Here is a 55,053-nt window from a genome sequence, read left to right on the forward strand (position 1 = left end):
GAGATGTGTATAAGAGACAGGGCACGTACACGGCTCGCCTCGGTGATCTCGAGTCCCGGATGGACGTTCTCGGAATGGACCGTGCGGCGTTCGTCGATCTCGTTCAGTCGGATATGCCGCCACGACCGAGCAACTACGAGGCAATCGTCGCGACCAACCTCGGTGAACGTGAGCCGAGCGACGAGGAGGCGTTCGGGCTCGAACTGGGTCCGAACAACTGTGCGGCGAGCCAGGACGCGCTGACGAGCGACTGATCGATGCTCGGACAGTTCGACGCTCTGACGATCATCGGGCAGGCGTCGTTCACGGGGCTGTTCCCGCGTGGAATCAGCCAGTACGCCATCGGCGGCGTACTCATCGGGCTCGGGGTTTCGATCATCTACCTCGGGACGGCGATCACGCCGGGCGCGAGCACGTTCTTCGAGTCGACGCTGTCGTACGTCTCGGAGATCCCCCGATTCAACCGGGCGAAATATCTCGCCACGCGCGACTGGCGACTCGTCTTCACGCTGAGCATGGTCGCCGGCGCGGCCGTCTACGCCCTCCTCCTCGGACAGGGTGGCTGGACGACCGACGTCCGGCCGTGGCGACTGCTCGGTGGTGGCGTCCTCGTCGGTATCGGGACACGGATCGGGAAGGGCTGTACCTCCGGCCACGGGATCCACGGGCTGGCGTCGCTGTCACGGACCTCGTTCGCAAACGTCGCGACGTTCATGGCAGTCGCGATCGGGACCGCGCTCTCGATGCAGGCGCTCGGAGTGACGCCATGAGCGCGAGCGATGCCCGAAACCCGCTGTTCGTGCCGCTGATCGCCGTTGGCGGATCGCTGTTCGGGTTCGGCCTCGCCTACAGCGGAATGGCGAGACCCGAGGTCGTCCTCGATTTCCTCCAGTTGCAGGACCTCGGCCTCCTCTTCGTGATGGGCGGGGCGGCAGCCGTCACTGGAACCGTCATCACGCTTGCGACGCGCCACCTCGACCATGCACCGCTCACCGGCGATCGCTACGGCAAACGCGAGCGATCCTTCGATCGCAGCGTGCTCCTCGGTGGAGCGGTCTTCGGCGTCGGCTGGGGGATTTCGGGCCTCTGTCCGGGCTCGGCGTACGCCAGCCTCGGCATCGGGAACTACCCGATCCTACTCGGGATTGCCGGGATGTTCCTCGGTGCGTACGCTCAGGGCTACTGGCGCGCGTATCGACAGGAAACCGATAGAACGGCCACACCGAGCGACTGAGCGCACCCGATTCGACTCCCAGATGATGCGAAACACCGAACACGAGCACGATACCGACCGTGAACAGCTATCGTGGATAGAGGGGGACTCGTGAGCGACGACACACCCTTCGACCCGACCGGTGAGGCCGAGCGCCACATCGGTCGCGGGATGTTCGAGGAAGGGATGGGGCCCGGCTCGTCGATGGCTCACCTCTATCGCGGTGAGGTCCACCGGATGAAGTTCTGGCGCGAGCGCTTGGACCGCACGACCAACTGGGCCATCACGATCATGGCAGCGATCCTGACGTGGGCGTTCACGGGCAACAATCCTCACTATATCGTGTTGATCGGACTGGCGATGCTCACGGTCTTCCTGGTGATCGAGGCCCGTCGATACCGTGGCTACGATCTCTGGCGGTCACGCGTCCGACTGATGCAGGAGAACGTCTTCGCGAACGCGCTCGATGCCTCCAAGGACGTCAGCGACCCCTACTGGCGACGCGAGCTGAGCGAGGACTACCGCCAGCCGAAGATCAAAATCAGCTTCGAGGAGGCGCTTGCCCACCGCCTGCGTCGGGTGTATCTTCCACTCATGACTGTCCTGCTCGCCGCGTGGGTAGTCCGGATCACCGCGTTCATTCAGGTGACTGAGTGGCCCACGAGTGCCGCGATTGGTGCTATCCCTGGAATCGTCATGTCCGCTGTTGTCGTCGCGTTCTTTGCCGTGGCGACGGTGATCGCCTGCCGCCCACGCACGTGGAAGGCGAACGGCGAACTCCGCATCACGGATGTCGACGTCTGGGGCGACGCCGATCAGTGAACCAGTTCCTCGCCGACGCGGTTCGTTCGTGGTAGCCGTGTGCAGTCGTGCGGAGCATGCACAACGTCTTTGTTCGCGCCAGCCCTACGGAGCGTAACCAATGCCTGACTCGATGGCGGAGTACCTCCGTGCGGACATGGACTGTGAGGGGCTCCTCGAATGTTTCCACGGTCTGACTGATCTCGACCGCGACTGCTTCACGGTCGTCGTCGATCACGACGACGCCCTGACCGTCGACGAGATCGCCGAGGAAGTCGACCGGGAACGCTCGACGGTGTATCGCTCGCTCCAGCGACTGCTCCAGGCGGGGTTCGTCCAGAAGGAGCAGGTCAACTACGAACAGGGCGGCTACTACCACGTCTTCCGGCCGACCGATCCCGACGTCGTCGCCGACGAGATGCAACGCATGTTGAACGACTGGTACGCGAAGATGGGGCAGCTCATCGGGGAGTTCCGGACGAAGTACGAGCCGTCCGATCAGCCCACGGCGGCCGTCGAGGGGTGAATCGATCGGTTCGTGTCCGGTGACGGACACGGACACTCCGTTGAAAATCGACTGCCGAACGGCTATCGGGTTCGTTCCGAAGAGTGGTCGTGACGTTCCAGATGCACACGCGACGTTCCGGGCGCACCCGGTACCTGCGGACTTTTATCACCTGCCACCCAACGCCGGCCATGCGCGTTGGCCTGGTTTCGGTCGGCGACGAACTCCTCGCGGGCGACACCGTGAACACCAACGCCGCGTGGCTCGGCAATCGACTCACAGAGCGCGGCGCGACCGTCGAGCGGTGCGTCGTGGTGCCCGATCGGATCGAGACGATCGCCGAAGTCATCTCGGAACTCCACGACCGCTACGACGCGGTGCTCGTCACGGGTGGGCTCGGGCCGACCCACGACGACCTGACGATGGATGCCGTCGCGCGGGCGTTCGATCGCGAGCTCGAGGAGAGCGACGAGGCGATCGAGTGGCTCGCCGAACACGGCGGCTACGAACGAGCGGACCTCGCCGCGGGCACCGCCGACCTGCCCACGGGCGCACGAGTGCTCCACAACGAGGCCGGGGTCGCGCCGGGCTGTGTGGTCGAGTCGGTGTACGTCTTTCCAGGGGTGCCCGCAGAGATGCACGCGATGTTCGAGACAGTCGCGGAGGAGTTCACTGGCACGATTGCACACGTCGAGTGGATCCGCGCTGCCGAGCCCGAAAGCGCGCTGCTCGATCGGATCGCAGCGGTCCGCGAGCGCTTCGACGTCACGGTCGGGAGCTATCCCGGCGAACACGTCCGGCTCAAGGTCCAGAGCGTCGACCCCGAAGAGGCGACGACGGCGGCCGCGTGGCTCCGCGACCGTGTCGATGTGGTGGAGTCGGCCGACGAACCGAGCGAATCCGGCCCAAACTAACCGCCGGGCTCAGCGATAGAGATACGCCCACCAGACCGCGACGATGGCGATTCCCGCAATCGTGACCGCGTAGCCGGCCCCGTTGATGACACCCGTCTGCACACCTTCCTGAAGGAGGACGCCGATCTCGTTCATGTCGGACGCTTGCGCGCCCGGGATTTAAGCGTTCCATCCGAGCCGGCGTTTCCGGAGCCCATCGCCGTTCGAGCCGGACCGTTTTTCTCGCCGCCGGCGGTAGCGGGGGTATGCGACGGGTCGGCTTCGTGGTGAACCCCATCGCCGGGATGGGTGGTCGCGTCGGGCTGAAGGGAACCGACGGCAAGGTCGAGGAGGCGCGGGAACGCGGTGCGGAGCCGCGTGCACCCGGTCGGGCCCGCGACGCGCTCGAATCACTCGCGACTCACGCTGCGGACACGGACGAGACGATCGAACTCCTCGTTGCCGGCGGCGAGATGGGTGCGTCGATCGCCCGCGACGTCGATTTCGAGTCCGAAGTCGTGACCGACCCTCCCGGAGAGACGAGCGCTGCCGACACCCGCGAGGCTGTCCGACAGTTCGTCGAGCGCGTTCCGCTGGCGGCGGAACGGAACAGTCGAGCGGCGGAGCCGCGAGACGAGGGGGTCGACCTCGTCCTGTTCGTCGGCGGCGACGGTACCGCGGTCGATGTCGCCGAGACGCTCGAAGAGTACGACAGCGAAATTCCGATTCTCGGGGTGCCGGCCGGCGTCAAGATTTATTCATCCGTGTTCGCAGTCTCGCCACGCGCGGCGGGGCGGATCGCGGCGACGTTCGACGACACCGAATCCCGCGAAGTGAACGACATTGACGAGGACGCCTACCGCGAGGGCGAGGTCCACACCGAACTCCGGGCGCTCGCCAGAGTGCCGGTCGCCGAGGAGGTACAGTCGAGCAAACAGCTCGGCGGCGGCACCGTCGCAACGCTCGCGGCGGGGGTCGCGAGCGAAGTCGAGCCCGGCACCACGTACGTGCTCGGGCCTGGCAGTACTGTGGGGGCGATCGAGCGCGAACTCGGGTTCGAGGGAACGCCGCTCGGCGTCGATGTCTGGCGTGCGGCCCCCGATCCCGAAGACGGCGAGTGGCCGACTGGCGAGGTGCTCGCCCGCGACGCGAGCGCCGACGAGATCCTCGACGTACTCGGCGATCGCGTAGTCGTAGTCGTCTCGCCGATCGGTGGCCAGGGGTTCGTCTTCGGCCGGGGCAACCAGCAGCTCTCGCCCGCCGTGCTCCGACAGTCAGAAATCGAGATCGTCGCCTCGCGCCGCAAGCTCGACGACATCGGCGTGTTACGGGTCGACACCGGGGATACGGAGCTCGACGACGAACTCCGGGGATGGCGGAAAGTCAGGATCGGACGAGTCGAGCGGCGGTTGATGAAGGTCGTTTAGCGCTCAGCCAAGGAACTAGTAGGTTGCTCTCCTCGTTTAGTGGCATAGGGAGAAGATTAAGGTGTGTGGGCGCGTCGACTCCCGACATGGTTGAGACGCGGAAAGTCCAGCGGTTGGGCCCCTCGACGCTGGCGATGACGCTACCGGCCGAGTGGGCGTCGGCACACGACGTGGAGAAGGGCGACGAGGTGTCGCTTCGGACGAGCGGCAAGGGGACGCTGACGGTGCTGTCGGAGTCGGCTCAGACCGAGGAATCGAAGGCGACGATTCACGCCGAGAACCTCGACGCGGCTGCGGTCGAGCGCGCGATCGTCGCCCAGTACGTCCTCGGTCGGCGGGTGATCCACGTCGAAATCGCGGAGGGGACCCTCGACTCCGAACACATCAACGCGGTCTACAACGCCGAAACCCAGCTGATGGGACTCGGCGTGATCGAGGAAACGCCCGAGCGTATCGCGATCCGGTGTTCTGTCGACCCCGAAGACTTCACGCTCGACAACCTGCTCGAACGGCTCGAATCCACGGGCTCGACGATGCGCGAGGAGGCGGTGAAGGCGCTTGCGCTCGGCAACCCCGACTTCGCCCAGCGCGCCCTGAATCGTGAGCGGCAGGCCAACAAGATCTTCGTCCTCCTCCTCCGGCTGATCTTCACTGCCTATCAGAACCCCAACCTCGCACGCGCCGTGGGGCTCGACGACGGCTTTCCCCTAGTTGGGTATCGCGCCATCGCGAAGAACCTCGAACTCACTGCGGACAACGCCGAGGACATCGCCGACATCGCGATGGAAACGCCGGGCCACACCCTCGATGTCGATGACGCGACGATGCGCCGCATTCGTGAGTTCACCGACCAGGTCGACGAGATCTCCGCGCTCGCGGTCCAGGCGGCCGTCGAACGCGATTTCGAGCGCACGATCGAGGTCCGGCGGCTGTTCGCCGAGATCAACGACCGCGAGAGCGAGATCTTGGACGACCTCCCCGAGATGAACAACGAGAGCCTGCTGCGGGTGCGCGAGGTACTCGTCAGCCTCGCCAAGACGGCTGAGTACGCCGTCCGGAACGCCGAGATCGCGACGAACCTCGCGCTCAACGAAGAGTCCGAACACACCACGATCCTGTAGCAACGGGGTTCGGTCGCACGCACAGTTCAGAACTCCAGCGTGATCCTCACCGACTCGATGTCGTCGTTTCTGCCGACACTTGCCGGGCGTCGACGATCCGTCCTCCGGGCGTCTCGACGAGCACCGTGTCGCTGGCGTCGTTGATGACGGGATAGAAGAAGCCCGCGTAGCGCTCGGAACCGGCGTTATTGCCCCGTCCAGTGTGGAGGGTCACTGTTTCACCACCGTCGAGAACGAGGCGTGAGAACGTGTGCTGCTGGCCGTCGTCGAAGTCTACCACGTACCCATCGAGATCGAGCGATTGGTTGCCGGCGTTGCGGAGCACGACCGTCTCGTTCTCGGCGTTGAGGCGTGCGATGGTCGGCTGTGCTGACTGCGGTGTCGGCGATCGCGAGACTGTCGTCGATAGCGAGGCTGAGGCGGTCGACGTGGCCGTCGTGGATGGTGTCGGAGTCGCCGTCGGCGGGCGTTCCGGCGTCGGTGTGGGTGTCGGCGTCGGCGTTGCTGTTGCAGTCGGTGTCGCGGTTGTAGTCGGCGTTGCTGTCGTAGTTGCGGTTGCTGTCGCCGTCGTGGTCGGAGTGGGTGTCGTCGTGGTGGTTCGCGTCGGCGTTGCGGCCGTCGTGGCCGACGCGGTTGCGGTCGCTTCGGTCGACTGCGGTGTGTCGGTAGCGGTTGCGCTGATGGGGGCCGTCGCCTCCGTCGTCGTGGTTGGTGTCGCCTTGTCGACGGGTGCGGCCAACTGCGAACAGCCCGCGAACACCGCACAGATCGCGAGGGCCACGACGATCGCGGACCGCCGTTGCATAGCTACGTCTCGTAACTGAGGACACAATTACCTTGCTAGTACCGGACACCGAAGCGAAGTCACTTCCCAGGGGACGGCCGCTCCGGTCGATCAGCCGTCGGCGAGCACGTCGGTCTCGATCTGGGTAGTGTACCCGAGTTCGTCCAGCGGGATTCGGATCGTCTCGCCGTTGGGGAGTTCGACCACGGCAGTGAAATCGATCTGGAGCTCGGTACGCTGCTCTCGTTCGATATGTGACACCCACCACTCGTCGAGGTTGCTGTTGTCGATCGTCACGTCCCCTCGGATCGTCTCTTGGCCGTCAGGGGGGACGGTGTACCCACGAGCAGTCGTACCGTTGCCGACGGTCACGTCGTTCATCGTGAATTCGTAGTCGATCCGACTGATCGCGTACGGGATCGACGTCGGGTTCGAGACGACCATCTCGGTGGACAACGGCGTCGTCTCAGTGGTTACCTCGCCCCACGTTGCGCTCGTCCGATTGACGACTAGCACCGGATCGTCGACGAGCGGGAGGTCCGCGTTCACCGGCCGCGATTCGCTCGAATTGAACGTGTCCGTGATGTCCGTTTCGACGGTTTCGGTCTCGCTGACGCTGGCCGTACGGCCGAGTAGCGACGAGCGCACGCGCGCAGTTGCGACGACCTGTGACCGTTCGCCGTTCGCGACGTGACTCGCCCACCACGCGGGAATCTGCTGGTTGTCGATGGCGGTCGTGAGACCGATCGTCGTGTTGCCGTCGCTCAGCTCGAACCCGTTTTTCTTCCCGGCCCCCATTTCGATGTCGTTCATCGTGATGGTGTGGCCGACCGTGGCGTTGCTGAGGCGGACGCCGACCGGGTTCGGATTGGCGACGACGACGTCGGTATCGACGACCGTCGTACTCGCGTTCACCCCGGAGAACCGGCTCTCGGAGTCGACGATCGACGGTCGATCGATCACGCCGAACACCACCGCCCCACCGACGATCAGTCCGAGAACGACGACGGCGATCACGAGCGTTCGAAACAGGCCACGGAGGCTCATCCGAGTAGCGATCGCCTCATTAAATGGAATCGGGTCGGCGGCGGCATAACCCTCGCGACATGGAACGATACTGTCGGAAAGACGTCTTCACCCCGTTGCAGACGAACGAATCACGGGACAGCGATCGAGCGTTCACGGACGAGCCCGCGGTTAGTTCTTTCCGACAATATAAGTCCCCACCGCCGATAGCGATGGCATGGCTACCGAAACCGTCGGAAGCGACCGTGGCGTGGGATTTGCGGTGTTGTTCGGGCTGCTCGGACTCGCTGGTGCGCTCGTAGCGTTTGCTGCCGCGCTCGCACACAGTCAGGTCGTCGCCGCGTGGGGCTTTGCGGCTGCGGTGCTCGCCGGTGCGATCCTGGTGGTTGGGATTCATCTCACCGGGTGAGGACGACGGGGACAGGACCGGCTCGATTCGCCACAAAGGGTTAAGGACGTCACGGCCGTAGTATATGCAATGAGCGATTTCACCGAGGAAGACCGCCGTATTCTCGCGTACCTCCACGACAGCGTCGCTCGTGGCGAGCGGTACTTCCGATCGAAAAACATCGCCGAGCAGCTCGGTCTGAGTTCGAAGCAGGTCGGCGTTCGCCTTCCGCGGCTGGCCGAGCGCACCGACGACATCGAGATCGAGAAGTGGGGTCGCGCCAAGTCGACGACGTGGCGTGTTTCGCCGGGCTGACTGTTCGGATTCGTCGACCGATCGCCAGCCGATCGATCGCGGCCGTGCTTTCTCGGGTCGGCGGACTTTTACCCGACCGAGCCGTTCATCGGATATGACTGTCCGGGTCGAACGTACTTTCGAACTCGAAGCTTCGCCCGAGCGCGTCTGGGAGTTCATCGCCGACCCGGCGAAGCGCGCGCGCCCGATCAGCGTCGTCGAATCGTTCGACGTCCACGACGATACCCACGCGACGTGGCACATCTCGCTCCCGATCCCGTTCGTCAGCCAGACGATCGCGGTCGAGACCGAGGACACCGTTCGCGAACCCCCCGAGCACGTCGAGTTCGTGGGCCGCTCGCGCGTGATGCGCGTCGTCGGTGAGCACGATCTCGAACCGCTCGACGGCGGCGGCACGCGACTCAGGAATCGTTTTACCGTCGAGGGGAAAGTACCGGGCGTCGAGCGCTTCTTCAAGCGCAACCTCGATGGCGAGCTCGACAACCTCGAAACGGCGATCCGGAACGAGGCCGAACTCGAAGCCTGATGGAACTCGCGCTCGCCCAGCTCCGAATCGAGGCCGGCGACGTTACGGGCAACACGGAGCGAGCGCTGGCCGCGATCGAGGACGCGGCCGCGGCGGGTGCGGACCTCGTCTGTCTCCCCGAGATCTTCACCATCGGATACTTCGCGTTCGACGAGTACGAGCAGTGTGCAGAATCGCTCGCCGGGCCGACGCTCACCACGATCGCCAACGCCGCGAGCGAGCACGACGTGGCTGTGCTTGCAGGGAGCATCGTCGAAGACCTCGCCGAGAGTTCTGACGACGGGATCACGACGCCTGCCGAAAGCGGTCTCGCGAACGCCTCAGTTCTGGTCGATCGATCGGGCGAGCGTCAGGCGATCTACCGGAAACACCACCTGTTCGGGTACGAGTCGGCCGAGGCAGACCTGCTCGTGCCTGGCGAGTCGCTTGGGGTGGCCGAGATCGGTGGATTCACCGTCGGGATGACGACGTGTTACGACCTCCGCTTCCCCGAACTCTACCGCGATCTCGCCGGGGCGGGCGCGACCCTGGTTCTAATCCCGAGCGCGTGGCCGTACCCCAGAGTCGAGCACTGGCAGCTTCTCCCGCGAGCGCGGGCGATCGAGAATCAGATATTCGTGGGGACCTGCAACGGCTCCGGCGTCTTTGGCGATACGGCGCTTTGCGGACGTTCGTCGGTGTACGATCCGTGGGGCGACGTGCTGGCCGAGACCGACGACGCGCCAGCCATCGTCACCGCCGACATCGACTCCGACCGAGTCGAGACGGTCCGCGAGGAGTTCCCGGCGTGGCGCGATCGACGGCGATAGGCGGGAAACGAGAGGTTTATGCGGCGCACGCACCTTCCTCTAAGTGCCGGTACGTGACGCTTTTCTCGTCGCAGCCGGCAACAACGCGCCCGCCACCACCGCACCCCCCCACCCCGTTTCGTTCGATCGTCTCACCGTCTGTAAGCACTGGCGACACCGTTTTGTCGGTGTGCCTGGCGCTCTTGAACCTGCAGAGGGCGACGGCGTTTACTGTTTGACAGCCCGTCCGACGTTGTAGACGACGACGGTCAACGAACTATCGTGGCCGGTGCTTTTATCCACCTCAGTCTGGATGGACAATTCGGTACCACATGGCAAGCGAGAACGAAGCGAGGACGGCCCGCGAAGAGTGGGGGACTCGGTTCGGATTCCTGATGGCGATGCTCGGGGGGATGGTGGGGTCAGGCAACATCTGGCGAATGCCGTACACGACCGGTCAGAACGGCGGTGGGGCATTTCTCCTGGCCTATATCATCCTTCTCTTCGTGATCGCAATACCGGGACTGATGGCCGAGACAGCGCTTGGCTCGTACACCAAACAGGGCGTCATCGGAGCGTTCAAGAAAACGTACGGACGCGGCTGGTCGGAAGGGTTCGGCCTCGTCGTCGTCGTTGTCACGATTGCTCTCACCTCGTACTATCTTCCTGTCGTTGGACAGGTCCTCTACTACGTGGCACATTCGTTCCTGCTCACGTTCTCCCAGCCCGGTTTCGAGTCCGTGGCCTTCTGGAACGAGTTCACTGCCTCACCGTTGCTCACGATCGGCACCCATACGATCGCGACCGTACTGGTGGGCGGTGTCCTCCTCTTCGGGATCAAGCGTGGGATCGAACGCGTCGTGAAGTGGATGATCCCGCTGTTGGTCGTGACGCTGATCGTGGTCGCCGTACGTGGGCTGACGCTGCCGGGAGCGACTGCCGGACTCGCCTTCGCGCTCACCCCGGATTGGAACTATCTCGTTCGCGGCCAGACGTGGATCGCTGCACTCGGGCAGGCGCTGTTCTCGACCGGGCTGGGGTGGGGGATCGCGCTCACCTTCGGGAGCTACCTCCGCCAGAACGACGACATCCCGCTAGGTGCGGGGATATTCACTGCGATCGGCAACACCAGCATCGGGCTCCTGTCGATTTTCGCTGTATTCCCTGTGGTCTTTGCGTTCGGGCTCGAGCCTACCGCCGGTGCCGAACTGACGTTCGTCTCGCTGGTCAGCGTGTTCCCCCAGATGGCTGGCGGCCCGATTTGGGCGATCGTCTTTTTCGTCGGCTTTTTCTTCGCTGCTCTGTCGACGGGCATCGTCATCACCGAGATCGGCGTGTCGACGATCATCGAGGAAACACGGCTGGATCGGTCCCAGACTGTTCTCGTCGTCTGCACGGTCGTCTGGCTGCTCGGGATTCCGAGCGCCTACTCCCCAGCGTTTCTCGGTACGATGGACTTCATGTTCGGGAACTGGGGGCTGCCGCTGGCAACGCTGCTCATTATCGGCACGGTCGGATGGAAGATCGGCCCCGAACGGCTCCGCGTTATCGAACTCAATCGCAACGCGGACGTCTACATCGGTTCGTGGTGGAACCCAGTAATCAAGTACGTCATCCCGCTTGTGATGGTGTTCATCATGGTCTACTACCTCCTGACGAACATTGCGGGTTCGACGATGCAGACGGTGGGTGGGGTCGTCCTCATGACGGTCCTGCTTGTTGGGGCAGTGCTCGTCATGCGCGTGGTGCGACAGCGGGAGACCACCAACGTGGCCTCCGGAGGTGACTGAAATGGCGCTCAGTACGGCCGCTTGGGTCGTCATGATCGGTTCGATCGTGGTCCTGTGGGTACCGGCCGTGTGGGCGTTGGTCCGCACGCTTCGGGACGAGGGTCGGAAACTCGAACTACTCACCGAACAGGGAAAGATCGATACCTACTCGCCGCAAGCGCTCGGGGAGCTCCGTGAGTGGATCGAGGCTCACCCTGACGACGCGTACGAGCCCGAGGCTCGTCGACGGTACAACGAGTGCGTCGAGACACTCCACGATATCGAGGAGCCGTTCTACGAGTGGTCGAACGCAGCTGTTGAGGATCTCCAAAAGCTCGATCGGTCAGAGTAGGTGATGTCAGTGGACTCCGTCTCTCTCCGCCGCGAAACGAGTGTTTTCGCCGATCCGCCGCTCAGTCCTCGTCGGTCGTGATATCGGCGGAGAGGCCCTGGGCCATCTGGATGCCCTCCGAATTGTTGAGCGTCCAGGCGGTGCGCTCGGTGACGGCCTCGATGACCTCGCGGGCGCTGGGGTAGCCGTTGCCCGACTTCTTCACGCCGCCGAACGGGAGGTGGACTTCCGCGCCGATGCAGGGGAGATTGCCATAGGCGAGCCCGATTTCGGCGTTGTCGCGGAAGTAGTTGATCTCGCGGTAGTCCTCGGAGATGATCGCACCCGCGAGCCCGTACTCCGTGTCGTTGTGGAGTTCGACGGCGTCCTCGATGTCCCCGGAGTACTTCAGGAGAGCGACGTGCGGGCCGAAGACCTCCTCGTGGGTCACACGGAGGTCGTCCTCGGGATCGGCCTCGTAGACGAACGGTCCGATCCAGTTGCCGTCCTCGTGGCCGTCGGGAATCTCATCGTCGTCGAGATCGGCCCTGTCGACGAGCACGTTCACGTCCTCATCACGCGCGAGGTCGTTGTAACCCGTGACTTTCTCCTCGTGATCGGGCTCGATCAGCGGCCCCATGAAGGTGTCTTCCTCCAGGGGGTCGCCGACCGCAACGTCCTCGGCGACGTCGACGAAGCGCTCCTTGAACTCGTCGTAGCGGTCCTCGTGGACGAGGAGTCGCTCCGAGGAGACACACCGCTGGCCGGTGGTCTTGAAGCTCGACATGACGGCCGAGTGCACGGCGGTGTCCATGTCGGCCTCGCTGCTGACGATAATCCCGTTCTTGCCGCCCATCTCACACGCCGCGAGCTTGCCAGGCTGGCCGCCGACCTCGCCGGCGATCTCCTGGCCGACCTCGGCCGAGCCGGTGAACAGGACGGTGTCGGTGCGGTCGTCGTCGACGATGGCCTCACCGGCGTCACCGTAGCCCTGGACCATGTTGAACACGCCGTCCGGAATGCCGGCGTCCTCGAACATCTCGGCGATGACCTGCCCACACCACGGGGTCTGTTCGGCGGGCTTCCAGACGACGGTGTTGCCCTCGACCAGCGTGACCGCCATGTGCCAGAACGGGATCGCGACCGGGAAGTTCCACGGCGAGATACAGCCTACCACGCCTCGGGGTTTCCGTCGCATGTACGCGTCCTTGCCGGGGATTTCGGAGGGAACGACGTCGCCGTGAGGGTGGCGGGCGTTGCCGGCAGCCCACTCGACCATGTGCCACGCCTCGGTCACGTCGGCTTTCCCCTCCGAGATCTCCTTGCCGCACTCCTTCGTGACGACCTCACCCAGCTCCTCGTGGCGATCCCGGAGTTCGTGGTAGATGTCCCAGAGGTACTCCGCGCGGTCGATGTACGATAGCGCGCTCCACTCCTCGAAGGCCTCGTCGGCGGCGGCGAGCGCGCGGTCGACGTCGACGTCAGTCCCGCGGTGGAACTCGCCGAGCGTCTCGCCCGTCGCCGGGTTGGTGCTCTCGAACGTCTCCGTCCCCTCTCCATCGGTCCATTCGCCGTCGACGTAATGTTTCGACGGCTCGCTGAGTTGCTGGCTCATGCTCTGGGCAAGAATTGCGCGGGCCGGGTACAAAAACGTCGCGCTGTTCACACCGGAACCGGCGGGTGGCGGTGATCTACTGCCTCACCGGCGGCCGGGAATCCGCTTCATCGCGCGCAGCGCGGCCGTCATCCCCTTGGTGTACAGCCACTCGGGGACGCCGGGCGGCGCGGCGAGCGGGGCCACGCGCTGTTCGGCTACCGTCTGAGGCTCGGTGTACTTCAGGATGCCCTCGCGGCCGTGTCGCCGGCCGAGCCCCGACTCCTTCATCCCGCCCATCGGCGCGTCGATCGATCCCCACGCTGCGACGTACGCCTCGTTGATGTTGACCGTGCCACACTCGATCCGCTCGGCGACGGCGTGGCCGCGTTCGCTGTCCTCCGTCCAGACGCTCGCATTCAGCCCCCGATCGGAGTCGTTCGCCCGCTCGATCGCCTCTTTCGTACTCTCGAACTCGTAGAGTGACACCACCGGGCCGAAGGTTTCCTCGTCGGCCACCGTCATGTCGGGCGTCACGTCGGCGAGCACCGTCGGCTCGTAGAAGTACGGTCCGACGTCCGGCCGGGCCTCGCCGCCGGTGAGCACGGTCGCGCCCTTCTCGCGCGTGTCCGCGACGTGAGATTTCACCTTCTCCAGCTGGTCGGCCGACGCCAGCGATCCGACGTCGGGTTCGTAATCGAGACTCGTGCCGAGATCGAGATCCTCGACGGCCGCGACGAACCGTCGCTCGAACTCGTCGCGGACGCCCGATTGCACGTAGAACCGTTCGAGCGAGATGCAGAGCTGTCCGGCGTTGGTGAACGATCCGCGGATCGCGCCCTCGACAGTTCTCCCGAGGTCGGCGTCGTCGAACACCAGGAGGGGGTTCTTCCCGCCGAGCTCCATCGAGCACTTCGTGAGGTTCGCGCCGGCCTGCTCGGCGACGGTCTTGCCCGTCTCGGTGCTGCCGGTGAACATCAGGAAATCCGATCTCTCGATGAGCGGCGGGCCGATCGTGGAGCCGTACCCGGTGATCACTTGGAGTACGTCCTCTGGCAGGCCGGCCTCACGAAGGAGCGAGACCGCGAGCAGCGCGGTGAAGGGTGTCTCCTCGGCCGGTTTCAGGACGACCGAGTTTCCCGCGAGCAGCGCGGGGATCGCGTCCGAGACCGCGAGCGTCAGGGGGTAGTTCCACGGCGCGATGATCCCGACGACGCCGACGGGATGGTGGTGCTCGACGGTCTTCGTTAGCAGCGGCAGCGCGCCCGTCCGCCGGCGGGAGGCGAGGTGATCCTCGCCGTGGTAGGCGTAGTACCGGCTCGTGATGGCGACATCGAGGAGCTCCTCGTAGGCCGCCCGCCGGCTCTTGCCGCTCTCGCGCTGGACGAGGTCGAGCAGTTCGTCCTGACGGTCGAGCACGAGGTCGTGATACTGCTTCACCACTGCTGCACGCTCCTCAAACGAGCGGGCAGCCCACGATCCCTGGGCATCGGCGGCGCGCTCGGTCACCTCGATCACGTCGGACTCGGTGTGGGCCGGGACCGAGCCGAGCGTCTCGCCGGTGTAGGGCGCTTCGACGGTGATCGCCTCACGTTCGGTCGTGTCGCTCGCCAGGCCTTCGAGCAGTTCGTCGAACTCGCCCGATCCCGTCGGCTGCGTTCGGATCGATTCGGTCATATCCACCGAACGGGTGCGAACGGGGTATAGCTATCGCCGACCGGCGACGACGAGCCGGCTACGTCGCGCGTTTCTCGATCTCGCCGCGGAGCAACGCGGCGTCGAAGTCGTGATCCGGCCGCATGTTGATGAAGTCGACGAACTCGCGGGCGGCGAGGAGGTCGTCGACGCCGTAGTGTTTGGTGGCGGCATCGACCGCTGCGCGCGCTCCCACCAAGGGTTCGAGCGCCGCGAGCCCACAGGCGAGATCGTACGACCGAACGTCGGCAGCGGCGTCCTCCCGGACGCTCGTCGCGTCGATGACGTACAGTTCGCCGTCGGCGACGAGGACGTTCTCCGCTCGGAGGTCGCCGTGGCCGAGTTCCGCTGCGTGCATCCGCGCGAGCACACCGAAGACCTCCGGCGCGAGCGCGCGGGCCTCGTCGGCTGGGAGCACGTCGAGCGTACGGAACGCAGGGAGGTACTCAAACACGAGCACGCCGAACTCCTCGTGAGCGAACGCTTCGAGGGGTTCGGGCGCGTTGACGCCGATCTCGCGCAGTCGACGGGTCGCGTCGCGCTCGTGTTCGGCCATCTCGACCGGGTCCGCGAAGCGCTCGAAGAACCCTTCAGTACCGCTCGAAAACGCTCCCAAATTCCGGCCCGTGGTGAGCAGCCCGTGGACGAGCGCGTTCTGTGGCGTGATGACCTTCACGAACCACCGCTCGTTCAGCACGCAGGGCGTCGAGAGCCAGTTGTCCGCGTCGAGGCGCTCGATCCGCTCGACCGACGTGTCGTAGCGCGCCGCGACCGCTTCGCAGACGGCTTCGAGTCGCTCGGGATCGACCTCGCCCCGGATGAATCGACGGAACGCCACGCTTCCGTTAGGAGTGCCTCCGCCTTTTCACTTCGGGGCTGGCGACGGCCGGGCAGTCGTGCCGTTCGATCGCTCGTCGGCGAGCCCCGCAGCCCACCGCAACCCCGCCGCCCGTTCGATACAGTCCGTCGCCATCGACGGTTCATCTCCCTGCCACAATGAGATCGGCGGCCCGTTCGGCGATGGCGATCGTCGGCGCGTTGGTGTTGCCGCCGGTAATCGTCGGCATGATCGAGGCGTCGACGACCCGGAGGCCGTCGAGGCCGCGGACCCGCAGGCGGTCGTCAACGACGGCCATCGGATCGTCACCCATCCGGCAGGTGCCGACCGGGTGGTAGACGGTCTCCGAGGTCTCGCGGATGTGCGCTGCGAGCTCCTCGTCGGTACGGGCGTCCTCGCCTGGCCAGACCTCGCGTCCCCGATGCTTTTCGAAGGCGTCGGCGCGGGCGATCTCGCGTGCCCGCCTGAGACCCTCGACGAGCGTTTCCATATCCGCCGGCTCGGTGAGGTATCGGGGATCGATGGCGGGCGCGTCGAACGGGTCCGCGGAGTCGAGAGTGATCCGCCCGCGGCTCTCCGGCCGGAGCTGTGTCGCAGCGATCGAGAATCCTCTACCTTTCTCGGGGTTGTCGAACCCGTGGCGCATGAAGTACGCTGGCCCGAAGTGATACTGGAGGTCAGGTGCCGGCTCGTCCGGGCTCGTCCGGACGAACCCGCCGGCCTCGGCGACGTTCGACGTCAGGGGGCCGCGCTTGAGCAGGGCGTACTTCGGGAGGTGGCGGAGCTTGGCGGCGTCGTCGATCGTGTCCGCGTCCGTCGCCTCGTAGGTCGCGGTCGCGAAGAGGTGATCCTGGAGATTGTGCCCGACGCCAGGCAGGTCGTGGTGCACCGCGATGTCGTGCTCGCGGAGGTGGTCGGACTCGCCGACACCCGAGAGCATGAGCAGCTGGGGCGAGTTGACTGCCCCCGCCGAAAGCACGATCTCATCGTGAGAATCGGCCCGAACCCGATCGCCGTCGATCTCGTACTCGACGCCGGTCGCGCGGTCGCCGTCGAACGCGATCCGTGTGACCTGCGCGCCGGTTCGCGCCGTCAGGTTGTGGCGGTCGAGCACCGGCTTCAGGTAGCCGTCGGCGGCGCTGTGGCGTTCGCCGTCCTTCTGGGTGAGGTGATAGCGCCCGACGCCCTCCTGCTGTTCGCCGTTGAAGTCGTCGTTCCGGGCGTGGCCGACCTCGACTGCGGCGTCCACGAAGGTGTCCGAGAGCGATCGGGGCGAGCGAGGAGTGGTGACGTTCAGCGGACCGCCCTGGCCGTGGTACGTCGCGTCGCCTGGCTCGAAGTGTTCGCTGCGCTCGAAGTAAGGAAGCATCTCGTCGTAGCTCCAGCCGTTGTTGCCCAGCGACGCCCAGTGGTCGTAGTCCGTCCGGTGACCCCGGATGTAGATCATCGCGTTGATCGAACTCGACCCGCCGAGGGTCTTCCCCCGTGGCCAGTAGAGTTCGCGGCCGTTCATCGCGGTCTGAGGCTCGGTGTGGTACTCCCAGTCGACCGAGCTCTTAAACAGTTCGGGAAAGGCGGCCGGGATATCGATCTCGCGTTGCTCGTTCGGCTCGCCGGCTTCGAGCAACAGTACCGACGTGTCTGCATCCGCGCTGAGGCGGTTTGCGAGCACGCAGCCCGCCGACCCCGCGCCGACGACGATGTAGTCGTAAGTGGCGGTTTTGGGTGCCATCGTCAGCGGAACTCCGAGTCTCCGTCCATGGTTCCGATAACCGACGAGGTGGCGTCCTCCGACCGTGGGTTGGTCACCGACTCGGCCCGCTGCTCGTCGAATACTCGACCGAACACGTGAGACCGTCCTTCGGAACGATGGTCAATGATGACGAACAGCATACCGATCGCTCGTCGGCCGCGAGCATCAACATTGGGGTGGAGGCGGCCACAGCACGAACGGAGACCGACGAAGCCGCACCGCCACCGCCGACCGGTTCGCGCTCCCCCGTCGCCATCGCCCCGGGCTCGCAATCGTTGCCGGGAGTTTTTATCCTCGTGCCGCCGTAGGAGGCGCATGGATTTCGAGGTGCCCGACGAACACCGGATGATGCGCGATACGGTGCGGGAGTTCTGCGAGGACGAGATCGCCCCGATCGCCCAGGAGATCGAGGACGAGCACCGCTACCCCGCCGAGATCTTCGACCAGCTCGGCACGCTCGACGTGATGGGCGTCCCGATTAGCGAGGAATACGGCGGACTCGGCGGTGATCAGCTGATGTACGCCCTAGTCTGTGAGGAACTCGGCCGCGTCTCGGGATCGATCGGGCTCTCCTACGCCGCCCACGTCTCGCTCGCCTCGAAACCGCTCGAACTGTTCGGCACCCACGAGCAGAAGGAGCGCTGGCTCCGCCCGCTCGCCGAGGGTGAACACATCGGCGGGTGGGCGCTGACCGAACCCAGCAGTGGCAGCGACGCGAGCGACATGGACACCCGCGCGGTGAAAGACGGTGACGAGTACGTTCTCAACGGGACCAAACAGTTCATCACGAACGCCTCGGAGGCCGGTTCCGTTCTCGTGAAGGCCGTCACCGACCCCGAGGCAGGCTACGACGGCATCTCCACCTTCATCGTCGACCCCGCGGACGACGGCTTCGAGGTCACCACGATCTGGGACAAGATGGGGCTCAACGCCTCGCCGACCTGCGAGATCCAACTCGACGACGTCCGCCTCCCCGAGGACCGACTGCTCGGCAACGAGGGCGACGGCTGGGATCAGACCAAGAAAACCCTCGACGGCGGGCGGATCTCGATCGCCGCCCTCTCCGTGGGGCTCGGTCAGGGGGCCTACGAGGCCGCCAAATCCTACGCCACCGAGCGCGAGCAGTTCGGCCAGCCCATTTCTGAGTTCGACGCGGTTCGGAACAAGATCGTGGCGATGGATCGGAAGATCGAGCGCGCGCGCCTCCTGACTCACAAGGCCGCAACGAAATACGACGCCGGACAGGACGTCAACCGCGAGAGCGCGCTGGCAAAACTCGACGCGAGCGAGGCCGCCCGCGAGATCGCCGAGGACGCAGTCCAGGTGCTCGGCGGGTACGGCTATACTACCGACTTCGCACCACAGCGGTTCTACCGCGACGCCAAACTGATGGAGATCGGCGAGGGTACCAGCGAGATCCAACACCTCGTCATCGGTCGCGAACTCGGGTTGTAGCGGTCAGTCGCTGTCTCCATCGCTGGCGAGCGACCGGGCGATCGCGGCGGCCGCGACGCTGCCGACCGCACCCAGCGCTGCGACCGCGCCGAATCCTGGCCCACGAGCGTCGCTCGCGGCGTCGCTCCCGTTTTCCGCTCCCGAACCGTTCGTCGCCGTTCCGTTCTCCGTCCCCGCTGATTCCGCTGCGGACGTGTCTCCCGCTGCCGATCCCGTCGCGGGCGTCTCCGGAACCAGTTTCTGTACCCGTCCAGTCGTGGTCGAAGGATCGACGCCCAGCACGTCGGTCGTGAGCGCGTACAGTTCACCCGTTGTGTCCTGGCCGATTCCGAGGAGGTAGGCGTCGAGCGAGCCATCGGGGCCGCCGGCGATTCGGAGTTCTTCGAGCGACCACTGCCCGTCCTCGGCGGGCGGCGTCGCGGCGAACAGCGATCCGCGGGGCTCGCCGTTCTGGCTGTAGTCCCCAAAGACGTACGCCCCATCGAGGTCCGGGATCGTGTCGGTGTCGTAGACGTGGCCACCGATGACCGCGAGCCCCACGCTGTTGCCCTCGTAGACGTGGGGGTACTCCACGATCGGATCGACGAGCGGTTCGCCGCCGCGGACGTCGGGCGGAGTTCGCTCGGGACACGCCGTTGGCGGGTCCGTGGGACTGCCGGTGCTGTAACAGTGACTCCCCTCCCGGACGTTCCAGCCGTAGTTGTTCCCTTTCTCGACGATGTTCACTTCCTCGTAGTTGCTCGCGCCGACGTCGGCGACGAACAGTGTTCCACTACTGAAGCTTACTCGCCACGGGTTCCGGAACCCCCACGCGTAGTGCTCGTCCAGTCCGTCCCGCCCGACGAGGGGGTTGTCGTCGGGGATGCCATAGGGTTTGGCTCCGCTCCGATCGTCGACGTCGATTCTGAGGATCGACCCGAGCAGGTTGTCGGTCACGTTCTGGCCGTTGCCGCCGTTGTTCACGTACCAGTCCTCGGCGTGGCCGGCTTCGAGTTTGCTGCCGCCGCCGTCGCCCATTCCCATGTAGCAATACCCGTCGGGACCGAACGCGACCGAGCCGGCGTTGTGGGTGTAGTGCGGCGAGGGGATGTCGAGGAGCACCCGTTCGGAGCCGGGACGGCCTCGACGACCCTCCTCACCCGCCGTGAACTCCGAGAGCCGTTCGATGTGGGTGTAGCCATCGGGAGTTTTCGGTTTGGGTGGCGCGCTGTATCGGACGTAGTAGCGCCGGTTCGACTCGAAATCGGGATGGAAGGCGAGTCCGAGCAGCCCACGCTCCTCGATCGAGTCGGTCCGCGCGGAGGAGAAGTCGATGAGTCGCTCGGTGATGTCGAGGAACGGTTCGTCGGCGAGCCCGTCGGAGCCGTGGACGTAGATCGTCCCCACCTGGTCGACCACGAACCGTCGGTCGCGGTCGTCGGGAGCGACTTCGAACCCGAGCGGTGCGCTCAGGGGCCCGTCGGCGACCGTCTCGGTTCGCACGGTCGGCCCCCACGGCATGAAGCGATCGCTTCCGTCCGTGTCGTCGCCGCTGCCGTCACCCTCGGCTGCTGTTTCCTCGCCCGCGATCCGGATGTCGCCGCGCATCGAGCCCGGATGGGCCTCGCAGACGTACTCCGCCATCGCCTCGGTGGCGACGAAGTCGAACGTCTGGGTCGCGCCGCGCTCGGTCACGAACGAGGTGCGCTCGATCGTTCCGCCGTCGGCGTCGAGCAGCGCGACGTTGTGGGGCGTGCCGTCGACGTTCTCCCACACGATCCGGTAGACTCGGCCCGGTTCGAGAGCGAGTGTGGGGTTCGTCTCGCCGCGGATCGACGCCGGGTCGCGCCCCCGCCAGCCAGGAATCTCGCCGTCGAGGCGGATCGTTCCCGCTGCTTGAGAGGACTGTGCACCGACGCGTCCGCCCACGCCGGCGAGACCGAGCGCGGCGACTCCGGTGAGGAACCTACGGCGGGACGTATTCGGGACCACTACCGAACTAGTATCTCCCCTAGGATTTGGCTTTTACGCGCAAACGACATGTGGCCGATACTCTCGAATGTAACGTCGACGTGTCGACACGTCGATCTCGGGTCGGTCGTGCCAACTGTGGCACGTTCGCACAGGCTTAACCGTTTGCGACGAATAAGACAACCATGCTCGTCGACGGATTCGGTCGGGAGGTTTCGGGGGTGCGTGTCTCCCTAACTGATCGCTGTAATTTCGACTGTGTCTACTGCCACAACGAAGGGCTCGGCGACACGCGCGGCCCGATGGAGCCCGCCGAGAACGAGATGGGTACCGAAGACGTCGTTCGGTTCCTCGAAGTCGCAAGCGAATTCGACGTCGAGAAGGTCAAGTTCACCGGCGGCGAGCCGATGCTCCGCGACGATCTGGAGGAGATCGTCCGCCGGACGCCCGACGATATGGAGACCTCGCTGACGACCAACGGGACCTTCCTACCGGGTCGCGCGGAGGGGCTGCGGGAAGCGGGCCTCGATCGCGTGAACGTCTCTCAGGACGCTATCGACAGGGAAGCATTCGCCGAGATCACCGAGTCCGGTGCGTACGAGCGCGTCCTGGAGGGCGTCGAGGCGGCACTCGATGTCGGGCTCGACCCCGTGAAGCTCAACATGGTGGTGTTCGAGGGCACAGTAGAATTCATCCCGGAGATGGTGGAGCACGTCGCGGCGAACTCCGGGCTCCAGCTCCAGCTCATCGAGTACATGCCCGAGATCGCGGGCCACCCCGAGTGGGCGATCGATATCGAACGAGTCCACGACTGGCTCGCGGAGCGTGCCGATCGGATCGAACACCGCGAGATGCACGATCGGCGGCGCTACTGGGTGAACGGTGGTGACGTGAGTAGCGAGGAGCTCCGCTCCTCGGACCGTTCGAGCGGGCGAAGCCCGCGAGAAGACGAAGCGAGCGGAGCCTCGTCGGACTCGTCCGACGGTGGGATGGTGGAGATCGTCGATCCCGTCGGCAACGAAACCTTCTGTGCGAACTGCCACCGGGTGCGAGTCACTCACGAAGGGTATCTCAAGGGCTGTCTCAACCGGAACGACGACCTCCGGTCGATGGGCGAGATGACCAGGGACGAGATCCGCGACGCGTTCCGCGAGGTCGTCCACAACCGGGTGCCGTACTACGGCGAGTACATGATCCGAGACGGTGACGGCGGGTGGGAGGTCAACGACGAGTACGTCGGCGCGTAGCGGCGATCGTTGACGGAAGTGATTCTTGTGACTGTCGCGATCGAGCGGTAGCGACGTGTTATTCGGCCTGGTCGGCGAATCGATCGGTGAGCGCCGCGATCTCCGCGCGCGTGTTGACGTTCGTGAGCGTCGCCGTGTCGGCGTGTTCGCGCAGTTCTTGCTCCTCGATCACGACGCGATCGAGATCGGCCACCGCCGCAGTGACTCGGCGTTCGTCCCGCGAGAGCGCCGCCGCACAGGCATCGGCCGTCGCATCGACGCGATAGACTGCCTGCAGCGGCTGGAGGCGGCCGTCGGATCGGGGAATCGCCGCATCGTGGCCGGCGGCCCGATCGAACAGATGCGAGACGAATCTCGGATCGACGAGCGGCATGTCGGCAGCGACGACGGCCGCATACTCGATCGCGGGCTGTTCGGCTCGGACGAAATCGAGCCCGGTTCGGATGCCGGCTGCTGGGCCGCGATCGGGATCGGTGTCGGTGGTGTATCGTGCGTCCAACCCCGCGAGCGCCGTCGCGATGGCGTCCATCTGGTCGGTCCGGCAGTTGACGACGAGTGTATCGACGACACCTGCGAGACGGTCGGCGACCCGGCGGATCATCGGGACGTCCGCGAGGTCGGCGGTGACCTTGTCCCGATCGCCGAACCGCATCGAGCGTCCGCCTGCGACGATGACGACAGCACGCATCGGTGACCGTTCGTCGTGGGCACGCATCAACGTGTCCCGCAACGTCGTACAGCCGACCGACCGAAGTCGTTCTACTTCCACTCCGCTTCGATAGGATATAAGTACGAATCGCGACGAGTAGAGCACGTATGGCGGACTTCATCGTGAAATCGGCAGTCAAGGACCGACTCGACGACCAGAACGTTGCGGCCGACTTCTACGACGCCCTCGACGAGGACGTCGCGGAGCTTCTCGACGACGCTGCCCGACGCGCCGCGGACAACGATCGAAAGACCGTCCAGACGCGCGACCTGTAACTGCGCGAGGCGACGATCGCTGGTTTTGGTCGGCGTGAGGGCTGCCATCGAGAATGACTGCGGAGTGATCCACTCGAACGGCGAGCCCGGTGGTCGTACCGGCCCGCGATGTGGGGGAGCGCCACACACAAATACTCCCGTCGATTGTGTTCGGTGATGGCAACGCCCAAGGGTGCGATCGGCAACGGACCAGTCGTTCGTGTTGCGATCGGTGGCGATCACGACGCCGGCCCCGAACTCCTCCGTGCGGCCCGTGATGCGACCGAGGACGTTCGCGTCGTCGCGGTCGGGCCGACCGGTGCTGACTCGCTCGCGCCGCTCGTTCTCGCGACGCAAAACGGTACAACGGCGTTCGTTCCACAGTGTACCGTCGCGAACGTCACGACGATCGTCGAAACCCTCGAGAACGGATCGCTGCCCGACACGGCGGCGACCGTCGAGCACGATCCGGGGGCGACGAGCATGCCGACACCGCCGGCAGCGATCGACACGACGGCGGTGCTCGGCGTGGGATCGCGCCGTGTGCTCGGGGGCTGTGGCTGGCGAGCCCCCGCAAGCGTCGCGGACTACCGCGTCTCGCGCGACGACGAACTCCTCGCCGAGCGTGCGATCGACGATCCCGACGCGGTTCACGAGCGGGTCGCGGACGCCGCGCTCCGTGGCCGCGGTCGAGGCGACGGCAGCACCGACGCACCGATATCGGGGGTGTGGACGACCGCGACCGAGACCGACGGCAAGCCAGTCGTGGTCGTGAACGCGAACGAGGCCGACGATCACGCGCGCGCCGATCGACTCTTGCTCGAAAGCGCGCCGCTCGCGGTGCTCGATGCGGCGCTCGCGACGGCCCACGCCGTCGACGCGACCGACGTGCTCGTCTACACCAACGACGCCGAGGCACTCGCGAGGGAGCGGGCACAGGAGGCGGCGGACGCGCTCGCCGCCGACCGCGATCCCGACATTCCGATTCAGGTCGTCGCCGGGCCGGATGCATACACTGCGGGCGAGATGACGATGGCGCTCGAAGCCATGGAGGGCAACGACCGGCTCGAAGCCAGACGCCGGCCGCCCGGTCCCGATCAGTACGGGCTGTACGGCCGACCGACGGTGATCCACACCCCGCGGACGTTCGCCCAGGTCGGGCAGGCGCTCGCCGATAACGATCTCGGCGGCGTCCCCGGTGATCCGGGCACCCGACTGTTCACCGTGGCCGGCGACGTCGACGCACCCGCGACGATCGAACTGCCAACCGACGCGACGCTCGCCGATGTTCGCGGTGCGGTCGCGCTCGACGGCGGGCTGAAGACCGCGTGTGTCGGCGGCCGATTCGGCGGACTGACCCGCGATCTCGACGTCCCGGCGAGCGCTGCCGGGCTTCGGGGTGCGCGCCTCGGGACGAACGGTGTCATCGAGCTGTTCGACGAGTCAACCTGCACGGTGGCGCTCGCCGGCCAGCGAGCGAAACTCGCGCGCGAGGAGAACTGTGGCCGATGTGTGCCCTGTCGCGAGGGGTCGAAACAGCTCGTCGAACTCCTGCGCGACGTGTACGACGGCGAGTATCAGGACGGGATGCTCCGCGAGCTCGCCCGCACCATGCGCGAGACCAGCACCTGCGAGTTCGGCCAGGAAGCGTCGAGACCGGTGACGACTGCGATGGAGTCCTTCGAGCCCGAGTTCCGCGCCCACGCCGACGGGCGCTGTCCCAGCGGTTCCTGCGATCACGTTTCATCATGAGCACTGACCAATCTTCCACCCCACGCGTCCCGGACGTCGAGAACCCACAGCCGACAATGCCGCTGACCGAGGACATCAGACCGGGGACGGCGAACGATCCACCGGTCGAGACCGTCGAACCCGATCGAACCGCGACGCTCACCGTCGACGGCGAGTCGGTCACAGTGTCGGCCGAGTCGACCCTGCTCGACGCCACCGAGGAGACCGACACCGACGACTACGTGCCCGCGCTGTGTTCGTACGACGAGCATGACGAGATCGGCCCACGAAGCGAGTGTCGGACGTGTATGGTCGAAACCGAAGAACACGGCGTCGTGCCGTCGTGTAGCTTCCCCGCTCAGGACGGGATGACCGTCCGCACCGACACGACGGAGGCGAGCGAGGCCCGTGACGTCAACCTCGATCTGCTCCTCTCGAATCACAACCTCCGGTGTACGACCTGCGGAAAGAACGGCCGGTGTGAACTCCAGGACGTCTCGATCGAGAACGACGTGGTCGAACCCCGGTATGGGGTGTTCGACGACCGCGACGCCTACGAACCGCTCGACGATTCGTCACCCTTCATCCAGATCGACCGCAACAAGTGTATTCTCTGTAATCGGTGCGTCGAGGCGTGCAACGACGTCCAGGTCGAGGGCGTGCTTCGGATCGAGGGATCGGGCGAGGACACCCGGATCGGGTTCCAGAACGATGCGGAGACGATGATGGACTCGACGTGTGTCTCGTGTGGCCACTGCGCGACAGTGTGTCCGACGGGCGCGCTCGTCGAGCAGGGGCTTACCGACGCGGCGACCATCCCGCTGCCCGGGTTCACCCAGGAGAACTCGATCGGCAAGACCGTCGAGGCCGAGAACGACCGGTTCCAGCCCGGCCCCGCAACGCCGATGAAAGGCGATCAGAAAAGCGAGTCAGCCGCCGAACCGACCGCCGAATCGCCACCAACGGAGGACGACTGATCATGTCCGGCAAACCCACCAGTGGGTCCGATACGAGTGACAGCTCCGATACCGAAAAAGAGGGCGTTGCGGGCTTCATGTCCCGTGCGCGCGAGCAGGCTCAGCAGGGGATGGCGAGCGCAACCGAGAGCGACGCGTTCGCGTCGGTCGAACACGCCGTCGAGGGCGTCGCCGCGAACACGATGTCGGAGGGGCGGCTGTTCGACGTTGCGGACGCGCTCAGCGACTACCGACTCAACGAGGTCGACGTCACCGACACCACCTGCGGCTACTGTGCGGTCGGCTGTCGGTTCGACGTCTACTCGAAGGACGGTGAGGTCCTCGGAACGCGGCCGAACCCGGAGAAAGCCCCGATCAACGGTATCTCGACCTGTGTGAAGGGGAAGTTCAGCTACGGGTTCGCAAACAGCGACGACCGACTGACCCAGCCGCTCGTAAAGGACGAGGGAGAGTTCCGCGAGGCGTCGTGGGACGAGGCGCTCTCACGAGTGAAGGAGGGGCTCGAAGGGATTCAGGAGGAGTACGGCCCGGACGCGCTCGGTCTGGTGGCGTCCTCGAAGGCGACCAACGAGGACAACTACGTGATGCAGCGGTTCGCCCGCGAGGTGCTCGGGACCAACAACATCGACAACTGCAACCGGCTGTGTCACGCCGCGACCGTCGAAGGGCTCTCGGACACGCTCGGCTTTGGGGCTGCCTCGACCGGTCTCGCCGCGCTCGAAGACACCGACTGCTACGTGCTCGTCGGCTCGAACACCACCGAGGCCCACCCGGTGTTCGGGACACGGATCAAACAGAACGTCCGGGACGGCGCGGACCTGCTCGTCTTCGATCCCCGAAAAACGCAGATTGCGGAGTACGCCGACCAGTTCACCAGGATCGAACCCGGCTACGACACGACGTGGATCAACGGGATGATCCGGTACATCCTCGCGGAGGACCTCCACGACGAGGCGTTCATCGAGGAGCGCGTCGACGGGTTGGAGAAGATCAGGGAGAGCGTCCAGCAGTTCACGCCCGAGTTCGTCGAGGAGAAAGCGGGCGTCCCGCCCGAGGAGCTGAAGAGTGCGGCAGAGACGATCGCTACCGCCGACTCGTGCATGTTCGGCTGGACGCTCGGGCTGGTCGAGCACTCCCACGGAACCGACAACATCTACGCGATCGCGAACCTCGCGCTGATCACGGGCCACGTCGGCCACCCGAAGGGCGGACTCAGTCCGTTCCGCGGTCAGAACAACGTCCAGGGTGGCGGCGGCGACATGGGGCCGCTCCCCAACAACTTCCCGGGCTACCAGCCGGTGACCGACGAGGAGAACCGCGAGAAGTTCGCCGATCGGTGGCAGATGGATCTCGACCAGATGCCCGCCGAGGAGGGCTACCGCCTGACAGAGATGTTCCTCGCCGCCGACCAGGGCGATCTCAGAGGGATGTTCATTCAGGGAGAGAACCCTCAGATCTCGGAACCGAACATCGGCCACGCGACGGAAGTCCTCGAAGAGCTGGAGTTCCTCGCGGTTCAGGACATCTTCCTCACCGAGACCGCCGAATACGCCGACGTGGTGCTCCCGGCGACCTCGACCGTCGAGTCAAACGGGACGTACACGAGCTCGTCCCGCCACGTTCAGCTCGTCAAGCGCGCCATCGAGCCGAACGGCGAGGCGAAAGAAGACTGGGAGATCACGCAGGCGCTCGCGAAACGCTTCGGCTACGACTGGGGGTTCGACTCGCCGTCGGATATCATGGACGAGATCGCGGACCTGACACCGATCTACGGTGGGATCAGTCACGAACGCCTCGAAGAGGAAGGTGGACTCCAGTGGCCGTGTCGGAGCGAGGACGACCACGGCACACCCTATCTCTACGCCGACGAGTTCCGGGCGGTCGAGGGGAGCGAGAAGGCACAGATGCACGTCGCCGACGCGATCGAACCCGGGGAGACGCCCGACGAGGAGTTCCCGCTGGTGATGACCTCTGGACGAGTCCTCTACCAGTACCACACCGGCACGATGACGCTCCGAGAGGAGGGGCTCGATGCGTACTCCGCCGAGAGTTTCGTCGAGATCAATCCCGAGACCGCGGCGGAGTACGGCGTCGCCGACGGCGAGACCGTCACGCTGACCTCGCGTCACGGAACGACCGAGATGCGCGCCGACATCACCGATCGCCCGAGTCCGGGCGAGGTGTTCGTCCCGATGCACTACCTCGAAGGTGGGGCGAACAACCTGACCAAGGAGGAACCGCTCGACGGACCGAGTCGCGCGCCCGAGTTCAAGGTCACCGATGTCGAGGTGACGCTGGAGAATGAACCGACGGACGACGAGCGATCACCCACCGAAACTGACTCCGGAAGCGACGAACGACCGGCAGCGTCGGACGACTGACATCCATGAGTCTCACACACCGACTCAAGCGGCTGGCGGGGATCGCAAGCGACGAAACCGGCGTCGAAAGCTCGCGCGAGCGAACGCTTCGGGAGTGTACCGTTTGTGGTGAGCGGTTCGACAGCGAGGCGACCACCTGCCCGGACTGTGGGAGCCGGATCAGCCGGACGAAGACGGTCGTGCCGCACGCACTCTTCAATCTGGTCGTGGTGCTCGCCGTGACCGGCCTCCACGTCGTTCGGAACGTTCTCGCGGGCGACATCCCGAAGGAGTGACCGTGCACCGAACGCGATCCGATCGGTGATGCCGGTCGTCCATCCATGAGCGAGGAGCGCATCGACGAACGGACCGAAACCACCTGTCCGCGGTGTGCGGTCGGGTGCAGCCTGCGGTACGACGAGGGGACCGGCCGCGCGACCGGGATCGAGGGCGCACGCGTCAATCGTGAGGGGCGGCTCTGCCCGAAGGGAATCGCGGCGTTCGAGGATCTCGACGAAGATCGACTGACCGCCCCGCTGGTGCGCCGCGACGGTAATCTCGAACCCGTTTCGTGGGAAGAAGCGCTCGATTGTGTCACAAATGGGATCGAGCGGGTCCGCGAACGTTACGGGCCGGACGCAATCGCCTTCCTCGGCGCGCCGCGGTGTACCAACGAGGAGAACTACCTCCTTCAGAAAATCGCGCGCTCGCTCGGCACCAACAACGTCGACAACCGCGCGCGGAGCTGTCACGACGCGACCGCAGAGGCGATGGAAACACGACTCGGCTCGGGCGGGACCACCAACAGCCTCGACGATCTCGCCGAGGCGGACGCCTTCCTCGTCGTGGGCGCGAACCCGGCCGAGCGCCAACCGATCGCGTTCGATCGGTGTGTCCGCCCGGCGGTCAACGATGGCGCAGCTCTGCTCCACCTCGATCCGCGGGCGAACCGGACGACACGACTCGCGACCCAGCACCTCGCACCACATCCGGGACGCGACGCGCTCACCGTGGCGCTGCTCGCCCGTGCGATTCTCGATATGGGGCTCGAAGACCGGACATTCATCGCGGAGCGCACGACGGGGTTCGACCAGTTTGTTCGGTCGATGGATCGTTTCGATCTCGCGGCGGACGCCGAGCGAGCCGGTCTCGACCCCGCGGCGGTGCGCGAGGCGGCCGAGACGTTCGGCGAGGCCGAGCGCGCCGCCGTCGTCACCGGAACGGGGATCGAGGCCGACGAGGGCGCGACCCCGAACGCGCTGCTCGACCTCCTCCTCGTCACCGGGAACCTCGGCAAGCGCGGCACCGGGATGAACCCCTTCCGGGGACTCGTCAACGAGCAGGGAGCGAGCGACATGGGTGCGCGACCGGACTGCCTGCCGGGCGAAGCGTCCGTCTCCGATGTCGACGCCCGCGCGCGCGTCGCCGCCGAATGGGGCGTCGAGCCGCCCGCCGAGCCCGGCGAAGCCGAACCCGATCTCGTCAGAGAGTTCGGATCGGGGGTTCGAGGCGCGTTCGTGCTCGGGGAGAACCCCGCGGTGAACCGACTCGACGACGCAACCTCGGAGCAGCTGTTCGCCGCTCTCGATTTCCTCGCAGTCCAGGATGTCGCGCCGAACGAAACCACCGCGTTCGCCGACGTGGTGCTCCCGGCGAGTGCGTGGGCCGAAAAGGAAGGCACCGTGACCAACCTCGATCGGCAAGTCCAGGCGCTACGACCCGCTGCATCGCCGCCAGGACGGGCGCGACGCGACCTCGACGTTCTCGCCGATCTCGGCGCTCGGCTGACAGACGCCGACTTCAGCTACGACGGTCCGGCAGGGGTGTTCGACGAGATGACACGGATGAACCTACTCTACGCAGGGATGGAGTACGAGGAAGTCCTCGATGGCGGCGAACGGTGGCCGCTCCCCGAGGGCGAGAACGAGGGCCAGGACGTCCTCCACCGCGAGCGGTTCCGGACCGGCCGTCAGCGCGCACCGCTCGAACCGATCGAAGCGGTGGCGAGCGGGGCGGACGCGGACGATCGCGGGCCGGATTTCGAGGAGGGGCTCGTACTGCTGACCGAAAGTCGCGTCGATGAGGACGCCGGTAGTCCGGCTGCTCGTCGGGAAGAGGCCACGGTGCAGATCAACCCCGTCGATGCCGTCGCGCGCGACATCGAGGACGGCGCTCAGGTCGCCGTCGAGAGTAGTCGTGGAGTGGTCGAACTCCGCGCTCGTCGCACCGACGCCGTCCGCGAGGGAACCGTGTTCGCCCATGCAAGCGTCGCGGACCCGCTCGTCGGCAGCGGTCGAACCCAGGTCCGGATCACGGAACTCAGCGAGTAACGTCGAAGAAGGGTGTCGCTCAGCCGAACTTGCCGGTGATGTAGTCCTCGACGCGCTGGCTCTCGGGGTTCTCGAAGATCTGATCGGTGTCGCCGTACTCGACGAGTTCACCGCCGGTGAGGAATACGGCGGTCTGGTCGGAGATGCGGGCGGCCTGCTGCATGTTGTGGGTGACGACGACCACCGTATAGTCCTCGGCGAGGTCCTCGATGAGGTCCTCGATCTTCGAAGTGGCGATGGGGTCGAGCGCGCTCGCGGGTTCGTCCATCAGGATGACGTCGGGGCCGACCGCGAGACAGCGGGCGATGCAGAGGCGCTGCTGCTGGCCACCGGAGAGCCCGAGTGCGTTGTCGTCGAGCCGGTCTTTCACCTCGTCCCAGATCGCCGCCTGCCGGAGCGACCGTTCGACGAGCTCGTCTTCGTTCGTTCCGTCACCGCGGCCGAACAGCCGAGAAAGCATCCCCGTCTCGACCTCGCCGTGTTTCCGGGGACCGTAGGCGACGTTGTCCCGAATCGACTTCGGGAACGGGTTCGGCTGCTGGAACACCATTCCGACGCGCTTTCGCAGTTCGACGAGATCGGTACTGTCGCCGTAGATCTCCTTGCCGTCGAGCGTGACCGAGCCGTCGACTCTTGCACTGTCGATCCGATCGTTCATCCGGTTGAGACACCGGAGGAACGTCGACTTCCCACAGCCCGAGGGCCCGATCAGCGCGGTGACGCTCTCCTCGGGGATCTCGAGGCTGACGTCGTCGATCGCGCGCTCGTCGCCGTAGTGGACGTCGAGGCTGTCGACGGCGAGTTTCGTCCGGCCGTCGAACCCGTACTCGGTCCACGCGGGATCGATGGGTTCGTCGGTTTCGGCGGCGGTGCGTTCGGGTCGTTCCTCTGGTTCGGTTTGTGTCGTACTCATGCGTCGAGTTTCCTCCGGAAGTAGATTCGCGAGGCGATACCGACGGCGTAGAAGCTCATCACCACCAACAGGAGGACGAGCGCTGTCCCCCATCTGAAGCCCTCGGAGACGTCACCGACACCCGCAGTGATGGTGGCGAACAGCTGGTAGGGCAGCGCGGTCGCGGACTGGAGCAGTGCGTCCGGGTTGATCGCGCTGACCTCAACGAACGGGAACGACGAGGTGAACCCGGCCGAGAAATCGAGGAGATCGGGGCCCTCGGCGGGGAACGGCTCGCCGGTGAGCACCAGCAAAATGGGTGCCGTCTCGCCCGCGATCCGGCCGACGCCGAGGATCGTGCCGGTGATGACGCCCGGCATCGCGGCCGGCAGCACGATGGTCTTGATCGTCTCCCACCGACTGACCCCGAGCGCGGCGCTCGCGTCGCGGTACTCGTCGGGGACGTTGAGCAGCGCCTCCCGGCTCGTGATGACCACGAGCGGCAGTAACATGAACCCGAGCACGATCATTCCCGACAGCAGCGTGCTCTGGTTGCCGATCCGTGGGACGAGAAACGCGAGCCCGAACAGGCCGTAGACAACGCTCGGCGTGCTCCAGAGGCCGTTGGTCGCGATCTCGACCAGCGCGGTGATACGACCCTGCTCGGCGTACTCGGTCAGGAATACTGCTGTACCGACACCGAGCGGCACCGCGAACGTCACCGCACCGACCACGAGCCAGACCGTGCCGACGATGGCGGGGGCGACCCCGTTCACTGGGTTGGAGATCGCGACGCCCTCCATCGCGAACGGCCAGTAAAACCAGATCGTCGGCGCGTTGACGATGACCCACTGCTCCCAGATCGGGACCTGAAACCACGTGAGCGGCTCCCAGAACAGTCCGTATCGAACGCCCTCGGTCATCGGCCCCCATCCGCGGACGGCGATGAACGAAACCAGCACCACGAGCAGCGCGATCATCCCTGCCGCGTTCGCGCTCACGAGCAGCGACGCACCGCGCGCTCTGCCCTGCGTGCCGAACCCGGCGATCGCCTGCGACCCGACCCACGCGAGCAACAGGCCGGCGACACTGAACAGCAGCGGCACGGTCGTACCGGCGCTGAAGACGACCGACAGCCCGTTCGGCTGCCACGACCACCCCGAATCGATGACGCCGGTGAGGACGACGAGGCTCGCGACCAGCGCGAACCCGCCGCCGGTCGCGGCGAGTGCCACGTCCTCACGCGGGACGAGCGCGAGCCCGACGCCGAGTGCCGCGCCAGCGACTCCGCCGAGCGGCCAGAGCGTCGCCAGGCCGAGCGTCTGTGCGGCCACGAGGCAGCCGGCCACGAAGCCGACGATTCCGAACACCGCCGCGAGCGACGTGCCGGCGGTGTGATCCGGCGTCGTGTCGAGCAGCCCCACCGACGAGGCGGCCCCGACACCGATCATGGCGAGCGCCCCTGCTCCGAGGACGACCGCGAGCAGATCGAGCAGCTGGACGCCCGCGACGACGCCGGTCGGAAGAACGCCCGCGAACGTGAGCAGGCTCGCGAGCAGGACACCGATGCCGAGGCCGGTGACCGCGCCAGCGGCGTACCGCAGCGAGCCGGACGTGCCGCGAGTGAGGGCCGACGTGCTCGTTTCGGCCATCACTCACTCCCCCCGAGCTTCCGTTGCATCCGGCGCTCGATGTACTGCGAGCCGAGGCTGAGACCGAGCACCGTCACGAAGAGGACGACGCCGGCGGCGAACAGCGCGCTCATCTGGAGCCCGCTGGCGATGCCGTACTGGCTGGCGATCAGGCTCGTAAGCGTGATCGTGTTGCCGAACACGTCGTACAGCGGGTCGGGCAGCTCGGTGACGTTCGCGAGGATCACCGTCGCAGCCATCGTCTCGCCGACCGCACGGCCGACGCCGAGCAGGACGGCGGCGGAGATGCCCGAGAACGCCGCGGGCACCGTGACGTCGGTCGTGGTCTGCCAGCCGGTCGCGCCGAGCGCGAGCGAACCGTCCTTCATCGGGCCGGGAACGCTCGTGATCGCGTCCTCGGCCACGGAGACCACGGTGGGCAGCGCCATCGCGCCGATGACACCGCCCACGACGAACAGGCTGCCGAAGTCCGGCAGCGCGAACTCGTCCATCATGAACTGATTGAGGACGGTGAAGCCGATGAAGCCATAGACGATCGAGGGAATCCCTGCGAGCGCCTCCACGGCGGGTTTGAGCACGTTCCGTGCCCAACCGGGAGCCATCTCGCTGATGAACACCGCACCCGCGACGCCGAGCGGGGCCGCGACCGCGGCCGCGATGAGCGTCGTGACCAGCGTCCCCCACATCATCGGGACGAGCGAGTAGACCGCCTCGCTCGGAGCCCATAGCGCGCCGTCGGTCTTCGTCAAAATGCCGAGACCCATCGTCCGAAACGCCGGGAGCGACCGCACGACGAGATAGATCATGATCAGCCCGAGAACGAGTACCGTCACGACCGTCGCCGCGAGTGCGAGCGTGCGGGCGGTCGTCGCCTCGTCGGCGAGCCAGCCGTAGGCCACGCTCACGACGACCGCCGCGAGCGGATACACGACGAATCCCGGAGCGAGGAAGAACGTGACTGCGGTGGCGAGCAGCGTCACGAGGACGAGCCCGCCGACGTGGCCCGCGTCGGTGACCCCTCCCATCCGTCCCGAAAGTCCGGTCTCGGTGCTCATTGCTGCGGAGCTGGAAGCTTGTCGCGCTGGCGTTGCTGTCGTTCGTCGGTCAGCGTCGCGTAGCCCGCCCCTTCCACGAAGTTCGCCTGGCCGTACTCACTGAGAATCATGCGAACGAACGCGGCTTCCTTCTTCGAGGTGCCGTCCCACGTGTAACAGTGGAGATCGCGCGCGAGCGGGTAACCCCCCTCCGCGAGGTTCTCGCCGGGCACGTACTCGGTTCCGTCGAACGTCAGCGTGATCGTGGATACGGAATCATCGACGAACGCGAGCGCCATGTACGCGATTGCGTTGTCGGAGTTCGCGACGATCTGTCTGACCTGCTGGTTTTGCCCTTTCCGGCTGTCGACGCCGGGGATCGGGGCGTTCGAATCGCCGAAGAGGTTGTTCCGGAATGCGGTGTCGGTGCCCGATCCCTCGGCGCGTCCGACCGCCTGGATCTCCGTTTTCGGCCCCTCGTAGCCCGGAACGTCCCGCCAGTCGGTGATGTCGCCGGCGTAGATCCCCTTCAGGGTCTCTGCCGAAATCTTCTCGACGCCGGCTTCGGCGATCGCCCCGCTCACGACGATCGGCTGGGCGTCGACGCCAACGACGTGATCCGTGTACTTCGAGAGCTCGGCTTGCTCCAACTCGGGGAACTCCGCTTTCACGGGTGCGCTCGAGTTCCCGACATCGAGCCGTCCCTTCCGGAGGTTTTCGAGCCCCGTTCCCGAGTGACTGAGCTCCACCGACACCGCAATCGGGGGTGTCTCGCCTTCGGTCGCGTCGAAGCCGTACTGCCCCGCCCAGTAATCCGCGAGGCGTTCGTCCGTACTGATCCCGTACTCGCCGGGCGTCCAGTACTCTTCGTCGGGTGGAGCAGCGTTCGTCCCCCAGAACGACGCCGCCCTGTCGACGATCGGGAACACCGTCGAGGAGCCGCCCAGACGGAGCGTCGGGACGTTCTCGTTGCCACCGCCGCCGCCCGAACCGTTCCCACCTGCCTGGCTCGGCGGCGTCGCACTCGTACTGATACAACCGGCGAGTCCCGCACAGAGGCCGGCTCCACCGGCCAGCACTGCGCGCCGACTCACAGGGCTCTCCTGCATCATCGCTACGTAGCAATAGGGATCGTAAGTACCCTTCTATGAACTCTATATAGCCATACTTTCTCAGGCCGAGTGCGATGTTGAGAACTGTTGTCTTGGTGTGCGATGACGGCGATGACGCACTCCGTGTCGGTTCGATAGTGCCCTATCCGCGGTCTTCGACGAGTTCGACGACGTAGCCGTCCGGCCCCTCGATGAACGATACCTTCGTGTCGGCAGCCTCCACCCTCATCGGCCCCTCGAGGACTTCGCAGTCGGTGGCCGCGACCACCCGCTCCGTCTCGGCCGTGACGTCGTCGACCGAGACCGCGACGTGATCCAGTGCGTCGCGGTCCGGTGTCGGGTCGCCTCGCTCCGGATCGTACCGGAGCTGAATCTCCCCGTGCTCCCCGCCGACGTAGACGTTCTCGACGCCGTCCATCGTGAACGACCAGTGTTCGTCGAGACCGAGCGCATCGACGAAAAACGTCCGGGCTGCCTCGAGGTCGGATACCCATATTGCGGTATGGATGACATCCATACCTCCTCGTGTATCGAACCTGCATAAACCTCCATCGGTCACCGCATTTCTTCCTGCTTCAGCGGATAGTGCGCAGTACAGCGGCGCTCTGTGTGGTGTGATATGTTCACTAAGACGAAATAAGACGCAGTGCCAGAGAACGGCCGCGAACCGGTTACGCTTCGTCCTCGTCGAAGCCGAGTGCCGCGGAGTTGATGCAGTAGCGCTTGCCGGTCGGTTCCGGACCGTCGTCGAAGACGTGGCCGAGGTGGCCGCCACACTCGGCGCACACCACTTCCGTCCGGTCCATTCCGTGGCTGGTGTCCCGGCGGAGTTCGATGTGCTCGTCGACCGCGTCGGAGAAACTCGGCCAGCCGGTCTCGGAGTCGAACTTGGTATCCGAACTGAACAGTTCGGTTCCACAGCCCGCACAGAGATAGGTGCCGTCCTCGCTCTCGTCGAGGAGGTCGCCGCTGAACTTGGGCTCGGTGCCCTGCTCGCGCAGGATCTCGTACTCCTCGTCGGTCAGCACTTCGCGCCACTCCTCGTCGGTTTCTGGGATCTCGTCCGCCGTAGTCGCTGGTTCGTTCGACATGTTCTAAGGAAGGAGTGCAACGCTTTTGTAGGTTGTGTCACGCCGTGCCGGCGACCATCCGCGACCGCCGATCCCCGTCACTTCCCATACCGCCGGGACTCGCTTCGTCGGGATGAACGACTGTCGTGGTGTACACCTGAAATCAGACAGTTGAGTCTCTCATGCCCGACGAAAATCGAGATCTACACTGATGGCCTAATGTTCACAGAGAGCTGTGAACATCGAATCTAGTTAGCCGACAGCAGAGACGACTCAGACCTGTGCCATCCCACCGTCGACGTCGATCTTCGCGCCGGTGACATAGGAGGCGTCTTCGCTGGCGAGGAACACCGCTGCCGCCGCAACCTCCTCTGGCCGGCCGAATCGGTCGAGTGGTTGCTGCTCAGTGATCTTTCCCAGTTCCTCGGTGGCCTGCTCGGTCGGGATACCCATTCGTTCCACGAGCGATGTCTCGACCGGACCAGGACTAATAGCGTTCACGCGGACTTCTCGTGGCGCGAGCTCGGCCGCTAACGTGCGCGTTAGCGAGCGCAGCGCCGCTTTCGCAGCTGCGTAGACCGACATACCCGGGAGACCTTTTTCGGTCGCGCCCGTGGTAGTGAACATCACTGAGCCGCCGTCGCTCAGTAGCGGGAGGGCCTTCTGGACCGTGAAGAACGCACCCTTGAAATCGATGTCCGTGACCGTGTCGAAAAAGTCCTCGTCGACCTCGTCGAACGGACGGATCTTGCCGACCCCGGCGTTCGCCACGAGGACGTCAACGCGACCGAAACGCTCCTCGACGGCCGCATAGAGTTTGTCGAGATCCTCGGGGTTGGTGACGTCACCTCGGACGGCGAGCGACTCGTCTTCGCCGCCGAGCGCGTCGAGGGTCTCGTTGAGCGTTTCCTGATTCCGGCCGAAGATCGCGACCGACGCGCCTTGCGCGTGAAACCTCTCGGCGATCGCGCGGCCGATACCGCTGTTGCCGCCAGTGACGACCGCGACCTTGTTCTCCAGTTTCCGCTCGTTGTACTCCGCTGCTTCCGTGTTGGTTGCTGCCATGGTTATTTCTCCCGTGTCGTTCGGTTGATTCAGGCCGCGACGACCTGATAGTAGGTTTCGTCGAGCAAGTGCTCCATGAGGGAGCTGAACTGGCTATGCATGGTGATTTGCCCGTTACGTTTTATCGTAACATCTCTAGTTACGATTTGGGTAGCATATAAACGCACCGCATCCTGACTGCTTCGACGGACAACCGGTACAGTACCGAGAGAGCGACGACGGAGATTTAGCCACGCGGTACTGACACGGATCTATGAACAACACCCGGTTTCAAGCCGGTGTACACACGCTTGTCGTGCTGGCTGTGTGGGACAGGCCGACTACCTCCGAAACGATTTCGTACAGCGTCGACACGAATCCCGTGGTCGTTCGCCGGCTGTTGGGGGATTTTCAGGAGGCTGGTGTCGTCCGGTCCCAACGTGGCCGCAGCGGCGGGTTCGAACTCGCACGCTCTCCGGAGGAGATCACCCTGCTCGACGTCTATCGCACGGTCGATACCGGCCCGTTGTTCCAGTCCTACGACGACTATCCGAACGAGGAGTGTCCGGTCGGTTGTCGGATGCCCGAGGTGCTCAACGATATGCTCGCGTCCGCGGAGCGAGCCTTCGAGGAACGTCTCGCCGACGTGACGATTGCCTCGCTCACCGAGGGAATTGTCGCTGATGCCGAAGCCGAACACGGACGTCCTATCATCGAAGTGGCGACTGAATTTCGGGCACAACAGCAACAGACATAAGCACCAACCCGGAACCTGAACATCTGTCACATCCTGCCTGAAGTCTGCATCCGGCTGCTTCCGTTTTCGACGATCCTCGTGTTTCACGCCCTCGCCATCGAGTGATGATGACTGGTGACTCTCCTTCTCATCGATCGCAACAGCGCGGTACGGACGAACACAGCCGCCGGCTCAGAACGTCGTGATCTCGCCGTCGACGGCCCGACGGGTCACGTCACTGAGGTCGGCGAGTTCACGGTCGACGATCCGCCCGACTTCGCTCTCGACGTCGCCGACCGCGACGCCGGATTCGGTGCTGACGTGGACGTCGGCGACGTGGGGTTGATCGACCGGCTGGCCGATCCGACTCACGAGTCGGACCCGGAGATCGCGGATGCCGTCGACCTCGCCCACGACGCTTTCGGCGATTTCGGTCGAGAGCAGGTTGTAAAGCTTCCCGATGTGGTTCACGGGGTTCTTCCCCGAGGTCGCCTCCATCGACATCGATCGGTTCGGAGTGATGAGACCGTTCGCGCGGTTGCCCCGTCCCACCGAGCCGTCGTCGCCCTGTTCAGCCGAGGTCCCGGTCGTCGTGAGGTAGATCGAACCCTCGTCGTAGTCGTCGGCGGTGTTGACTCTGACTTCGACCTCGCGATCGGTGTACTCGCGGGCGAGGTCGGTGACGTACTCGCGTACGCCGTCGACCGCATCGGTGTACGCGTCGAGACTCTCGATGTGGGCGTCGATCATCGCCGCCGCCACGGTGACGTCGATCCGGTCGCCCTCGCGTTTGCCCATCACCTTGATGTCCGCACCGAGTTCGGGATTGTCGGCTGCGTACTCGCCGTTGAGACGGCGCTCGGTATTGAGGACGATCTCCTCGGTTTCGGAAAGCGGCGCGTGGCCCACCCCGAAGCTCGTGTCGTTCGCCATTGGGACGCTGCCGTCGTCGAACACGTCTTGGAGGTCGCCGCTGCCCTCGCCGAGCTTCGCGTCGAGGATCACGTCGGTGCCGACATCGAGATGCGGAACGTGGGCGTCGAGATACTGACGGGCTGCCCGGAGGGCGATCGGCTCGGTTGGGATCTTCGTTCCCTGATACTCGCTGGTCGCGCGGCCGACGATCAGGATGTAGATCGGTTCGATCATCTCGCCGCCGCCGAAAGCGGGCGCGGCGTTGCCCGCCACTAATTGGGTTTCGTCGGTGTTGTAGTGGAGGATCGTCCCGACACGGTCGAGATACGCGGCCGCGAGCGCACGTGAGACGCTCTCGGCGATCCCGTCGCAGAGCGAGTCGGGATGGCCGATACCCTTTCGCTCGACGATTTCCACGGTTTGGTCGTCGACTGCAGGGCGGTCGAGCGCCTCGACCCGGATGTTCCGTTCGGTCATGATCGGGGTTCGCGGCCGGCCGGTCTATAACTTACGGAAACTTTTGCGCGCAGGAGGATTATTGTCGGTTATTGCCACCGTCACGCTCGTTCTGCTCGTCCGCCGTCTCGCGCGCATCGAGCAGAAGGGCGAGATACGACGTTCGGAGCTGGTCGTCGGGATCGAGACCGAGGTCGGCGAGGAGTTCGCGTGCGCCGTCGCGCGCGCGGTCGATCTCGGTCTCCGTCTCGACCGTTCGCTCGACTTCGACGAACTGTCCCACGTCCGTGACGCTATCGAGGGCGATCGTGTACTCCCCGAGAGCGAAGCGTTCTCGGCGTTTCCGTACGCTCGCGGCGGGCGAAAATCCGAGGGCCTCGACGATCGTCTCGGCCGCCTCGGGATCGTCGACGGCGGTTTCGGCTTCCTCGCGGGTCTTCGACGTGGTGTCGACCAGCGGTCCCTTGTAGGTGAGGTGGGTCGTGCTCTCCGCGTTCTCCTCCTGCGTCTCGTGGCGGAGTCTGAGCGCCTCGTCGGTTTCGACGAACGATCGGTGGGGAGCGTCGTAGTAGGTGTCGTCCTGCGCGACGGTGCCGAGGCGCGTGGCTTCGCGGGCTACGAGCGCGTCCCGGACCGGTTCGTGGGCGGCGCGGACCTTGAGTTCGACTTCGTACATTCGGTAGCCTCTGGCGGGTGTCACTCGACTCTACTACATGAGCGCCGCGATGGACTACTCGTCTGCTTTCCAGCTCACCTCGATGCTGATCGATTCGCGTTTGTCGCCGATCATCGGCTCCCGTTCGCTCACTTCGATGTCGTAGTCGACCGTTTCGTCCGGGCTGAGCGTCACCGACTTGTTGCCGACGGCGACGTCGACCTCGCTTTCGGTGTTCCGTAGCTCGTTCGCGAGCGATTCCAACTCTGCCGCGATGTCCTCTCGTGAGAGTGTCTGGCTCGCGCTGGTAGTGTCTGCCATACCATAGTGGACTCGCCTGAGTAGGATAAGGTCTCCGCCGCTCGTCGCCGGAGCGTTTCGGTTCGCCTGCTCGAAGCTCCCGGACACGAAACGTTGTTCTTAAACGTCGAACGGGTGTGAGTGCGCACATGACCGACGATCAGCCCGAGGGAGCCGAACCGAACGACGAGCCCAGCGATGCTGACACCGATGAAACCGAAGCCAGCGGCATCCAAGAGGGCGACTTCGTTCGTCTCGCGTACACCGCCCGCTCGGTCGAGAACGACCAGCTCGTCGACACCACCGATCAGGACGTCGCCGAGGAAGAGGGCGTCGACGACCAGCAGCAGACCTTCGAGCCGCGCGTGATCGCGGTCGGCGCAGGGCACCTCTTCGACGCCGTCGAGCAGGACTTCATCGGTGGCGAGGCCGGCGACTCCGGATCCGTGACCGTGCCCGCGGCCGAGGCGTTCGGTGAGTACGACGAGGAGGAAGTCCGAACGATCAGCGCGGAGAAGATCCCCGAGGACGATCGGTATCCCGGCGGCCACGTCGACATCGAGGGTGAACACGGCCACGTCAACACCATCATCGGCGGCCGCGCACGCGTCGACTTCAACCATCCGCTCGCGGGCGAGGACGTCGAGTACGACTACGAGGTGCTCGACACCGTCGACGACCGGATCGAGCGCGCCGAGGGGATGCTCGGGATGTACTTCGACGCCGACCTCGACATGCGGATCGAGGTCGACGAGGTCGAGGAAGAGCAGATGGTCGAACCCGACGAAGACGAAGGCGACGAGGACGAGGAGGCCGAACCCGAGTTCGAGACCGAAGTCGTCGAGAAGGAGACGCTCTACATCGAGCAGTCGCCCCAGCTCCAGTTCGACCAGCAGTGGATGATGGGCAAACAGCAGATCCTCGGCGACCTCATCGATCGGCTCGATCTCGACCGCGTGATCGTCGAGGAGGTCATCGACGGCACCGGTGGGATGATGGGCGGCATGGGTGGCATGATGGGCGGTATGGGCGGCGGTGGCGAGGAGGCCGACCTCGAAGCCATCGAAGAAGAGCTCGAAGACGCCGACATCGACGCCGACGAGATCACCGAGGAACTCGACGACGTCGAATCCGACGAATAGTCGTCCAACGGCGGTACTTCTTCGACGACGGCGCTTTTCCGACAGCTCCGCCCCAGCCAGAGACTGTCGGCTTCCGCTCAGTCCGACGCCGACTCATCCAGAACGTGCTGCACGCAGTCGACGACCTCGTTCATCCGGAACGGCTTCTCGATGTGGTCCGTCACCTCGATCGAGTCGTCGATCTCCGCACGGGACTCCGCCGCGGTCAACAACACCACCGGTAGGGTGACGTCGACCTCGTCGCGGATCCGGTCGAGGACTTCGTTCCCGTCCATGTACGGCATCATGATGTCGAGCAGGACGAGATCCGGCAACGGTTCGGTATCGAGATACTCGAGACACTCGCGCCCGTTCGAACTCGTCGCGACCTCGAAGTCGTGTTTCCCGAGCTTGAACCGGAGTAGCTCACGGATTCCCGCGTCATCGTCAACGATCAGGACTGTTCGCGTCATCGGTCTTCGCCGTTCGTTGCAGATGTCGACGCATTGGCTATTAAACGCATCGGTGAACCGACCGACGGCCGCCGGGTCGTGCTGCGATCATCCTCCGTCGATCGACCGTTCGACGACCGGCTGGCGATAAACCCGATGGTTCAGGCGATGTCGCGGCTGGTGTCGATCTCGACTCTGTCGGTGAGTCTGAGCTTGAGCGTCTCGGTGAGTGCGCGCCCGCCGCGGAACTTGGGAACGGCGAGTCTGGTTTCGACCGCCGTGCCGGCGGTGGTGGCCGTCAGTCGGAGGATCACGTCGGCCATGTGGGCTGTCGTATCTCGTAGTGCCGGCACGCTCCGGCCGTCGAGGCAGTGGAGCACGGCGATGCTCTCGGTGTCGATGACGTGGAGGTGGAGCTGGGTCATGAACTCCCGAAAGCGCGAGCGTTCCTTGCGTTCGAGCACGGTGTGGGGATCGACGATCAGCGTCGAGCGCTCGGGAAGGTCGTGGAACAGTTCGATGGCGTGATCGACCCGGGAGTCCTCGGCGACGTACTGGATCGTCGGATCGCCGGTGTCGATCGCCGTCCGCCGCAGTGCGTCGGCCACGGCGAGTTCGGTCCGGTCGAGCGTGAGATACATCGTCTCGCGCGGTGCCATGAACTCGTAGAGCAAGAGCTCGGCCTGGCTCGCCGGCGGCGCGGTCAGCGCGACGATGCTTCCCGGCGGGATGCCGCCGCCGAGGCGCTGGTCGAGGAGGTCGATCCCGGTGGGAAGACGCGACGACATTATTCGCTTCTACAGGCGGTGCTGGATAAACCTTGGTCACCACCGGAATCGCGTTCGGGGTTGTCGATTCCAGCTGCCATCCGGAGCTCCGTTGACAGCGTGCCGGGTGACGGCGGTTCCACAAACGGAAACGGCTATCCGTCGGCCCGTTCGAGAGGGCGCTATGCGGGTCTCGGTCGTCCTCTGTACGTACGATCCGGCGCAGTTCGATGTCTTCAGCGAGGCCGCCGACACCGTCCTCGACCAGACCCATTCACCTGTGGAACTCGTGATCGTGGTCGACGGGCGACCGGACCTTGCCGACCGAGTACGGGACGCGTACGGCGACCGCGAGAACGTCGTGATTCACTGCAACGACGAGAACCGGGGACTGCTCGAAAGCCGGAACACGGGCGCTGAACTCGCCTCGGGCGAAGTCGTCGCGTTCGTCGACGACGACGTTCGGGCCGATCCCGAGTGGATCGAGCGTCTCGTCGGGGCCTACGAGCGCACCGACGCCCGTGCTGTCGGTGGACGGATCGTTCCCGACTGGATCGCCGGTCGCCCCGATCTCCTCCCCGCGGAGTTCTTCTGGCTCGTCGGCGTCACCCACCGTGGGTTCGGTCCCGACGGCGACGAAACCGCGGCGGGCGAAGTCCGGAACACGTTCGGCTCGAACATCTCGTTCGACAGGGAGGTGTTCCTCGAACTCGGCGGGTTCGATCCAGCCATCGGTGGTCGGAAGGGCGACGGGAACCTCCAGGGCGGTGAAACCGAGCTCTGCGCCCGCCTCGGACGCGAATACGGTCACGGCGTCTACTACGTCCCCGACGCACGGGTAGCGCACAAGGTGTTCGAATACCGCACTCAGCCGGGGTGGCTCGCCGACCGCGCGTTCTGGCAGGGCTACTCGAAGCGAGCAATGGAAACCTTCGTCGCTGACTCGACCAACGAGGAAAGCGCGTTTCTCGGCCGGCTTCTCGTCGAGTTCTTCCCCGGTCGGCTCTGGGCTTTCCTCCGTAAGCCGTCGCGCGAGCGCGCAGCCAGGCTCGTTGGACTAATCGCGTTCACGGCGCTGGTTGGGATCGGCTACTGCTACGGCCTCGTCCAGTATCCCGGCGATCTCGGGTCGACGGAATGACGGCCCTCGCCGGTGGACGGGATGGCAGTGCTGCGCTACGAGTGCTCTGGCTCACGCCCGACAAGCCGGCGGACATCAGCGTCGGGCGGCGGCGGATCGCCGAGCACCTCCGCAAGGACGGAATCGACGTGACGCTCCGCGGCACCACGCCACGGACGGTCCTCGCCTCGCTCCGCGAGCGCGACCGCTACGATGTCGTCGTGGGGACGACACGCTCTGGCGCGATGGCTGGCACCGTCCTGAAACTCCTCGGAACGCCGTTCGTGGTCGATCACGTCGATCCGATCCGTCAGTTCGCCGATACCCACTCGTCGGAACTCGCGCTCGCGGTCCGGGTCGCCGAGAACGTCGCCTTCACGCTCGCCGATCACACCCTCTACGTCTACGACGAGGAACGAGATCGCGTTCGGCGGTACGCCCGGGCCGCGACCGCAACCGACCTCGGGGTGGCGTACGACAGGTTCGCCGATCCCGACCCGGAGAGCGTCGAACGGGCGCGCGATCGCCTTGCCGCCGCGGGAATCGACGCCAGCGACCGAGTGGCGATCTACGTCGGCGGTCTCGAACCGATCTATCACATCGAGGCGTTGCTCGCGGCGATGGAACACCTCGACGACTGGACGCTGGTCGTGCTCGGCGCGGGATCGCTGGCGGAGCACGTCGAGCGCGCTGCCCGCGATCATGAGAACGTCGTCTTTCCCGGAACGGTCGATCACGACGCGGTGCCAGGCTACCTCCACGCTGGGGATGTCGGCGTCTCGCTGGTCGATGATCCACATACGCTGAAAGTGCTCGAATACGCTGCGGCGGGATTGGGCGTCGTGCAGGCTCGCGGACTGGCCGAGGAGCGCTTCGGCGAGCACGTCACGTTCTGTGAACCGACACCGATGGCCATCGCCCGTGCCGTGCGGCGAGCGGACGATGGTGAAGCCGACGACGAGGACGAAGCCGGCGACGGGAGCGCAGCCACCGAGGCGTTCCAGGCGTTCGTTCGCGAGTTCGATTACGAGCGGGTGGCGGCGACGTACGGGAAGGTACTCAAAGGCGTGGCGAGGAGTGGGGAGCGATAAGCGATGCAGGACGTCCTGTTCGTCACGGTGGATTCGCTCCGGGCCGATCACGTCGGTCGGTACGGCTACGACCGCGACACGACGCCGGTCGTCGACGGGCTCGCGGCGAACGGCCACCGCTTCGCGAACGCCTTCGCTCACGCGTGTGCGACTCGGGCCTCGTTTCCGTCGATCTTGACCTCCACGACCGCGATGATGTACGGCGGCTACGAGCGAGTTTCGGACCAGCAGACGCTGGTCACGGAGGCGTTGCCGGATAGCTATCATACCGCAGGGTTCCACTCCAACCTCTATCTTGCGGCGGAGTTCGGTTACAGCTGCGGGTTCGACACGTTCTTCGACTCGAAGACTGACCCCTCGGGGCTGGCCCGACTGAAACAGATCGTGAAGGAACGTCTCGACGAGGACGGACGGCTCTACGAACTCCTCGCGGGTGCGGTCGACACCGCCGAGAAGGAAGCCGGGATCAACGTCGGGTCGGCGTACGTCCGGGCCGACGAGATCACCGACAAGGCCATCGAGTGGGCCGACCGCCAGCACGACGGGCTGCGATTCTGCTGGACGCACTACATGGACGTCCACCATCCTTACCTACCCCCAGAACGCCACCAGCGCGCGCTCGGCCTCGACCCCGTGTCCGAACGCGAGGCCGTCAGGCTCCGCCGGACGATGATCGAGGAGCCGGAGAACCTGACTGACGACGAGCGCGAGACCCTGATCGATCTCTACGACGCCGAAATCCGCTTCACCGACAGCGAGATCGGGCGACTGATCGAGCGCGTCCGCACCACCTGGGGCGAGGACACGATCGTGATCGTGACTGCCGACCACGGCGAGGCGTTCGGCGAGCACGGCGACTTCGGCCACAGTCAAACCTTCCACGACGAGATGACCCACGTCCCGCTCGTCATCGATCTCGGGAAAACCGACGATACGCAGACGCAGGCCCCCGAAGGTGGGGCTGTTCACGACGAGATCGTCGGATTGGCCGACGTCACCCCCACGATCGTCGATTACGCTGGCGGCGACCAGGCCGAATCGTTCACCGGCCACAGCCTCCGGCCCCTACTGGAAGGCGACAAGTGGCCCCGCGAGCACGTCGTCGGCGACTGGAGCGAGGACAATCGGGGCGGCGGCGAGCGGCGGTACGCCTATCGCGACCGCCGGTGGAAGTATATCGAGATCGACGGATCGGGCGCGCTGTACGACCTCGACGCCGACCCGAGCGAGACGACCGACGTCGCAACCGAACATCCCGACGAGTGCGATCGGATTCGTGGGGTTCTGGACGACCACCGCCGCACGATCGAGGCGACCGCTGACGATCTCGACACCGTGGCAATGGACGAGGCCACGAAACAGCGCCTCCGGGACCTCGGGTACGCGGAGTGAACCGATGAGTCGTCCGCTCGCCAGCCAGCTCCCGTCGGACGATCGCCGATGCGCATAGGCCAGACCTCCCTCGTCCACTTCGGTTCCCAGATCGCCACCTCGATCTTCGGGTTCGTGGTGACGGTGTATCTCGCGCGGGAACTCGGCGATGCGGTGCTCGGCAACTACTTCCTCGTCGTTGCAGTACTCGTCTGGCTGAAGGTACTCGGTGGTCAGGGCATCCAGATGGCGGTCCGCAAGCGCATCAGCGAGGGCGCGGACGAGGACGAATATCTCGGTGCGGGGCTCGGCCTTCAACTGCTCACGTTCGGGCTGCTCGCCGCTGGCGTCCTGATCTTTCGAGAGCAAGTCAACGACTACGTCCGGACGGAGGCGGCGCTGCCGCTGGTCGCGCTGCTGTTTACCGGACTCTTGCTTTGGCAGGTCCGTGCGGCGCTCGAAGGCCGTCACCGAGTTGGTCTGTCCTCGCTGCTCGCGCCGCTCGATCGAACCCTTCGAGGAATTCTCCAGGTCGGTGTCGTCGCTGTGGGCCTCGGCACGGTGTGGTGGCTGCTGTCGGGCTATGCGGTCGCGGAGTTCGTGACGGCGGCGGTCGGCCTCGCGCTCCTCGGTCTCCGGCCCCGACTTCCGACCCGCGAGCAGGTCGCGAGCATGGTCGACTACGCGAAGTACTCGTGGTTCTCGGGGATCGAGTCCCGGACGTTCGCCTCGATGGACACCCTCGTACTGGGTGTGTCGGCCTTTGCGATCTCCTCGGGACAGATCGGGACCTACGAGATCGCGTGGAACCTCGCCTCGATCCTCGCGGTGTTCGGGGCCTCGATCAGCACGACGCTGTTCCCGGCGATCAGCGAGCTGTCGAACGCCGACGACTTCGACGCGATCGACGGACTGATCGACGACGCGATCGCGTACTCCGGACTGTTCGTCGTCCCCGGCCTGGTGGGCTGTCTCGTCGTCGGCGAGCGCGTGCTGGCGATCTACGGCCCCGAGTTCACGAAGGGGTATACAATCCTCGTCGTGCTGGTGGTCGCTCGACTGCTGTACGTCTACCAGTCACAGTTCACGAACGTGCTGTCGGCGATCGATCGACCCGAGATCACGTTTCGCGTCAACGTCGCGTTCGTCGCGACCAATCTCGGTCTCAACTTCGCGCTCGTCTACACTGTCGGCTGGCTCGGCGCGGCCGTCGCCACCGCGACCTCCGCCGCCGTCGGCCTCGTGCTCTCCGTCGGCTACCTCCGCCGGTACGTCACGATCCCGGTCCCAACGGACGAACTCGTGAGTCAAGCCGTCGCTGCCGTTGTGATGGGTGGCGTGGTGTACGCCGCACGCGGGTACGCCGGGGTGGGGATCGCGTGGACGTTCGGTCTCGTCGCCCTCGGCGGTTGCGTCTACTTCGCCATGCTTACCGGTCTCTCGCGGCGATTTCGCGCGACGATCGGGCGGAACCTGCCGGCGATCCGATAGCCCGTCCACATCGGTTCGTTCAAGCCGCCGTGGTCGCAACCGCCACGAAACTCTCCGCCATGACCGACACCACCGACGCAACCTCCACCAGTACCACCGACAGCGGCGGTTCGGCCGACCGTCCGCCGAACCTGCTGTTCGTCTGTGTCGACTGTCTCCGCGGTGACGCGATCGACACCGGATGGGGCAAAACCCCGTTCATCGACTCGCTGGTGGCGGATGGTCGCTCGTACGCGAACCTCCATGCCTCGGCGACTACCACGACGCCCTGCGTTGCGAGCCTGATGACCGGCCAGTACGGCGAACACAACGGCGTGCGCTCGCTCCGCGAGGCCCGCCTCTCGCCGGACGTGACGACGCTCGCCGAACGCCTCCACGACGCCGGCTACGACACCGCCGCGATGGTCACCGGCCCACTGGTCGCCGAGACCGACCTCGATCGGGGGTTCGACGAGTACCGCTACCGCGAGAACGACGTTTCGGTGTTCGACGACTGGGCGTGGACCGCGGCCGATCGGCTCACATCGCTCGACGCACCCTTCTTCTGCTATCTCCACCTCTGGGAGCTCCACGAGCCGATCTCGGTGCCGGAGCGCTACGACGACCCGGAGTTCGGCCGGTGGCCGTACGAACGCGCGCTGTCGGCACTCGACGCACAGCTCGAACGCCTGGTCGATCGGGTACCCGACGATACGATAATCGCACTCCACGGCGACCACGGCGAGAGCATCACGTGGCGCGGTCATCCGTTCCATGCGCTCGCCAAACGCGTCCGCGACAAGGTACGCTACGAGTTCGGGGTCGACACCCGATCCGCCGAACGCGCGCTCGACAAGCTCGCCGAAACCGTCTCGCCGGTTACGATCGCCGATCGCTTCATCGAGGACGGCCACGGCGAGACGGTCTTCGATTTCACCGCGAACGTGCCGCTCGTGCTTTCGGGGCCAGATATCGAGGCCGGCCGCGAGACCACCGTTTGCCGTCAGGTCGATGTGTTTCCGACGCTACTCGACGTGCTCGGGATCGAGGCGGAAACGACCGACATCGACGGGGAGTCACTGGCCGATCCTGACCTCGTGGACCGTGACGCGTACGTTCGGGCCTGTGGTGCGGCGCTCCGGGGCCACGAAAACTGGGTCCGTGCCCTCCGGACCGCGGACGCGAAGTACGTCGAATACCCCGACCGTGACTGGGAGCCGGAACTGTACGACCTCGCGGACGATCCCGCCGAGCGGTCGCCGATCGACGATCCCGAACGGGCGCGATCACTCGCCAAACGATTCCCGACGTTCGACGCGGTCGACGGCGAACGCCTCGACATCGACGAGCGGCTCCACGCCCTCGGCTACCGATGACGGCGTTCCTGGAGCCGTTCGAGTAGTTCGAGCAGTCGCGCGTGGCCAGCCGGCGCGTACGCGAGTGCGAGGAGCGCGAGCGCCCGTGGGTCACGCTCGCCGGCCGCGACTGCCGATCGGAGCGGAGCCCGTGCCGCGCGGCCGTCGCCCGCACGGAGCAGTCGTTTGCCGTACTTGTACTGTGCTTTGCGTTCGAGCGCCGTGCGGTGCGGTCCGAGGTCGGGCAATCGATCACAGAGGTCGTCGATCACGCTCAGCTCCGCCTCGTACATGGTTTCGGCGTCCGAACTCATCGACTCCTCTCGACGGGTGTAGTACGCGAGCGGCTCGGCCACGCGGGCGGGCGTGTAGCGCGCGAACAGCCGCGCCCAGAGGTGGCGGTCCTCGACCGCTGGGAGGTCTTCGTCGAAGCGCTCGTCGTCGAAACACGCTGCACGCGCGAGTACCGTCGGCATCGGCACCCCACCCTCGTGGAGAAAATCGACGTGGTGGGTCGACGGATTGCGGACCGGGAGCGCGGACTGGCGGCGTGTCCGATCGCCCTCGACGAGATAGACGTCCGAATACACCACGTCCGCACCGTCGTCGAGCGCCGCGAACTGTCGCTCGAGCTTTTCGGGCACCCAGCGATCGTCGGCGTCGACAAAGCCGATCACCTCGCCAGTAGCGACATCGAGGCCGCGGTTGCGCGCCGCCCCGAGTCCCCGTGGTTCTTGGAAGACGTATTCGAGCCCCTCGATCTCGGCGGCGAGTTCGTGGAGCCACTCCACCCCCGAGCTGTCGACGACGACGATCTCGACGTTGTCGTGGGTCTGCGCTCCGATCGACTCCAGCGCACTGCCGACGTACTCGCTGTCGTCGTAGGTCGGGACGATCACCGACACCAGCGGCCCGTCCCCACGGAGCGAGTCGGGCAACGAAACGTCACGCGACACGACGGGACCTCGCGGGCCGCCCAAATCAACCTTCGTTTCGCGGTTCGGTCGGGAGCCCGAAGGGATTTAGCGCCGCGGCGCGCCCTTCGAGGCAATGACGCTCGCCGACTGGCTCGACGAGACGCGCGCCCGCGTCGCCGCCGACGGGATCGACGGCGTCCGTACGAGCGCCTACGAACTTTGGATCGGCGCGCTCCGGCGGACCGATCGGTTCGTCGATCCCGGTGTGAATGTCTACGACCGCGACTGGGACGCGCTCGTGATCCTCGACGGCTGCCGGGCGGACGTGCTTCGTGGCGTCGCACCGAGCTACGATTTCCTCGACAACCCCGGCACCCATCGATCGCCGGGATCGACTTCCTACGAGTGGATGGAGCGTACGTTCTCCGAGGAATACAGGGACGAAATGGCGCGAACGATCCACGTGAGCGCGAACCCGTTCACCCACCAGTACCTCGAGGCCGACCGGTTCGCGCTGCTCGACGAGGTCTGGCGAGACGGCTGGGACGAACAAGCCGGCATCGTGCCGGCCCGGCCCGTGACCGATCGGGCGATCTACGCCGGCCGCGAGCACGTCGGGCCCGACGATCGACTCCTCATCCACTACATGCAGCCCCATTTCCCGAGCGTGCCGCGCCCGCTCGGCGGTACCGCGACCCTCGACGAGTGGCGCGACGGCCGCGAGATGGCGTGGCAGGGGCTCCGCCGTGGTGAGTTCACCGAGCGCGAGGTCTGGCGCGCGTACACGGCGAACCTCCGGTACGTGCTCGACGAGGTCGCGATCCTGCTGGAAAACCTCGACGCCGAGCGGGTCGCGATCACTGCGGATCACGGCAACGCCAAGGGGGAGTTCGGGATCTACGGCCATCCGAACATCCCGCTCGACGTACTCCGGGAAGTCCCTTGGTTCACGACGCGTGCGACCGATCGCGGGACTCACGAGCCCGCCCCGGAATCGCTGGCCACCGGCGAGGACGCTGCCGATTCCGAGGCGGCCACGTCGTCGGTCACCGAGCGACTCGAAGCACTCGGCTACGCCGAGGGCGACGCGTCGGGATAGTCGCGGCCGTTCCGCTGCGCAACTCGAACTACGGCTCGGTCCCCGGATACGCCGCTTCGCTCTCGTACTCCCAGATCAACTCGAAGTAGCGTTGGAGCCCTGCGACGAACGATCCGTTTTCGGTGATCGCGGCCTGACGTAGGTGGTTCGGGACTTCGTCCTCCTGAACGAGCAAGATTGCGGTGCCGGTTTCGTAGTCCCTGCTCGGATCGGCGAGCGTGCCTCGCCACGGGAGCTGCTCGGTGCTGAAGCGAAGCCCAACGTCGGGAAATTCGTCCTGCAACCGCTCGACGATGTCGGCCTGAGTCGTGGCGTTCGAGTCAGAAAGGTTGTCGGGGTGGAGCATGAGTACGTCGACATCGATCCCGCGTTCGAGTGCGTCAGCGAGCGCTGGCGCGACGGTGTCGAGATACTCGAAACTCTTCGAGATGACCCGGAGCTCGCGCACTGCCTCGTGGTAGAGGCGTCGGGTTTCGGACTCGCTCGGCTCGCCGACGTCGACCACTGAGAACAGCTCCTCGGCGGGCGTGACGTCCTCGCTCGATCGCTCGTACCGGGGTTCGAACTCTGCGAGGAACGCCTCACGGCGGTCGTCGAGGTCGGTGCGAAACCCTTCGTAGTCCTGGCGACGGTTCTCGACCGCGCGATCGAGGATCGCCTCGGGCGAACGGGGCTGGTACCGTTTCGGGCGCTCGGGAATTACTTTCACGAATCCACGGTCAGCGAGCGCGTCGAGCACGCCATAGATCCGCGCCTTCGGGATGCCAGTGGCCTCGGCGAGCGTCGGCGCGGTCGTCCGTCCGAGGGTGAGAAGTTCGGTGAGCGCAGCCTCCTCGTACTCGGTGAGGCCCACCCGATCGAGCGTTCCAGTGGGATCGGTGTCGGTCATGACGCCGGTTCGCCGGTCGGGATTGTAACATTGCCGGAGGCGCAGTGAAACGGCTATGAACTGATCACACGACTACCACCGAGCGTCCACGACAGCTTTCGGAGCGACGTTCTGCTGAGACAACGGATGGTTCGTGTTGGGGAAAGATATATATGACCGGGTAGTTACTGGTTACTCGAAAGCTGAGTAACCATGAGATCGAAGACACCCACCGAGGACGATGCGTCGGAAGAAACGTCCGACGACCGACATCTCGACGGCGTCGCGGACGGCTGCGGGTGTACCGAGATCTGGGAGCATCTGAGCGAGCAGCGGGCGGCCGACGACTGAGACGCTTCTCACGACCGTATGACCGAACGTGACGGAGAGGCGACAAACGTCCTTCCACTGCTCGATGAACTCCGGATCATCGCGCGGAACGGGTTGACCTACGACGGCGACCCGCACGATTCCTACGACAAAGAGCGCTACGAGCGGATACTCCACCTCGTGAGCGAGTGGTACGGCAAGACGCTGAAGCTGCCGCCTGACGACGTCCGTGAACGGCTTACTGTCGAGGAGTTCGGGGCTATCACGCCGAAAATCGGAGCCACGGCCGCCGTTTTCGACGACGATAGTCGAATCCTGCTGATCGAACGGGCAGACAACGGTAAGTGGGCAGTCCCCGGTGGACACGCGATGTCCGGTGAACCGCCGACGGAGACGGCGGTCCGCGAGCTACGTGAGGAGACGGGTTTCGACGCCCGGATCGCCGAACTAGTCGACGCCTATTGGATCGACGCACCCGACGCCTACGGTCCACATGGCGCTGTCACGCTCCTCTATCGGTGTGAGATCACCGGGGGAGAACGACGAACATCACGGGAAAGCGACACCGTCAGCTATCGCGATATCGAGAACGTCTCAGTCTGGCACGGCAAGGCTCGTCGGTACGCGCTTGACGCACGCGAAACGTGGCTCGATAGCTGAAGCGACCATCGATCGGGAGCGGTAACAAAGGTTTTTGCGCGCGCGCCGCCGAACCCCGGAAAATGGTCGATCGCGGCGAGGTCTGTGTGTTGCTCCCGACATACGACGAAGCCGCGACCATCGGCGACGTCATCGCGGCGTTCAGTGATCGCGGCTTTTCGAACGTGCTCGTCGTCGACGGCCACTCGACCGACGGGACGCGGGAGATCGCTCGCGAGCACGGCGCGCGCGTCCTCACCCAGTCCGGCCACGGCCGCGGCGCTGGCAAAGGTCAGGCGGTTCGAGAGGGTGTCGCCCGCGCGGACGCGCCGTACGTCCTCTTGCTCGACGGCGACGGCACCTACCGACCGGAGGACGCCGACGCGCTGCTCGAGCCCCTGCTGAGCGGCGAGGCCGAACACGTCATCGGCGATCGATACGCCGATATGGCCGACGGCGCGATGACTCGGCTCAACGGCGTCGGCAATCGGCTGATCAACCGCGCGTTCCAGTACATTCACGGCCGCGATCTCGGTGACATCCTGAGCGGCTATCGCGCGTTCACGACCGCCTCCTTCGAGCGATGTAACCCTTCGTCGGAGGGGTTCGGAATCGAGACCGAGCTCGCCGTCGAGTGTGTCAAGCGCGGGATCCCGACGACGGTGGTCCCGATCCGGTATCGGGCGCGTCCCGACGGCTCGGAGACCAATCTCAGACCCGTCCGCGACGGCGGGAAGATCCTCCTGACGCTCTACCGGCTCGCGAAGACCAACAACCCGCTCTTCTACTTCGGTAGTGCGGGTGGTCTCGCGGGGCTCGTGGGGGCCGTCGTGGCTGCGTACGTCGCCATCGAGTGGATCACGCTTGGGATCTCCCACGAGGTGCTCGCGGTCGCGTCGGCTTTTGCGATCATCGTCGGCGTCCAACTAGTGATGTTCGGCGTGCTCTCGGACATGATCCTCGCGATCAACCGCGAGCAGACCCGGCGATTCGAAGAGCTCGTCGGTCGCCGTCGCGCCGACCGTCCGCCGTCGTCAGCACCGCGCACGCAGTCGAGATCCGGTGATTACACCGATCCCGACACCGAGTCGAGTGCCGACCGGCCCCTGGTCTCCGAGCGTGGCGAACCGCGAGACGACCGTCGGCGGAGTCGCCACGCACGAAACGACGGCGGCGAGAGCGAGGCCGTCGAGCCGGAAACGGACGGCGAACGGCCGAGCGGCTAAAACAGCGATCGGAGCCGATCGAGGAGTCCTGTGGGTCCGGACTGACGCCGTTCCTCGAAAACGGGATGAAGCGCGTCGAGCAGCGCGCCCTCCGAGTCGAAGCGGTCCCGCTCGACCTGCTCGAGTGCCGTAGAAAGCGCCATCGAGCGGCCGGATGGATCGTACGGCACGTCGGGATCGCCGAGCGTCCGGACGATCTCGTCGTTTTCGGCGGGGAAGACGAGATCGGCACGGTCGAGACGGTCGTCGAGCGCGGCGATCCCGAACGCGAGGGTGTCGGGTTCCTCGGCGTCGTCCTGTGGGGGTCGTGCGGCCATACCCGGCCATACCGGTCGAGCGATGAAAGTCCTGTGTCCCAACCCAACGACTATCCGCCAGCCCCCGCTTTCTCGAACGATGACCGACTACACCACCGTCTCGATCCCGAAGGACCTCGCCGATCGGGTCGAGGAGACCATCGAGGGGACGAGTTTCCAGTCGACCAGCGACCTCGTGCGATTCCTGCTCCGGAGCATTGTGATCCAACACCAACAACAGGGCGAACTCACCGAGGCCCAGTTCGACGAGATCGCCGAACAGCT

The 55,053-nt window shown here is 65.5% G+C and carries 57 protein-coding genes and 1 pseudogene (1 of these 58 only partly in view); 34 read left to right on the forward strand and 24 right to left on the reverse strand.

The window, feature by feature from the left end; translation table 11 throughout:
• From C449_RS07920 to C449_RS07945, 6 genes and pseudogenes are all read left to right on the forward strand, one after another.
• Positions 1-254, forward strand: a pseudogene (locus tag C449_RS07920) (MBL fold metallo-hydrolase); the annotation flags it as partial.
• Between the two features lie 3 nt (positions 255-257).
• Complete coding sequence (locus tag C449_RS07925; protein WP_006077464.1) at positions 258-770, forward strand: YeeE/YedE family protein; 513 nt, start codon at positions 258-260, stop codon at positions 768-770.
• On the forward strand, positions 767-1,234 hold the full coding sequence (locus tag C449_RS07930; protein ID WP_006077465.1) for a DUF6691 family protein: 468 nt from the start codon (positions 767-769) through the stop codon (positions 1,232-1,234). The genes C449_RS07925 and C449_RS07930 overlap by 4 nt, the downstream gene beginning before the upstream one ends.
• A 90-nt stretch (positions 1,235-1,324) precedes the next feature.
• Positions 1,325-2,035 (forward strand): DUF2270 domain-containing protein, encoded by a 711-nt coding sequence (locus C449_RS07935; protein ID WP_006077466.1) that lies wholly within the window; start codon positions 1,325-1,327, stop codon positions 2,033-2,035.
• A gap of 100 nt (positions 2,036-2,135) precedes the next feature.
• Entirely contained in the window at positions 2,136-2,540 is a 405-nt protein-coding gene (locus C449_RS07940) for a helix-turn-helix domain-containing protein (RefSeq protein WP_006077467.1), read from the forward strand.
• Between the two features lie 170 nt (positions 2,541-2,710).
• Positions 2,711-3,433 (forward strand): competence/damage-inducible protein A, encoded by a 723-nt coding sequence (locus C449_RS07945; protein WP_006077468.1) that lies wholly within the window; start codon positions 2,711-2,713, stop codon positions 3,431-3,433.
• A gap of 9 nt (positions 3,434-3,442) precedes the next feature.
• On the opposite strand, the gene C449_RS18825 is transcribed toward C449_RS07945, so the two are convergent.
• Complete coding sequence (locus C449_RS18825; RefSeq protein WP_275039166.1) at positions 3,443-3,568, reverse strand: hypothetical protein; 126 nt, start codon at positions 3,566-3,568, stop codon at positions 3,443-3,445.
• Positions 3,569-3,678: 110 nt separating this feature from the next.
• On the opposite strand from C449_RS18825, the gene C449_RS07950 reads away from it, so the two are divergent.
• Together C449_RS07950 and C449_RS07955 are read left to right on the forward strand one after the other, a co-directional pair.
• Positions 3,679-4,839 (forward strand): ATP-NAD kinase family protein, encoded by a 1,161-nt coding sequence (locus C449_RS07950; RefSeq protein WP_006077469.1) that lies wholly within the window; start codon positions 3,679-3,681, stop codon positions 4,837-4,839.
• Positions 4,840-4,925: 86 nt separating this feature from the next.
• Positions 4,926-5,960 (forward strand): phosphate signaling complex PhoU family protein, encoded by a 1,035-nt coding sequence (locus C449_RS07955; RefSeq protein ID WP_006077470.1) that lies wholly within the window; start codon positions 4,926-4,928, stop codon positions 5,958-5,960.
• A gap of 46 nt (positions 5,961-6,006) precedes the next feature.
• Here C449_RS07955 and C449_RS07960 read toward each other — a convergent pair whose 3' ends face one another.
• On the reverse strand, positions 6,007-6,765 hold the full coding sequence (locus C449_RS07960) for a lamin tail domain-containing protein (RefSeq protein ID WP_049913968.1): 759 nt from the start codon (positions 6,763-6,765) through the stop codon (positions 6,007-6,009).
• A gap of 90 nt (positions 6,766-6,855) precedes the next feature.
• Positions 6,856-7,791 (reverse strand): LEA type 2 family protein, encoded by a 936-nt coding sequence (locus C449_RS07965; RefSeq protein WP_006077473.1) that lies wholly within the window; start codon positions 7,789-7,791, stop codon positions 6,856-6,858.
• Positions 7,792-7,987: 196 nt separating this feature from the next.
• Here C449_RS07965 and C449_RS07970 point away from each other — a divergent pair, with 196 nt between their 5' ends.
• The 6 genes from C449_RS07970 to C449_RS07995 all read left to right on the forward strand — a co-directional run bounded on the left by C449_RS07970 (position 7,988) and on the right by C449_RS07995 (position 11,908).
• Entirely contained in the window at positions 7,988-8,179 is a 192-nt protein-coding gene (locus C449_RS07970) for a DUF7525 family protein (RefSeq protein WP_006077474.1), read from the forward strand.
• Between the two features lie 69 nt (positions 8,180-8,248).
• Positions 8,249-8,473 carry a DUF7123 family protein gene (locus C449_RS07975; RefSeq protein ID WP_006077475.1) on the forward strand — a complete coding sequence of 75 codons (225 nt, stop codon included), beginning with the start codon at positions 8,249-8,251 and terminating at the stop codon, positions 8,471-8,473.
• Positions 8,474-8,567: 94 nt separating this feature from the next.
• The gene (locus C449_RS07980) at positions 8,568-8,999 is read left to right on the forward strand and encodes an SRPBCC family protein (RefSeq protein ID WP_006077476.1); all 432 of its coding nucleotides are present in this window, start codon (positions 8,568-8,570) and stop codon (positions 8,997-8,999) included.
• Positions 8,999-9,808 (forward strand): carbon-nitrogen family hydrolase, encoded by an 810-nt coding sequence (locus C449_RS07985; protein ID WP_006077477.1) that lies wholly within the window; start codon positions 8,999-9,001, stop codon positions 9,806-9,808. Before C449_RS07980 ends, C449_RS07985 begins: the two co-directional genes overlap by 1 nt.
• Positions 9,809-10,119: 311 nt before the next feature.
• Positions 10,120-11,577: a sodium-dependent transporter gene (locus C449_RS07990; protein ID WP_006077478.1), complete on the forward strand. Its 1,458-nt coding sequence runs from the start codon at positions 10,120-10,122 to the stop codon at positions 11,575-11,577.
• 1 nt (position 11,578) lies between these two features.
• Positions 11,579-11,908 (forward strand): hypothetical protein, encoded by a 330-nt coding sequence (locus C449_RS07995; RefSeq protein WP_006077479.1) that lies wholly within the window; start codon positions 11,579-11,581, stop codon positions 11,906-11,908.
• Between the two features lie 61 nt (positions 11,909-11,969).
• On the opposite strand, the gene C449_RS08000 is transcribed toward C449_RS07995, so the two are convergent.
• From C449_RS08000 to C449_RS08015, 4 genes are all read right to left on the reverse strand, one after another.
• Entirely contained in the window at positions 11,970-13,502 is a 1,533-nt protein-coding gene (locus tag C449_RS08000; protein WP_006077480.1) for an aldehyde dehydrogenase family protein, read from the reverse strand.
• A gap of 84 nt (positions 13,503-13,586) precedes the next feature.
• A complete protein-coding gene (locus C449_RS08005; protein ID WP_006077481.1) occupies positions 13,587-15,158 on the reverse strand; it encodes a succinic semialdehyde dehydrogenase in 1,572 nt (523 codons plus the stop codon).
• Positions 15,159-15,216: 58 nt separating this feature from the next.
• Positions 15,217-16,014: an RIO1 family regulatory kinase/ATPase domain-containing protein gene (locus tag C449_RS08010; protein ID WP_006077482.1), complete on the reverse strand. Its 798-nt coding sequence runs from the start codon at positions 16,012-16,014 to the stop codon at positions 15,217-15,219.
• A 142-nt stretch (positions 16,015-16,156) separates the two neighbouring features.
• On the reverse strand, positions 16,157-17,746 hold the full coding sequence (locus tag C449_RS08015) for a GMC family oxidoreductase (RefSeq protein ID WP_006077483.1): 1,590 nt from the start codon (positions 17,744-17,746) through the stop codon (positions 16,157-16,159).
• 336 nt (positions 17,747-18,082) lie between these two features.
• Between C449_RS08015 and C449_RS08020 the strand changes: the two genes are divergently transcribed.
• Positions 18,083-19,222: an acyl-CoA dehydrogenase family protein gene (locus C449_RS08020; protein WP_006077484.1), complete on the forward strand. Its 1,140-nt coding sequence runs from the start codon at positions 18,083-18,085 to the stop codon at positions 19,220-19,222.
• Between the two features lie 3 nt (positions 19,223-19,225).
• Here the strand turns inward: C449_RS08020 and C449_RS08025 are convergent, their stop codons facing one another.
• The gene (locus C449_RS08025) at positions 19,226-21,193 is read right to left on the reverse strand and encodes a PQQ-dependent sugar dehydrogenase (protein WP_049913969.1); all 1,968 of its coding nucleotides are present in this window, start codon (positions 21,191-21,193) and stop codon (positions 19,226-19,228) included.
• Between the two features lie 164 nt (positions 21,194-21,357).
• On the opposite strand from C449_RS08025, the gene moaA reads away from it, so the two are divergent.
• Positions 21,358-22,419, forward strand: a complete 1,062-nt coding sequence (moaA, locus tag C449_RS08030) for a GTP 3',8-cyclase MoaA (protein ID WP_006077486.1) — start codon at positions 21,358-21,360, stop codon at positions 22,417-22,419.
• 58 nt (positions 22,420-22,477) lie between these two features.
• On the opposite strand, the gene mobA is transcribed toward moaA, so the two are convergent.
• Positions 22,478-23,107 carry a molybdenum cofactor guanylyltransferase gene (gene mobA / locus C449_RS08035; protein ID WP_049913970.1) on the reverse strand — a complete coding sequence of 210 codons (630 nt, stop codon included), beginning with the start codon at positions 23,105-23,107 and terminating at the stop codon, positions 22,478-22,480.
• 128 nt (positions 23,108-23,235) lie between these two features.
• On the opposite strand from mobA, the gene C449_RS08040 reads away from it, so the two are divergent.
• The 6 genes from C449_RS08040 to C449_RS08065 all read left to right on the forward strand — a co-directional run bounded on the left by C449_RS08040 (position 23,236) and on the right by C449_RS08065 (position 30,780).
• Positions 23,236-23,403: a hypothetical protein gene (locus C449_RS08040; protein ID WP_005038638.1), complete on the forward strand. Its 168-nt coding sequence runs from the start codon at positions 23,236-23,238 to the stop codon at positions 23,401-23,403.
• Between the two features lie 156 nt (positions 23,404-23,559).
• Entirely contained in the window at positions 23,560-25,134 is a 1,575-nt protein-coding gene (locus C449_RS08045; RefSeq protein ID WP_006077488.1) for an NADH-ubiquinone oxidoreductase-F iron-sulfur binding region domain-containing protein, read from the forward strand.
• The gene (locus tag C449_RS08050) at positions 25,131-26,090 is read left to right on the forward strand and encodes a 2Fe-2S iron-sulfur cluster-binding protein (RefSeq protein ID WP_049913971.1); all 960 of its coding nucleotides are present in this window, start codon (positions 25,131-25,133) and stop codon (positions 26,088-26,090) included. Before C449_RS08045 ends, C449_RS08050 begins: the two co-directional genes overlap by 4 nt.
• Positions 26,091-26,092: 2 nt before the next feature.
• Entirely contained in the window at positions 26,093-28,471 is a 2,379-nt protein-coding gene (fdhF, locus tag C449_RS08055; RefSeq protein WP_006077490.1) for a formate dehydrogenase subunit alpha, read from the forward strand.
• A gap of 5 nt (positions 28,472-28,476) precedes the next feature.
• Entirely contained in the window at positions 28,477-28,746 is a 270-nt protein-coding gene (locus tag C449_RS08060) for a hypothetical protein (protein ID WP_006077491.1), read from the forward strand.
• A 45-nt stretch (positions 28,747-28,791) separates the two neighbouring features.
• Positions 28,792-30,780, forward strand: a complete 1,989-nt coding sequence (locus C449_RS08065; protein WP_006077492.1) for a molybdopterin oxidoreductase family protein — start codon at positions 28,792-28,794, stop codon at positions 30,778-30,780.
• Between the two features lie 19 nt (positions 30,781-30,799).
• On the opposite strand, the gene pstB is transcribed toward C449_RS08065, so the two are convergent.
• The 7 genes from pstB to C449_RS08100 all read right to left on the reverse strand — a co-directional run bounded on the left by pstB (position 30,800) and on the right by C449_RS08100 (position 37,605).
• Entirely contained in the window at positions 30,800-31,693 is an 894-nt protein-coding gene (gene pstB, locus C449_RS08070) for a phosphate ABC transporter ATP-binding protein PstB (RefSeq protein WP_006077493.1), read from the reverse strand.
• Positions 31,690-33,324: a phosphate ABC transporter permease PstA gene (pstA, locus tag C449_RS08075; RefSeq protein WP_006077494.1), complete on the reverse strand. Its 1,635-nt coding sequence runs from the start codon at positions 33,322-33,324 to the stop codon at positions 31,690-31,692. The genes pstB and pstA overlap by 4 nt, the downstream gene beginning before the upstream one ends.
• A complete protein-coding gene (pstC, locus tag C449_RS08080; protein ID WP_006077495.1) occupies positions 33,324-34,379 on the reverse strand; it encodes a phosphate ABC transporter permease subunit PstC in 1,056 nt (351 codons plus the stop codon). Before pstC ends, pstA begins: the two co-directional genes overlap by 1 nt.
• A complete protein-coding gene (locus C449_RS08085; protein WP_006077496.1) occupies positions 34,376-35,470 on the reverse strand; it encodes a PstS family phosphate ABC transporter substrate-binding protein in 1,095 nt (364 codons plus the stop codon). Before C449_RS08085 ends, pstC begins: the two co-directional genes overlap by 4 nt.
• A gap of 142 nt (positions 35,471-35,612) precedes the next feature.
• Positions 35,613-35,987 (reverse strand): VOC family protein, encoded by a 375-nt coding sequence (locus C449_RS08090; RefSeq protein ID WP_006077497.1) that lies wholly within the window; start codon positions 35,985-35,987, stop codon positions 35,613-35,615.
• Positions 35,988-36,141: 154 nt separating this feature from the next.
• On the reverse strand, positions 36,142-36,561 hold the full coding sequence (msrB, locus tag C449_RS08095; protein ID WP_006077498.1) for a peptide-methionine (R)-S-oxide reductase MsrB: 420 nt from the start codon (positions 36,559-36,561) through the stop codon (positions 36,142-36,144).
• Positions 36,562-36,813: 252 nt separating this feature from the next.
• Entirely contained in the window at positions 36,814-37,605 is a 792-nt protein-coding gene (locus tag C449_RS08100) for an SDR family NAD(P)-dependent oxidoreductase (RefSeq protein WP_006077499.1), read from the reverse strand.
• A gap of 253 nt (positions 37,606-37,858) precedes the next feature.
• Here C449_RS08100 and C449_RS08105 point away from each other — a divergent pair, with 253 nt between their 5' ends.
• Positions 37,859-38,341, forward strand: coding sequence for an Rrf2 family transcriptional regulator (locus C449_RS08105; RefSeq protein ID WP_006077500.1), 483 nt, complete (start codon positions 37,859-37,861; stop codon positions 38,339-38,341).
• Positions 38,342-38,512: 171 nt separating this feature from the next.
• On the opposite strand, the gene C449_RS08110 is transcribed toward C449_RS08105, so the two are convergent.
• From C449_RS08110 to C449_RS08120, 3 genes are read right to left on the reverse strand one after another with little or no spacing between them, the layout of a single operon-like run.
• Positions 38,513-39,712: a methionine adenosyltransferase gene (locus tag C449_RS08110; RefSeq protein ID WP_006077501.1), complete on the reverse strand. Its 1,200-nt coding sequence runs from the start codon at positions 39,710-39,712 to the stop codon at positions 38,513-38,515.
• A gap of 58 nt (positions 39,713-39,770) precedes the next feature.
• Positions 39,771-40,367, reverse strand: a complete 597-nt coding sequence (cyaB, locus tag C449_RS08115) for a class IV adenylate cyclase (protein WP_006077502.1) — start codon at positions 40,365-40,367, stop codon at positions 39,771-39,773.
• Between the two features lie 54 nt (positions 40,368-40,421).
• A complete protein-coding gene (locus tag C449_RS08120) occupies positions 40,422-40,667 on the reverse strand; it encodes an amphi-Trp domain-containing protein (RefSeq protein ID WP_006077503.1) in 246 nt (81 codons plus the stop codon).
• 128 nt (positions 40,668-40,795) lie between these two features.
• On the opposite strand from C449_RS08120, the gene C449_RS08125 reads away from it, so the two are divergent.
• Positions 40,796-41,788 carry an FKBP-type peptidyl-prolyl cis-trans isomerase gene (locus tag C449_RS08125; RefSeq protein ID WP_006077504.1) on the forward strand — a complete coding sequence of 331 codons (993 nt, stop codon included), beginning with the start codon at positions 40,796-40,798 and terminating at the stop codon, positions 41,786-41,788.
• A gap of 77 nt (positions 41,789-41,865) precedes the next feature.
• Here C449_RS08125 and C449_RS08130 read toward each other — a convergent pair whose 3' ends face one another.
• On the reverse strand, positions 41,866-42,240 hold the full coding sequence (locus tag C449_RS08130; protein WP_006077505.1) for a response regulator: 375 nt from the start codon (positions 42,238-42,240) through the stop codon (positions 41,866-41,868).
• Between the two features lie 140 nt (positions 42,241-42,380).
• Positions 42,381-43,007, reverse strand: coding sequence for an RAD55 family ATPase (locus C449_RS08135; protein ID WP_006077506.1), 627 nt, complete (start codon positions 43,005-43,007; stop codon positions 42,381-42,383).
• A gap of 163 nt (positions 43,008-43,170) precedes the next feature.
• Between C449_RS08135 and aglG the strand changes: the two genes are divergently transcribed.
• From aglG to C449_RS08160, 5 genes are read left to right on the forward strand one after another with little or no spacing between them, the layout of a single operon-like run.
• On the forward strand, positions 43,171-44,127 hold the full coding sequence (aglG, locus tag C449_RS08140; RefSeq protein ID WP_006077507.1) for a glucosyl-dolichyl phosphate glucuronosyltransferase: 957 nt from the start codon (positions 43,171-43,173) through the stop codon (positions 44,125-44,127).
• Positions 44,124-45,197, forward strand: coding sequence for a glycosyltransferase (locus tag C449_RS08145; protein ID WP_006077508.1), 1,074 nt, complete (start codon positions 44,124-44,126; stop codon positions 45,195-45,197). The genes aglG and C449_RS08145 overlap by 4 nt, the downstream gene beginning before the upstream one ends.
• A 3-nt stretch (positions 45,198-45,200) precedes the next feature.
• On the forward strand, positions 45,201-46,589 hold the full coding sequence (locus C449_RS08150; RefSeq protein WP_006077509.1) for a sulfatase-like hydrolase/transferase: 1,389 nt from the start codon (positions 45,201-45,203) through the stop codon (positions 46,587-46,589).
• 48 nt (positions 46,590-46,637) lie between these two features.
• Positions 46,638-48,059 carry a lipopolysaccharide biosynthesis protein gene (locus tag C449_RS08155; RefSeq protein ID WP_006077510.1) on the forward strand — a complete coding sequence of 474 codons (1,422 nt, stop codon included), beginning with the start codon at positions 46,638-46,640 and terminating at the stop codon, positions 48,057-48,059.
• A gap of 59 nt (positions 48,060-48,118) precedes the next feature.
• Complete coding sequence (locus tag C449_RS08160) at positions 48,119-49,414, forward strand: sulfatase family protein (protein ID WP_080504908.1); 1,296 nt, start codon at positions 48,119-48,121, stop codon at positions 49,412-49,414.
• On the opposite strand, the gene C449_RS08165 is transcribed toward C449_RS08160, so the two are convergent.
• Entirely contained in the window at positions 49,405-50,349 is a 945-nt protein-coding gene (locus tag C449_RS08165) for a glycosyltransferase family 2 protein (RefSeq protein WP_049913972.1), read from the reverse strand. The two genes, C449_RS08160 and C449_RS08165, sit on opposite strands and share 10 nt — an antisense overlap.
• A gap of 94 nt (positions 50,350-50,443) precedes the next feature.
• Between C449_RS08165 and C449_RS08170 the strand changes: the two genes are divergently transcribed.
• Positions 50,444-51,409 carry a hypothetical protein gene (locus C449_RS08170; RefSeq protein WP_006077513.1) on the forward strand — a complete coding sequence of 322 codons (966 nt, stop codon included), beginning with the start codon at positions 50,444-50,446 and terminating at the stop codon, positions 51,407-51,409.
• A 28-nt stretch (positions 51,410-51,437) separates the two neighbouring features.
• Here C449_RS08170 and C449_RS08175 read toward each other — a convergent pair whose 3' ends face one another.
• A complete protein-coding gene (locus C449_RS08175) occupies positions 51,438-52,298 on the reverse strand; it encodes a TrmB family transcriptional regulator (protein WP_006077514.1) in 861 nt (286 codons plus the stop codon).
• 192 nt (positions 52,299-52,490) lie between these two features.
• Between C449_RS08175 and C449_RS18300 the strand changes: the two genes are divergently transcribed.
• From C449_RS18300 to aglJ, 3 genes are all read left to right on the forward strand, one after another.
• Positions 52,491-52,628, forward strand: coding sequence for a hypothetical protein (locus tag C449_RS18300; RefSeq protein ID WP_006077515.1), 138 nt, complete (start codon positions 52,491-52,493; stop codon positions 52,626-52,628).
• An 18-nt stretch (positions 52,629-52,646) separates the two neighbouring features.
• Complete coding sequence (locus C449_RS08180) at positions 52,647-53,267, forward strand: NUDIX hydrolase N-terminal domain-containing protein (RefSeq protein WP_006077516.1); 621 nt, start codon at positions 52,647-52,649, stop codon at positions 53,265-53,267.
• A 62-nt stretch (positions 53,268-53,329) separates the two neighbouring features.
• Positions 53,330-54,472: an S-layer glycoprotein N-glycosyltransferase AglJ gene (gene aglJ / locus C449_RS08185; RefSeq protein ID WP_006077517.1), complete on the forward strand. Its 1,143-nt coding sequence runs from the start codon at positions 53,330-53,332 to the stop codon at positions 54,470-54,472.
• Here aglJ and C449_RS08190 read toward each other — a convergent pair.
• Entirely contained in the window at positions 54,469-54,789 is a 321-nt protein-coding gene (locus C449_RS08190) for a DUF5789 family protein (protein WP_006077518.1), read from the reverse strand. The genes aglJ and C449_RS08190 overlap by 4 nt on opposite strands.
• A 79-nt stretch (positions 54,790-54,868) precedes the next feature.
• Between C449_RS08190 and C449_RS08195 the strand changes: the two genes are divergently transcribed.
• Positions 54,869-55,053, forward strand: the 5' portion of a protein-coding gene (locus tag C449_RS08195; RefSeq protein ID WP_006077519.1) for a ribbon-helix-helix domain-containing protein. The gene runs 25 nt beyond the window's last position; the window shows 185 of its 210 coding nt (coding positions 1-185); its start codon is at positions 54,869-54,871; the stop codon falls past the right edge of the window.

The organism is Halococcus saccharolyticus DSM 5350, assembly GCF_000336915.1.
Lineage (GTDB): Archaea > Halobacteriota > Halobacteria > Halobacteriales > Halococcaceae > Halococcus > Halococcus saccharolyticus.

Excerpts from the sequence above, each read along its gene's own strand:
- C449_RS08135 (WP_006077506.1), bottom strand. The coding sequence starts at position 43,007 with ATGTCGTCGCGTCTTCCCACCGGGATCGACCTCCTCGACCAGCGCCTC.
- C449_RS07960 (WP_049913968.1), bottom strand. The coding sequence starts at position 6,765 with ATGCAACGGCGGTCCGCGATCGTCGTGGCCCTCGCGATCTGTGCGGTG.
- C449_RS18300 (WP_006077515.1), top strand. The coding sequence starts at position 52,491 with ATGAGATCGAAGACACCCACCGAGGACGATGCGTCGGAAGAAACGTCC.
- C449_RS08160 (WP_080504908.1), top strand. The coding sequence starts at position 48,119 with ATGACCGACACCACCGACGCAACCTCCACCAGTACCACCGACAGCGGC.
- C449_RS07985 (WP_006077477.1), top strand. The coding sequence starts at position 8,999 with ATGGAACTCGCGCTCGCCCAGCTCCGAATCGAGGCCGGCGACGTTACG.
- C449_RS08020 (WP_006077484.1), top strand. The coding sequence starts at position 18,083 with ATGGATTTCGAGGTGCCCGACGAACACCGGATGATGCGCGATACGGTG.
- pstC (WP_006077495.1), bottom strand. The coding sequence starts at position 34,379 with ATGAGCACCGAGACCGGACTTTCGGGACGGATGGGAGGGGTCACCGAC.
- C449_RS07940 (WP_006077467.1), top strand. The coding sequence starts at position 2,136 with ATGCCTGACTCGATGGCGGAGTACCTCCGTGCGGACATGGACTGTGAG.
- C449_RS07950 (WP_006077469.1), top strand. The coding sequence starts at position 3,679 with ATGCGACGGGTCGGCTTCGTGGTGAACCCCATCGCCGGGATGGGTGGT.
- C449_RS08170 (WP_006077513.1), top strand. The coding sequence starts at position 50,444 with ATGACGCTCGCCGACTGGCTCGACGAGACGCGCGCCCGCGTCGCCGCC.
- msrB (WP_006077498.1), bottom strand. The coding sequence starts at position 36,561 with ATGTCGAACGAACCAGCGACTACGGCGGACGAGATCCCAGAAACCGAC.
- C449_RS08175 (WP_006077514.1), bottom strand. The coding sequence starts at position 52,298 with ATGACCGACACCGATCCCACTGGAACGCTCGATCGGGTGGGCCTCACC.
- C449_RS07965 (WP_006077473.1), bottom strand. The coding sequence starts at position 7,791 with ATGAGCCTCCGTGGCCTGTTTCGAACGCTCGTGATCGCCGTCGTCGTT.
- C449_RS08100 (WP_006077499.1), bottom strand. The coding sequence starts at position 37,605 with ATGGCAGCAACCAACACGGAAGCAGCGGAGTACAACGAGCGGAAACTG.
- C449_RS08040 (WP_005038638.1), top strand. The coding sequence starts at position 23,236 with ATGGCGGACTTCATCGTGAAATCGGCAGTCAAGGACCGACTCGACGAC.
- C449_RS18825 (WP_275039166.1), bottom strand. The coding sequence starts at position 3,568 with ATGAACGAGATCGGCGTCCTCCTTCAGGAAGGTGTGCAGACGGGTGTC.
- C449_RS08060 (WP_006077491.1), top strand. The coding sequence starts at position 28,477 with ATGAGTCTCACACACCGACTCAAGCGGCTGGCGGGGATCGCAAGCGAC.
- C449_RS08050 (WP_049913971.1), top strand. The coding sequence starts at position 25,131 with ATGAGCACTGACCAATCTTCCACCCCACGCGTCCCGGACGTCGAGAAC.
- C449_RS08000 (WP_006077480.1), bottom strand. The coding sequence starts at position 13,502 with ATGAGCCAGCAACTCAGCGAGCCGTCGAAACATTACGTCGACGGCGAA.
- pstA (WP_006077494.1), bottom strand. The coding sequence starts at position 33,324 with ATGGCCGAAACGAGCACGTCGGCCCTCACTCGCGGCACGTCCGGCTCG.
- C449_RS07980 (WP_006077476.1), top strand. The coding sequence starts at position 8,568 with ATGACTGTCCGGGTCGAACGTACTTTCGAACTCGAAGCTTCGCCCGAG.
- C449_RS08005 (WP_006077481.1), bottom strand. The coding sequence starts at position 15,158 with ATGACCGAATCGATCCGAACGCAGCCGACGGGATCGGGCGAGTTCGAC.
- fdhF (WP_006077490.1), top strand. The coding sequence starts at position 26,093 with ATGTCCGGCAAACCCACCAGTGGGTCCGATACGAGTGACAGCTCCGAT.
- C449_RS08110 (WP_006077501.1), bottom strand. The coding sequence starts at position 39,712 with ATGACCGAACGGAACATCCGGGTCGAGGCGCTCGACCGCCCTGCAGTC.
- moaA (WP_006077486.1), top strand. The coding sequence starts at position 21,358 with ATGCTCGTCGACGGATTCGGTCGGGAGGTTTCGGGGGTGCGTGTCTCC.
- aglJ (WP_006077517.1), top strand. The coding sequence starts at position 53,330 with ATGGTCGATCGCGGCGAGGTCTGTGTGTTGCTCCCGACATACGACGAA.
- pstB (WP_006077493.1), bottom strand. The coding sequence starts at position 31,693 with ATGAGTACGACACAAACCGAACCAGAGGAACGACCCGAACGCACCGCC.
- C449_RS08090 (WP_006077497.1), bottom strand. The coding sequence starts at position 35,987 with ATGGATGTCATCCATACCGCAATATGGGTATCCGACCTCGAGGCAGCC.
- aglG (WP_006077507.1), top strand. The coding sequence starts at position 43,171 with ATGCGGGTCTCGGTCGTCCTCTGTACGTACGATCCGGCGCAGTTCGAT.
- C449_RS08085 (WP_006077496.1), bottom strand. The coding sequence starts at position 35,470 with ATGATGCAGGAGAGCCCTGTGAGTCGGCGCGCAGTGCTGGCCGGTGGA.
- C449_RS07975 (WP_006077475.1), top strand. The coding sequence starts at position 8,249 with ATGAGCGATTTCACCGAGGAAGACCGCCGTATTCTCGCGTACCTCCAC.
- cyaB (WP_006077502.1), bottom strand. The coding sequence starts at position 40,367 with ATGTACGAAGTCGAACTCAAGGTCCGCGCCGCCCACGAACCGGTCCGG.
- C449_RS07990 (WP_006077478.1), top strand. The coding sequence starts at position 10,120 with ATGGCAAGCGAGAACGAAGCGAGGACGGCCCGCGAAGAGTGGGGGACT.
- C449_RS08180 (WP_006077516.1), top strand. The coding sequence starts at position 52,647 with ATGACCGAACGTGACGGAGAGGCGACAAACGTCCTTCCACTGCTCGAT.
- C449_RS08120 (WP_006077503.1), bottom strand. The coding sequence starts at position 40,667 with ATGGCAGACACTACCAGCGCGAGCCAGACACTCTCACGAGAGGACATC.
- C449_RS08105 (WP_006077500.1), top strand. The coding sequence starts at position 37,859 with ATGAACAACACCCGGTTTCAAGCCGGTGTACACACGCTTGTCGTGCTG.
- C449_RS08150 (WP_006077509.1), top strand. The coding sequence starts at position 45,201 with ATGCAGGACGTCCTGTTCGTCACGGTGGATTCGCTCCGGGCCGATCAC.
- C449_RS08130 (WP_006077505.1), bottom strand. The coding sequence starts at position 42,240 with ATGACGCGAACAGTCCTGATCGTTGACGATGACGCGGGAATCCGTGAG.
- C449_RS08145 (WP_006077508.1), top strand. The coding sequence starts at position 44,124 with ATGACGGCCCTCGCCGGTGGACGGGATGGCAGTGCTGCGCTACGAGTG.
- mobA (WP_049913970.1), bottom strand. The coding sequence starts at position 23,107 with ATGCGTGCTGTCGTCATCGTCGCAGGCGGACGCTCGATGCGGTTCGGC.
- C449_RS08125 (WP_006077504.1), top strand. The coding sequence starts at position 40,796 with ATGACCGACGATCAGCCCGAGGGAGCCGAACCGAACGACGAGCCCAGC.
- C449_RS07925 (WP_006077464.1), top strand. The coding sequence starts at position 258 with ATGCTCGGACAGTTCGACGCTCTGACGATCATCGGGCAGGCGTCGTTC.
- C449_RS07930 (WP_006077465.1), top strand. The coding sequence starts at position 767 with ATGAGCGCGAGCGATGCCCGAAACCCGCTGTTCGTGCCGCTGATCGCC.
- C449_RS08155 (WP_006077510.1), top strand. The coding sequence starts at position 46,638 with ATGCGCATAGGCCAGACCTCCCTCGTCCACTTCGGTTCCCAGATCGCC.
- C449_RS08045 (WP_006077488.1), top strand. The coding sequence starts at position 23,560 with ATGGCAACGCCCAAGGGTGCGATCGGCAACGGACCAGTCGTTCGTGTT.
- C449_RS07945 (WP_006077468.1), top strand. The coding sequence starts at position 2,711 with ATGCGCGTTGGCCTGGTTTCGGTCGGCGACGAACTCCTCGCGGGCGAC.
- C449_RS08015 (WP_006077483.1), bottom strand. The coding sequence starts at position 17,746 with ATGGCACCCAAAACCGCCACTTACGACTACATCGTCGTCGGCGCGGGG.
- C449_RS07995 (WP_006077479.1), top strand. The coding sequence starts at position 11,579 with ATGGCGCTCAGTACGGCCGCTTGGGTCGTCATGATCGGTTCGATCGTG.
- C449_RS08065 (WP_006077492.1), top strand. The coding sequence starts at position 28,792 with ATGAGCGAGGAGCGCATCGACGAACGGACCGAAACCACCTGTCCGCGG.
- C449_RS07970 (WP_006077474.1), top strand. The coding sequence starts at position 7,988 with ATGGCTACCGAAACCGTCGGAAGCGACCGTGGCGTGGGATTTGCGGTG.
- C449_RS07955 (WP_006077470.1), top strand. The coding sequence starts at position 4,926 with ATGGTTGAGACGCGGAAAGTCCAGCGGTTGGGCCCCTCGACGCTGGCG.
- C449_RS08190 (WP_006077518.1), bottom strand. The coding sequence starts at position 54,789 with ATGGCCGCACGACCCCCACAGGACGACGCCGAGGAACCCGACACCCTC.